63 protein-coding genes and 2 pseudogenes (2 of these 65 running past the window's edge) are annotated in these 55076 nt (G+C 56.3%); 32 read left to right on the forward strand and 33 right to left on the reverse strand.

Annotated elements, in window-relative coordinates; all coding sequences use genetic code 11:
• On the forward strand, nucleotides 1-1815 hold the 3' portion of the coding sequence (gene uvrC, locus AC0V6W_RS13295) for an excinuclease ABC subunit UvrC (protein WP_486150733.1). Its footprint begins 123 nt before the window's first position; only the last 1815 of its 1938 coding nucleotides appear in the window; the start codon falls outside the window, past its left edge; the stop codon is at nucleotides 1813-1815.
• Nucleotides 1816-1908: 93 nt separating this feature from the next.
• Here the strand turns inward: uvrC and AC0V6W_RS13300 are convergent, their stop codons facing one another.
• The 9 genes from AC0V6W_RS13300 to thiL all read right to left on the reverse strand — a co-directional run bounded on the left by AC0V6W_RS13300 (nucleotide 1909) and on the right by thiL (nucleotide 12615).
• Entirely contained in the window at nucleotides 1909-2727 is an 819-nt protein-coding gene (locus tag AC0V6W_RS13300) for a DUF5694 domain-containing protein (RefSeq protein WP_486150735.1), read from the reverse strand.
• 500 nt (nucleotides 2728-3227) lie between these two features.
• A complete protein-coding gene (locus AC0V6W_RS13305) occupies nucleotides 3228-3839 on the reverse strand; it encodes a superoxide dismutase (RefSeq protein WP_486150737.1) in 612 nt (203 codons plus the stop codon).
• Between the two features lie 109 nt (nucleotides 3840-3948).
• Nucleotides 3949-5451: a carotenoid oxygenase family protein gene (locus AC0V6W_RS13310; protein ID WP_486150739.1), complete on the reverse strand. Its 1503-nt coding sequence runs from the start codon at nucleotides 5449-5451 to the stop codon at nucleotides 3949-3951.
• 62 nt (nucleotides 5452-5513) lie between these two features.
• Entirely contained in the window at nucleotides 5514-6761 is a 1248-nt protein-coding gene (locus AC0V6W_RS13315) for a DCC1-like thiol-disulfide oxidoreductase family protein (protein ID WP_486150741.1), read from the reverse strand.
• Nucleotides 6751-7263: a hypothetical protein gene (locus tag AC0V6W_RS13320; protein ID WP_486150743.1), complete on the reverse strand. Its 513-nt coding sequence runs from the start codon at nucleotides 7261-7263 to the stop codon at nucleotides 6751-6753. Before AC0V6W_RS13320 ends, AC0V6W_RS13315 begins: the two co-directional genes overlap by 11 nt.
• Nucleotides 7260-8003, reverse strand: coding sequence for a sterol desaturase family protein (locus tag AC0V6W_RS13325; protein WP_486150745.1), 744 nt, complete (start codon nucleotides 8001-8003; stop codon nucleotides 7260-7262). Before AC0V6W_RS13325 ends, AC0V6W_RS13320 begins: the two co-directional genes overlap by 4 nt.
• 368 nt (nucleotides 8004-8371) lie before the next feature.
• Nucleotides 8372-9295: an acyl-CoA thioesterase gene (locus AC0V6W_RS13330; protein WP_486150747.1), complete on the reverse strand. Its 924-nt coding sequence runs from the start codon at nucleotides 9293-9295 to the stop codon at nucleotides 8372-8374.
• A gap of 158 nt (nucleotides 9296-9453) precedes the next feature.
• Nucleotides 9454-11574 (reverse strand): sodium-translocating pyrophosphatase, encoded by a 2121-nt coding sequence (locus AC0V6W_RS13335; RefSeq protein ID WP_486150749.1) that lies wholly within the window; start codon nucleotides 11572-11574, stop codon nucleotides 9454-9456.
• A gap of 180 nt (nucleotides 11575-11754) precedes the next feature.
• The gene (gene thiL, locus AC0V6W_RS13340; protein ID WP_486150751.1) at nucleotides 11755-12615 is read right to left on the reverse strand and encodes a thiamine-phosphate kinase; all 861 of its coding nucleotides are present in this window, start codon (nucleotides 12613-12615) and stop codon (nucleotides 11755-11757) included.
• 235 nt (nucleotides 12616-12850) lie between these two features.
• On the opposite strand from thiL, the gene AC0V6W_RS13345 reads away from it, so the two are divergent.
• Entirely contained in the window at nucleotides 12851-13735 is an 885-nt protein-coding gene (locus AC0V6W_RS13345) for an alpha/beta hydrolase (protein ID WP_486150753.1), read from the forward strand.
• Here the strand turns inward: AC0V6W_RS13345 and nusB are convergent.
• From nusB to hisG, 3 genes are read right to left on the reverse strand one after another with little or no spacing between them, the layout of a single operon-like run.
• A complete protein-coding gene (gene nusB, locus AC0V6W_RS13350) occupies nucleotides 13732-14199 on the reverse strand; it encodes a transcription antitermination factor NusB (protein ID WP_486150755.1) in 468 nt (155 codons plus the stop codon). The genes AC0V6W_RS13345 and nusB overlap by 4 nt on opposite strands.
• Complete coding sequence (gene hisD, locus AC0V6W_RS13355; RefSeq protein WP_486150757.1) at nucleotides 14196-15488, reverse strand: histidinol dehydrogenase; 1293 nt, start codon at nucleotides 15486-15488, stop codon at nucleotides 14196-14198. Before hisD ends, nusB begins: the two co-directional genes overlap by 4 nt.
• On the reverse strand, nucleotides 15488-16174 hold the full coding sequence (gene hisG / locus AC0V6W_RS13360) for an ATP phosphoribosyltransferase (RefSeq protein ID WP_486150759.1): 687 nt from the start codon (nucleotides 16172-16174) through the stop codon (nucleotides 15488-15490). Before hisG ends, hisD begins: the two co-directional genes overlap by 1 nt.
• 92 nt (nucleotides 16175-16266) lie before the next feature.
• Between hisG and AC0V6W_RS13365 the strand changes: the two genes are divergently transcribed.
• Complete coding sequence (locus AC0V6W_RS13365) at nucleotides 16267-17331, forward strand: DUF2332 domain-containing protein (RefSeq protein WP_486150761.1); 1065 nt, start codon at nucleotides 16267-16269, stop codon at nucleotides 17329-17331.
• A gap of 212 nt (nucleotides 17332-17543) precedes the next feature.
• Here AC0V6W_RS13365 and AC0V6W_RS13370 read toward each other — a convergent pair whose 3' ends face one another.
• The 5 genes from AC0V6W_RS13370 to AC0V6W_RS13390 all read right to left on the reverse strand — a co-directional run bounded on the left by AC0V6W_RS13370 (nucleotide 17544) and on the right by AC0V6W_RS13390 (nucleotide 20936).
• On the reverse strand, nucleotides 17544-18431 hold the full coding sequence (locus AC0V6W_RS13370) for an alpha/beta fold hydrolase (protein ID WP_486150763.1): 888 nt from the start codon (nucleotides 18429-18431) through the stop codon (nucleotides 17544-17546).
• 40 nt (nucleotides 18432-18471) lie between these two features.
• Nucleotides 18472-19308, reverse strand: a complete 837-nt coding sequence (locus AC0V6W_RS13375; protein ID WP_486150765.1) for a helix-turn-helix domain-containing protein — start codon at nucleotides 19306-19308, stop codon at nucleotides 18472-18474.
• Between the two features lie 28 nt (nucleotides 19309-19336).
• Entirely contained in the window at nucleotides 19337-20143 is an 807-nt protein-coding gene (locus AC0V6W_RS13380) for an SDR family NAD(P)-dependent oxidoreductase (RefSeq protein ID WP_486150767.1), read from the reverse strand.
• Nucleotides 20144-20208: 65 nt separating this feature from the next.
• Nucleotides 20209-20667, reverse strand: a complete 459-nt coding sequence (locus tag AC0V6W_RS13385) for an NUDIX hydrolase (RefSeq protein ID WP_486150769.1) — start codon at nucleotides 20665-20667, stop codon at nucleotides 20209-20211.
• On the reverse strand, nucleotides 20664-20936 hold the full coding sequence (locus AC0V6W_RS13390; RefSeq protein WP_486150771.1) for a BolA family protein: 273 nt from the start codon (nucleotides 20934-20936) through the stop codon (nucleotides 20664-20666). The genes AC0V6W_RS13385 and AC0V6W_RS13390 overlap by 4 nt, the downstream gene beginning before the upstream one ends.
• 64 nt (nucleotides 20937-21000) lie before the next feature.
• Here AC0V6W_RS13390 and AC0V6W_RS13395 point away from each other — a divergent pair, with 64 nt between their 5' ends.
• Nucleotides 21001-21594, forward strand: a complete 594-nt coding sequence (locus tag AC0V6W_RS13395) for a J domain-containing protein (RefSeq protein ID WP_486150773.1) — start codon at nucleotides 21001-21003, stop codon at nucleotides 21592-21594.
• Here the strand turns inward: AC0V6W_RS13395 and AC0V6W_RS13400 are convergent.
• The 3 genes from AC0V6W_RS13400 to AC0V6W_RS13410 form a co-directional block, all read right to left on the reverse strand.
• On the reverse strand, nucleotides 21591-22217 hold the full coding sequence (locus AC0V6W_RS13400; RefSeq protein ID WP_486150775.1) for a glutathione S-transferase family protein: 627 nt from the start codon (nucleotides 22215-22217) through the stop codon (nucleotides 21591-21593). The two genes, AC0V6W_RS13395 and AC0V6W_RS13400, sit on opposite strands and share 4 nt — an antisense overlap.
• A 1-nt stretch (nucleotide 22218) precedes the next feature.
• Nucleotides 22219-22581 (reverse strand): DUF1428 domain-containing protein, encoded by a 363-nt coding sequence (locus AC0V6W_RS13405; RefSeq protein ID WP_486150777.1) that lies wholly within the window; start codon nucleotides 22579-22581, stop codon nucleotides 22219-22221.
• Between the two features lie 64 nt (nucleotides 22582-22645).
• Nucleotides 22646-23485: an oxygenase MpaB family protein gene (locus AC0V6W_RS13410; protein ID WP_486150779.1), complete on the reverse strand. Its 840-nt coding sequence runs from the start codon at nucleotides 23483-23485 to the stop codon at nucleotides 22646-22648.
• An 84-nt stretch (nucleotides 23486-23569) separates the two neighbouring features.
• On the opposite strand from AC0V6W_RS13410, the gene AC0V6W_RS13415 reads away from it, so the two are divergent.
• From AC0V6W_RS13415 to AC0V6W_RS13430, 4 genes are all read left to right on the forward strand, one after another.
• Nucleotides 23570-24253 carry a cupin domain-containing protein gene (locus tag AC0V6W_RS13415; protein ID WP_486150781.1) on the forward strand — a complete coding sequence of 228 codons (684 nt, stop codon included), beginning with the start codon at nucleotides 23570-23572 and terminating at the stop codon, nucleotides 24251-24253.
• Nucleotides 24254-24326: 73 nt separating this feature from the next.
• Complete coding sequence (cobS, locus tag AC0V6W_RS13420) at nucleotides 24327-25319, forward strand: cobaltochelatase subunit CobS (protein ID WP_486150783.1); 993 nt, start codon at nucleotides 24327-24329, stop codon at nucleotides 25317-25319.
• 4 nt (nucleotides 25320-25323) lie between these two features.
• Nucleotides 25324-26439, forward strand: coding sequence for a hypothetical protein (locus AC0V6W_RS13425; protein ID WP_486150785.1), 1116 nt, complete (start codon nucleotides 25324-25326; stop codon nucleotides 26437-26439).
• A 117-nt stretch (nucleotides 26440-26556) separates the two neighbouring features.
• Entirely contained in the window at nucleotides 26557-28749 is a 2193-nt protein-coding gene (locus tag AC0V6W_RS13430) for a transglycosylase domain-containing protein (RefSeq protein WP_486150787.1), read from the forward strand.
• Here the strand turns inward: AC0V6W_RS13430 and AC0V6W_RS13435 are convergent.
• Together AC0V6W_RS13435 and AC0V6W_RS13440 are read right to left on the reverse strand one after the other, a co-directional pair.
• Nucleotides 28746-29150, reverse strand: a complete 405-nt coding sequence (locus tag AC0V6W_RS13435) for a PaaI family thioesterase (RefSeq protein ID WP_486150789.1) — start codon at nucleotides 29148-29150, stop codon at nucleotides 28746-28748. The two genes, AC0V6W_RS13430 and AC0V6W_RS13435, sit on opposite strands and share 4 nt — an antisense overlap.
• Complete coding sequence (locus tag AC0V6W_RS13440) at nucleotides 29140-29634, reverse strand: PaaI family thioesterase (RefSeq protein WP_486150791.1); 495 nt, start codon at nucleotides 29632-29634, stop codon at nucleotides 29140-29142. The genes AC0V6W_RS13435 and AC0V6W_RS13440 overlap by 11 nt, the downstream gene beginning before the upstream one ends.
• 133 nt (nucleotides 29635-29767) lie before the next feature.
• Here AC0V6W_RS13440 and AC0V6W_RS13445 point away from each other — a divergent pair, with 133 nt between their 5' ends.
• The 3 genes from AC0V6W_RS13445 (at nucleotide 29768) to AC0V6W_RS13455 (ending at nucleotide 31842) form a co-directional block, all read left to right on the forward strand.
• Nucleotides 29768-29929, forward strand: a complete 162-nt coding sequence (locus tag AC0V6W_RS13445) for a hypothetical protein (protein ID WP_486150793.1) — start codon at nucleotides 29768-29770, stop codon at nucleotides 29927-29929.
• A 210-nt stretch (nucleotides 29930-30139) separates the two neighbouring features.
• Entirely contained in the window at nucleotides 30140-30925 is a 786-nt protein-coding gene (locus AC0V6W_RS13450; RefSeq protein ID WP_486150795.1) for a hypothetical protein, read from the forward strand.
• Entirely contained in the window at nucleotides 30925-31842 is a 918-nt protein-coding gene (locus AC0V6W_RS13455) for a transposase (protein WP_486150797.1), read from the forward strand. The genes AC0V6W_RS13450 and AC0V6W_RS13455 overlap by 1 nt, the downstream gene beginning before the upstream one ends.
• Nucleotides 31843-31869: 27 nt before the next feature.
• On the opposite strand, the gene ruvX is transcribed toward AC0V6W_RS13455, so the two are convergent.
• Genes ruvX through acpS form a run of 4 tightly spaced genes read right to left on the reverse strand, consistent with a single transcriptional unit; the run spans nucleotide 31870 to nucleotide 34994 of the window.
• Nucleotides 31870-32355: a Holliday junction resolvase RuvX gene (gene ruvX, locus AC0V6W_RS13460; RefSeq protein ID WP_486151637.1), complete on the reverse strand. Its 486-nt coding sequence runs from the start codon at nucleotides 32353-32355 to the stop codon at nucleotides 31870-31872.
• On the reverse strand, nucleotides 32337-33572 hold the full coding sequence (locus AC0V6W_RS13465) for a DUF3089 domain-containing protein (RefSeq protein ID WP_486150799.1): 1236 nt from the start codon (nucleotides 33570-33572) through the stop codon (nucleotides 32337-32339). Before AC0V6W_RS13465 ends, ruvX begins: the two co-directional genes overlap by 19 nt.
• A 46-nt stretch (nucleotides 33573-33618) precedes the next feature.
• Nucleotides 33619-34569, reverse strand: a complete 951-nt coding sequence (lepB, locus tag AC0V6W_RS13470) for a signal peptidase I (protein WP_486150801.1) — start codon at nucleotides 34567-34569, stop codon at nucleotides 33619-33621.
• Between the two features lie 23 nt (nucleotides 34570-34592).
• Nucleotides 34593-34994 carry a holo-ACP synthase gene (gene acpS, locus AC0V6W_RS13475; protein ID WP_486150803.1) on the reverse strand — a complete coding sequence of 134 codons (402 nt, stop codon included), beginning with the start codon at nucleotides 34992-34994 and terminating at the stop codon, nucleotides 34593-34595.
• Here acpS and AC0V6W_RS13480 point away from each other — a divergent pair, their 5' ends adjacent.
• A complete protein-coding gene (locus AC0V6W_RS13480; protein ID WP_486150805.1) occupies nucleotides 34995-35183 on the forward strand; it encodes a hypothetical protein in 189 nt (62 codons plus the stop codon).
• A gap of 139 nt (nucleotides 35184-35322) precedes the next feature.
• Here the strand turns inward: AC0V6W_RS13480 and AC0V6W_RS13485 are convergent, their stop codons facing one another.
• From AC0V6W_RS13485 to pyrE, 3 genes are read right to left on the reverse strand one after another with little or no spacing between them, the layout of a single operon-like run.
• Nucleotides 35323-35607: a pyridoxal phosphate biosynthetic protein gene (locus AC0V6W_RS13485; protein WP_486150807.1), complete on the reverse strand. Its 285-nt coding sequence runs from the start codon at nucleotides 35605-35607 to the stop codon at nucleotides 35323-35325.
• Nucleotides 35607-36350, reverse strand: coding sequence for a pyridoxine 5'-phosphate synthase (locus AC0V6W_RS13490; RefSeq protein ID WP_486150809.1), 744 nt, complete (start codon nucleotides 36348-36350; stop codon nucleotides 35607-35609). The genes AC0V6W_RS13485 and AC0V6W_RS13490 overlap by 1 nt, the downstream gene beginning before the upstream one ends.
• A gap of 4 nt (nucleotides 36351-36354) precedes the next feature.
• Nucleotides 36355-36936, reverse strand: coding sequence for an orotate phosphoribosyltransferase (gene pyrE / locus AC0V6W_RS13495; protein WP_486150811.1), 582 nt, complete (start codon nucleotides 36934-36936; stop codon nucleotides 36355-36357).
• A 245-nt stretch (nucleotides 36937-37181) separates the two neighbouring features.
• On the opposite strand from pyrE, the gene coxB reads away from it, so the two are divergent.
• From coxB to AC0V6W_RS13570, 15 genes and pseudogenes are all read left to right on the forward strand, one after another.
• Entirely contained in the window at nucleotides 37182-38192 is a 1011-nt protein-coding gene (gene coxB / locus AC0V6W_RS13500) for a cytochrome c oxidase subunit II (RefSeq protein WP_486151639.1), read from the forward strand.
• A gap of 40 nt (nucleotides 38193-38232) precedes the next feature.
• Nucleotides 38233-39951 (forward strand): cytochrome c oxidase subunit I, encoded by a 1719-nt coding sequence (gene ctaD, locus AC0V6W_RS13505; protein WP_486150813.1) that lies wholly within the window; start codon nucleotides 38233-38235, stop codon nucleotides 39949-39951.
• An 88-nt stretch (nucleotides 39952-40039) separates the two neighbouring features.
• A complete protein-coding gene (locus AC0V6W_RS13510; protein WP_486150815.1) occupies nucleotides 40040-40975 on the forward strand; it encodes a heme o synthase in 936 nt (311 codons plus the stop codon).
• Nucleotides 40972-41100: a hypothetical protein gene (locus AC0V6W_RS13515; RefSeq protein WP_486150817.1), complete on the forward strand. Its 129-nt coding sequence runs from the start codon at nucleotides 40972-40974 to the stop codon at nucleotides 41098-41100. The genes AC0V6W_RS13510 and AC0V6W_RS13515 overlap by 4 nt, the downstream gene beginning before the upstream one ends.
• On the forward strand, nucleotides 41097-41699 hold the full coding sequence (locus tag AC0V6W_RS13520) for a cytochrome c oxidase assembly protein (protein WP_486150819.1): 603 nt from the start codon (nucleotides 41097-41099) through the stop codon (nucleotides 41697-41699). Before AC0V6W_RS13515 ends, AC0V6W_RS13520 begins: the two co-directional genes overlap by 4 nt.
• Nucleotides 41700-41729: 30 nt before the next feature.
• Complete coding sequence (locus AC0V6W_RS13525; protein ID WP_486150821.1) at nucleotides 41730-42599, forward strand: cytochrome c oxidase subunit 3; 870 nt, start codon at nucleotides 41730-41732, stop codon at nucleotides 42597-42599.
• Complete coding sequence (locus AC0V6W_RS13530) at nucleotides 42596-42991, forward strand: DUF983 domain-containing protein (RefSeq protein WP_486150823.1); 396 nt, start codon at nucleotides 42596-42598, stop codon at nucleotides 42989-42991. The genes AC0V6W_RS13525 and AC0V6W_RS13530 overlap by 4 nt, the downstream gene beginning before the upstream one ends.
• Complete coding sequence (locus tag AC0V6W_RS13535) at nucleotides 42988-43587, forward strand: SURF1 family protein (protein WP_486150825.1); 600 nt, start codon at nucleotides 42988-42990, stop codon at nucleotides 43585-43587. Before AC0V6W_RS13530 ends, AC0V6W_RS13535 begins: the two co-directional genes overlap by 4 nt.
• A 66-nt stretch (nucleotides 43588-43653) precedes the next feature.
• Nucleotides 43654-45090, forward strand: a complete 1437-nt coding sequence (gene thrC, locus AC0V6W_RS13540) for a threonine synthase (RefSeq protein WP_486150827.1) — start codon at nucleotides 43654-43656, stop codon at nucleotides 45088-45090.
• A complete protein-coding gene (locus AC0V6W_RS13545; protein ID WP_486150829.1) occupies nucleotides 45090-45980 on the forward strand; it encodes a class I SAM-dependent methyltransferase in 891 nt (296 codons plus the stop codon). The genes thrC and AC0V6W_RS13545 overlap by 1 nt, the downstream gene beginning before the upstream one ends.
• A 22-nt stretch (nucleotides 45981-46002) precedes the next feature.
• A complete protein-coding gene (locus AC0V6W_RS13550; protein ID WP_486151641.1) occupies nucleotides 46003-46371 on the forward strand; it encodes a dihydroneopterin aldolase in 369 nt (122 codons plus the stop codon).
• Between the two features lie 9 nt (nucleotides 46372-46380).
• Nucleotides 46381-46701 carry a Rossmann fold domain-containing protein gene (locus AC0V6W_RS13555; protein WP_486150831.1) on the forward strand — a complete coding sequence of 107 codons (321 nt, stop codon included), beginning with the start codon at nucleotides 46381-46383 and terminating at the stop codon, nucleotides 46699-46701.
• A gap of 28 nt (nucleotides 46702-46729) precedes the next feature.
• Nucleotides 46730-47739: pseudogene (moaA, locus tag AC0V6W_RS13560) on the forward strand (GTP 3',8-cyclase MoaA).
• Nucleotides 47684-47992, forward strand: a complete 309-nt coding sequence (locus AC0V6W_RS13565) for a MoaD/ThiS family protein (protein WP_486150832.1) — start codon at nucleotides 47684-47686, stop codon at nucleotides 47990-47992. The pseudogene moaA and the gene AC0V6W_RS13565 overlap by 56 nt, the downstream one beginning before the upstream one ends.
• Nucleotides 47993-47995: 3 nt before the next feature.
• Nucleotides 47996-48442 (forward strand): molybdenum cofactor biosynthesis protein MoaE, encoded by a 447-nt coding sequence (locus tag AC0V6W_RS13570; protein WP_486150833.1) that lies wholly within the window; start codon nucleotides 47996-47998, stop codon nucleotides 48440-48442.
• 6 nt (nucleotides 48443-48448) lie between these two features.
• Here the strand turns inward: AC0V6W_RS13570 and AC0V6W_RS13575 are convergent, their stop codons facing one another.
• Nucleotides 48449-48964, reverse strand: a complete 516-nt coding sequence (locus AC0V6W_RS13575; protein WP_486150835.1) for a hypothetical protein — start codon at nucleotides 48962-48964, stop codon at nucleotides 48449-48451.
• Nucleotides 48965-49188: 224 nt separating this feature from the next.
• On the opposite strand from AC0V6W_RS13575, the pseudogene rplU reads away from it, so the two are divergent.
• From rplU to AC0V6W_RS13595, 4 genes and pseudogenes are all read left to right on the forward strand, one after another.
• Nucleotides 49189-49593, forward strand: a pseudogene (gene rplU / locus AC0V6W_RS13580) (50S ribosomal protein L21); the annotation flags it as partial.
• 278 nt (nucleotides 49594-49871) lie between these two features.
• A complete protein-coding gene (gene rpmA, locus AC0V6W_RS13585) occupies nucleotides 49872-50141 on the forward strand; it encodes a 50S ribosomal protein L27 (protein ID WP_486150837.1) in 270 nt (89 codons plus the stop codon).
• A gap of 242 nt (nucleotides 50142-50383) precedes the next feature.
• Complete coding sequence (locus AC0V6W_RS13590) at nucleotides 50384-50896, forward strand: GNAT family N-acetyltransferase (RefSeq protein ID WP_486150839.1); 513 nt, start codon at nucleotides 50384-50386, stop codon at nucleotides 50894-50896.
• Nucleotides 50897-50953: 57 nt separating this feature from the next.
• Entirely contained in the window at nucleotides 50954-51553 is a 600-nt protein-coding gene (locus tag AC0V6W_RS13595) for a TetR/AcrR family transcriptional regulator (RefSeq protein ID WP_486150841.1), read from the forward strand.
• Here the strand turns inward: AC0V6W_RS13595 and ygfZ are convergent.
• Both ygfZ and AC0V6W_RS13605 read right to left on the reverse strand, forming a co-directional pair.
• Nucleotides 51546-52274, reverse strand: coding sequence for a CAF17-like 4Fe-4S cluster assembly/insertion protein YgfZ (gene ygfZ, locus AC0V6W_RS13600; RefSeq protein WP_486150843.1), 729 nt, complete (start codon nucleotides 52272-52274; stop codon nucleotides 51546-51548). The two genes, AC0V6W_RS13595 and ygfZ, sit on opposite strands and share 8 nt — an antisense overlap.
• Nucleotides 52271-53164, reverse strand: a complete 894-nt coding sequence (locus AC0V6W_RS13605; RefSeq protein WP_486150845.1) for an ATP-grasp domain-containing protein — start codon at nucleotides 53162-53164, stop codon at nucleotides 52271-52273. Before AC0V6W_RS13605 ends, ygfZ begins: the two co-directional genes overlap by 4 nt.
• A gap of 66 nt (nucleotides 53165-53230) precedes the next feature.
• Here AC0V6W_RS13605 and pyrC point away from each other — a divergent pair, with 66 nt between their 5' ends.
• Nucleotides 53231-54268, forward strand: a complete 1038-nt coding sequence (gene pyrC / locus AC0V6W_RS13610) for a dihydroorotase (protein ID WP_486150847.1) — start codon at nucleotides 53231-53233, stop codon at nucleotides 54266-54268.
• Here the strand turns inward: pyrC and rarD are convergent.
• A protein-coding gene (rarD, locus tag AC0V6W_RS13615) for an EamA family transporter RarD (protein ID WP_486150849.1) crosses the window boundary here: on the reverse strand, nucleotides 54265-55076 show its 3' portion. 136 nt of this gene lie beyond the right edge of the window; only the last 812 of its 948 coding nucleotides appear in the window; the start codon falls outside the window, past its right edge; it ends in the stop codon at nucleotides 54265-54267. The two genes, pyrC and rarD, sit on opposite strands and share 4 nt — an antisense overlap.

The raw sequence follows: 55076 nt of genomic DNA on the forward strand, positions 1-55076 counted from the left end.
GTCGTCAAAACGCTCAAACCCATTCCCGGCGTCTACCGGATGTGCGATGCGCGCGGCGATGTGCTGTATGTGGGTAAAGCGCGCAGCCTGAAAGCGCGGGTCGCCAATTACACGCAGACCAACGGGCTGACCCAGCGGATTTTGCGGATGATCTCGCAATGCCGCAGCATGGAGATCGTCACTACCAATTCCGAAGCCGAAGCGCTGCTTTTGGAAGCGCAATTGATCAAGCGTTTCCGCCCGCCATTCAATGTGCTTTTGCGCGATGACAAAAGCTTTCCCTTCATCCTGCTGCGCGCCGATCATGCGTTTCCGCGCATCCACAAACATCGCGGCGCGCGCCGGGCGAAAGGCAATTATTACGGCCCCTTTGCGAGCGCGGGCAGTGTCAACACGACGCTTAACGCGCTGCAGAAACTGTTCCTGCTAAGGTCCTGCACTGACAGCTTTTTCAACAATCGCGACAGGCCCTGCCTGCTTTATCAGATCAAGCGCTGCTCTGCCCCATGCGTCAATCGTATTGATGAAGCGGATTACGAAAAGCTGGTCAAACAGGCCAAGGATTTCCTCGCCGGGAAATCGTCTCAGGTGCAGGCCGATCTTGAAAAGCAAATGGCCAAGGCAGCAGAGGATCTCGACTTTGAAACCGCCGCTATCCTGCGCGACAGGCTGCGGGCGGCGACCTTTATTCAAGGCAGCCAAGCCATCAATGCCAAGCATCTGGGAGATGCCGATATCTTCGCTTTGGCCAGCAAAGGCGGGCATGTCGGGGTGCAGGCATTCTTTATCAGGGGCGGGCAAAACTGGGGCCACCGCGCGTTCTTTCCCAGCCACACAAAGGATGTGGACGAGGATCAGGTGCTCGCCAATGTCATGCTGCAATTCTACGAAGAAGTGCCGCCGCCCGCGACCGTTCTGCTTGACCGCGAATTGCCGGAAAGTGAGCTGATTGAGGCGGCCTTGTCCGAAGTGGCGGAGCGCAAAGTGACCCTGTCCGTCCCCCAACGCGGCGACCGGCGCAAATTGCTCGGACAGGCGCAGCGCAATGCGGTCGAAGCATTGGAGCGGCGGCTGGCGGAAACAGGCACCAAGGCCAAAGTCCACCGCGAGCTGGCTGAATTTCTCGAACTGCCCGAACCGCCGCAGCGGATTGAGGCTTACGACAACAGCCATATTCAGGGGGCCAAGGCGGTGGGTGCGATGGTGGTTGCGAGCCCTGAAGGCTTTGAGAAATCGCAATATCGCAAATTCAACATCAAAACTGCACAGACCAATGATGATTTTGCAATGATGCGCGAGGTGTTTGAGCGCCGCTTTACCCGCGCGATGAAAGACGATCCCGACCGCGAGCGCGCAGGGGTTTGGCCTGATCTGGTGCTGGTTGATGGCGGCAAGGGGCAGCTATCGGCGGTTATGGAGGTCTTGGGCGAACTCGGGATCGAAGACCTGCGCGTCATCGGCATCGCCAAAGGGCCGCATCATGGCCGTGAAGGGCGCGAAGTGTTCCATTTCCCCGATGGCCGCGAGAAAATGCTACCGACCAATTCGCCCGTCCTGTTCTATGCCCAGCGCCTGCGCGATGAGGTCCACCGCTATGTCATCGGCGCGCACCGGGCCAAACGCTCCAAAGCGATCACGGCGTCGCCTTTGGACGAAATCCCCGGCATCGGCCCTGCGCGCAAACGCGCATTGCTGCTGCATTTCGGCACGGCCAGCAAAGTGCGCGCCGCCGCGCTCGAAGACCTGCAACGCGCACCGGGAGTCAGCGATAAAGTCGCGCAGCAGATTTATGACTTTTACCATGCGGGCGGGTGAGGGGAGAATGCGCTTGCGGCCCTATTCGCGGTCATTTCCATCATCGCTGGCGACACTTCAAAGCCGACATTGGCAAACAGCTTTTCACCTCAACTACTCTCTCAACATCGGAAGAACATCGATCAACTCGACATCACGCATCTGGGAAAGATACGCTTCGTAATATCCCTTGTGTGAGGCACCCACGATCGCGAGCATCTTTGAGCCGGGCGACCTACCGAGCACTTCGCGCATGTTTGCAACCATGCGAAGGTTTCGAGTTTCCCAATAGGAGACATACCTGCGGCCATATCGGCCGAGAGAGGGTTCGGCGAGCGCCGCACCAAAATCTGATGCATAGACAAGAGCTGCGTATTCGGGCGCATTAAAGGCGCGATATAAATTCAGAAGGCCGTCTGGCTCGCCAATTGCAGAGCGCAAGCTATCATCCTTTTGGCTGCGCTTTTCGCTCGCTGGATTGTTCCAAGCAGCGCTGATCGCTGTGGCATATGCCTCATCGTCACCATCACCTTTGCCAGCGTAAAAGTCCTGCGCATCAACGCTCCACAGCCGATCCAGTCCGGCTCTTACGGCCACAGGTGCAGCGATGAGGTTCACCTCATTTTGGTAAGTCAGCTCGCGTTCAAGTTCTGACATCAGCTCATCGGTCAATCCGTCTGCGGCTATCCGTTCTTCTTTGGGCAGATATAGCCACTGAACCAAGGCAGACGCTGGTTCTCCGGCAGCTAGAAAAAGCAGTGCATTGCGCCGCCGATCTTCGGCGGAAAAATCTCCTTCGCGTTCTTCCAGCCGGGTCTCGATCTGGGCGTTCGCTTCAAACACGGTCAATCCTGCCGCCGCCTCCGCCGCAGACGTGTTGTAGCACCAGCGCGATACGGTTGCCTGATCGAACCTTGATGGCATCTGCTTCATTGCCGCGCATCTCAGGCCGGACGTATTTTCGATTGCGATAAAATCCGGGGACCAATTCGCGAGGTTCTCGACAATCGGACGAACCATGTTCGGCTGAAAGCTATCCGGTAGTCCTCGTAAGTGAGGTGTGCCAAGAACTAGCACTTCATTCGGTGGTCCTGCGGGGCGATCTTCCATCTCATCCGGTTGGAATGCTGGCTCATATGGCTGAGCGTTTAAGGAAGTCATCTGGAACCACACCATGAAAAGAAACGCGATACATCTGATCATAACAGCCGCCTTAGTGAAGTAATACACCGCATCTCTATTGTGTCAAAGCTGCGGCGACAAGCTGCGTCGAGATCGTGGGCGCAAAGGCACCTGCACCGGCTTCCTTCTTGCCGAAGCCTGAAACCAGACTGTCCGCTCTCCCCTATTTCCCGAAACAAAGCTCTCCGCCAACAAAAAGGCCGGCTCGCTAGCTAAGCGAACCGGCCTTTTTGCATTGCGATTTTGGTCGCTTACTTCGGATAGGTCCAAGCGCTGCCGCGGGCGAGGTTTTCGCTGGCGAAGGCCCAGTTCAATTTGTTGTCGACCACGGCGTCCAGATAAGCGGGGCGCTTGTTCTGGTGATCGAGGTAATAGGCGTGCTCCCACACATCCACGGTCAAAAGCGGGTTGAAGTCGCTATCAGCCAGAGTGTCGCCATCGTGGGTTTCCTCGATGGACAGCTTGCCGTCTTTTTCAGCGAGCCACACCCAGCCGCTGGCAAAGTGGCCAGCGCCGCGATCTTTGAGCTGCTTTTTCAGCTCGTCAACTGAGCCGAAAGCTTCGTCGATTTTCGCTTTCAGATCATCTGACGGCGCGGTTTCTTCGGCGGCCATGGAATTCCAGTAAAAGGCGTGGTTCCAGCTTTGCGCGGCGTTGTTGAACAGGCCCTGATTGCTGCCGCGAGCAGCAGCGACAATGTCTTCCATCGCGGCATCAGCGTGATCGGTGCCTTCGATGGCCGCGTTCATCTTGTCAATATAGGCCTGGTGGTGCTTGCCATGGTGGAATGACAGCGTTTCGGCCGAAATGGCCGGGGCCAAAGCGGTGTCAGAATAGGGAAGGTCGATTACTTGATAAGCCATGTGGGTGCCCTCTGTTTGAAAATCTCGTGGTTCATATGGGTTCAATGCGCGGACCGCGCAAGAGTTGCGAAAACTTTGGGAAATTTCGGCGGATTGCAGGCGAAGCGGGCTAAGCTGCGGCGCAGGCGCCGAGGTTTTGTTTGAATGCGGCGTCGCTGCGCAATTGCGCATGCTCGACCCAGGTTGAATGCACACCGCTTGAAATCTTGTGCGGCAAAGCGAGGCGGCAGATGGGGCCTTTGGTGATGTCGCTTGCATCGATGATGGCGCATTCGGACGTGCCCTTGTTCTCATCAATCAGGAACGTGATGAGATAGCCGTCATCTTCTGATGCTCCACCCTTCCTCGGCACCATGGGGCTTTCGCTGGCATAGACGCCATCGGGCAGTTCAAACACTTGCTCCTCGCCTGTTTCGGTGTCGTGGCGGACATAGCCGTTGAACAGGAACCAGCCGGGCTTGGCCGTGGTGGACCAGACATAGCGGCTCTTGCGCATCAGATACGCAGGGTTGATCATGCCAAATTCGACGATGCGGTCCGACAGGCGTTCCTCGCGCGTGTCGCCGGTTGCAAGGTTAAAGCGCCAGCGGTGGAGTTTGGGCTGGAAGGAATGCTCATCGACATAGGCCATCATATGCCCATATTCGCCAGCTTCCGCGATTGGATCGGGCATGGGTTTGTCCTGAAAATACCCTTCCAGCACGACCGCATCACCGTCTTCGTAAGCGTTGGTCCAGTGGAGGACATAAGTGGGCGCGGCCTCGAACCAGCGGATGTCGTCCGCACTGCCATAACGCGGGATCAGGGCGAACCTTGTGGGCACGCCTTTGTGAATGCGCGCGGCGTGGATATCGCGTTTGAGCAGCTCCTCATCCCAGAACAGCGGCATATCGTTGAGGATCGACCAGTTCTTGGTGATCGCCATATCGTGCGGCAGACGAGGGCCGGGAAGCGGCACGGGCACGTAATGCGCGATTTTGCCCGCGCGGTCCACGACGCCGTAATGCATGAAAGGCGCGTGTTTGGAATAGTTGAAGAACATGAGCTCGCCCGTCTCCTCATCCACTTTGGGATGGGCTGAGACGCCGTCCAGCGGGCCCCATGATGCCTTGCCAAGGTTTTCTAAAGTCACCGGGTCCATCTGCCAGGCTTCCCCGCATTGATAGAGTGTCGCGAGCGCCACGCCTGCATGCACAATGATATCGGTTGAGGCGGTGTCTTTGAGACTGCCATGCGCGCCAAAACCGGGGCGTTTCGACAGTTTTGGCGGGTCCATCAATCCGCCCCATAGCGCGCCGCCTGCGATCTGTTCGGCTTCGAAACAGGCGGTGCGCACGAAGCGGTTGCGATAGCTCGCGCGCCCGCTCGAAATGTTGATCTGATGCACCATCGCATCGCCATCAAAGGGATGGTGACGGCCAAGCGGCTGGTGCACGGGGTTTTCGGTGTTGCGCAGGTAAATCCCGTCCATGTCAGCCGGAATTTCGCCCTCGATCACTTCCAGCTCATCCACGTCCACCTCTTCATGAAGCGGGGTCCATGCGCCCGACAGATAGGGGTGGTTTGAGGGTTCAAGGCTGGTTTTGACAGGCGGCTGACGTGTGATCTGCATTGATGGTGTCTCCCACGCAAGAGGCTAGCGCACAGCAGGCATCGGGGGAAGGGGCGGCGCGCTTATAGAAACCGAGCGCGCATTTCGGCTGGCATGAGCGGGCAGGAATTCGCTTTGGTGCCGAACAGACGGTAGCGGCGATCTCCGACGAAATGATAGGCGGCGTTGGCGAAGCGTGTTGGCAAGGCGCGCAGGCCCCAAGCCACCAATCGCCACAGCCCGCCCAAATGGTGGAGCAGATATGCGACCGCAGCGGCCTCTGTCAGAACGCGCCCATCCGGCGTTTGCACCGCAATCGTATCGCCCAATGCCGCGACCTTGTCTGCGCCAATCGCTGCCTCCAGCGCGCCATCCTGCAAGGCGGCAAAGCGCAATTCACCGCGCGCCTCCTCTGCTAGCAGGAACCGCACCGTGCCATGGCACAAGGCGCACGTCCCATCGAAATGCAGCACGGTGTCTTTGAGCGATTTAGCCCGCAGCCATGCCGGGTTGAACGTGAACATGTGAAACAGCAGCATCGCTATCGTCAGATCGGGGAAATTCAGCAGCAGTAAGAACCCAAACTGCACCACCAGCATCCCGCTCCACAGCCATGGGCGCAGGCGTTTGATCAGCGCAAGCGGGGCAAAGAGCAGCTCTATGCCAAGGATGAACCATGTGAGCCCTTTCAGCGCCGCATCGGGCACTGCCAAAGCGATGTCGCGCACGAACCAATCCCGCGCGAGCGGATTGTCGAGCACATATTGGACATTATCGCCCGATACCCAACTGGGGCTGAGCAGTTTGGTATAGCCGGAATAGCTGTAAGTCAGCGCAAGCACGACCCACGCGGCAAAGAACACGCCAGCAGGCATATGCCACCCGCCGCCCGGATCAGCGCGCCCGCGCGCAGGCCATGACCAAAACGGCTTTGACGGGATGAACGCATGGGCAATCAGCATCCACCCGGCATAGGGCATGGCGGGGTTTGATATGAGCGGATTTCGGCCCAGAAAACTCGCCAGCACAATCCACATAAAGATCGCGGCCCATTTGTCCCATTTGCCTGCCGCAAACAGCACCGATGCCGCCGCCGCCGCGATGGCAAGCCCGGTGACGAAAGCCGGGCTGTCAATCAGTCCCAGAACATTGGGAAAAGCGATGATGAGCGGGCTGAGCTGTGCATCGGGTAGCATCCCAGCATTGGAGAAGATGTCAGGCGCCCACAGGGCCAGATAAGCGAAATGGACAAACAGATAGGCACCGAACAGCACGCGAAAGACGCTGTATTGGCCGCCTGTCCAGGTGTTAGCGCCCCACTTACTTGGCATCACAGGTCACCTCGTAATCGAGTTTCCACGGATGGTTCGCGGGCAATGTCTGGCGCGGGATCAGGCGAAACTGGATCGGGCCATCGACACCCTTGCGGTCCAGCCCAATTTCCTCAAGCGCGGTCGAATTGCCGCAAAAGGTGTGCTTGATCGCGGCCTCCAGCATCGGGCGGCTCAGCTCATTTGAGTTTAGAACGGGCGCATAGGACAAGGCCGCACCGTAAGCGTTGCGGCGATTATAGGGCCCGCGCACGCCGGCATAGTTTTGCGGGGTCAAAACCAGTTTGCGCCCCGCGCCTGTTTTGTCTCGCCAGCTTAGGATGAATTGCGAGGAATAGGTTTCAAACCCCTGATGTGCTGTAAAAACCTTGGGTGCAGGCGAGGCGACAGAGGCCGCGCCCACGGCCTTAACGACCGGCAATTCCAGCGCATCGCCGACCATCTGAACGCAGCCAATCGCGATCAGGACGGCGGGCGCTATCGCTGATTTCAGCGCGCTCATGAACCGGGGCGCTCCCGTTTTGCATGGACATCGCCGCCGATCAGCATTGTGCCCAGTTTCAGCTCGCGATTATCAGCAAAACCGCAAGCCTCGTTAAATTCGCGCGGATTGTGGAATGTGCCAAACAGCATGTCCCAGATCGGCAGATCTGAGAAATTCTGCCGGTGATGGCCTTGCTTGTGATGGACGCAGTGGCTTTCGGGCCGCTGGATGATAAAGCCCAGCCAATAGGGCGTTTTGACATTCCAGTGATAGAACAGTTCGGCAATCCCGGTCAGCAGGATGGCATAGACCGCTGCCTCTGGTCCAAGCCCGCACAGCACGTAGAGGATAAAGCTCGATAATCCTGCATTGGCGAAGATTTCGGCTGGATGTTTGTAGAAACTGGTGACGATTTCCAGACGCTGCGGGCTGTGGTGGATCTGGTGGAACATGCGCCACAAAAACGGCACCTGATGGCGCGCACGGTGCCACCAGTAATAGATGAAGGTGATGGCGAGGTATCCGAAAATCGCACCGCCTGTCTGGCCAAAAGCGGCTTCGGCATTCCAGATCGACCAGTTGGCAAGCCATTTGTCCCATGTCAGCCCGGCGATGAACACCATCGCGACCTGCACCGCATTGAGCGCGAGAGCGCGCGCCCACCATCCGGCGGTTTTGGGCCAAGCTCTGCCGGGGGCAAACAGCTCAATTCCAAGCATAATCAGCGCCAGGCCCAGGACGATTGCAACGATCTCCATGGGTTCGAAGATAAGGGCGAAAGCTGAATTGAGAAGCAAAAAAGCAAGGTTAACGCGAACCTTACAGGCGTAAGTGGGGAGAGCGCTGGGCCGCTGGAGGCACGGTGGAGGCAGGGCCGAAATAGAGCGGCGCGAGGGGAAGTTGGGGGACGCGCGCTGCGTTTTCCTACTTGCGAATGCTGGTGTATTGCGCGCGCTGTTCTTTGATATTGTTAGGGCGATGCGGGCGCTTTTGATCGAGTGAGGCGATCAATACGGGCCTGTGTGATCAATCTGATTTTTGCGCTAAGACCGTGTAACATGCGGTCCATGTGTGCATGACGAGCGACGAGTTGAGTGCAGGTGCGGTGAGCTGAGGCGGCTGCGCTTCAAGCCTTGCTCTTTCGCTTCCTCATCATCCCCTCTTGGGCAACGCTGGCCACCAGATCGCCTGCCTGGTTGAAGATGCGCCCCCGGTTGAACCCGCGGCCCGCGCCAGACCAAGGGGCATCGGTGACATAGAGCAGCCAGTCATCGGCGCGCGCATCACGGTGGAACCAGATCGCATGGTCAAGGCTGGCGCCCACCAGTTCGCCGCGCATCCAGCTGAGGCCATGAGGCAAAGCGCTGGTGCCAAGCAGAGTGTAATCGCTGGCATAGGTGATGATGGCGCGGTGCAGGGCTGGGGTGTCAGCCTCTCCCGTGATGGGGGCGGCGGTTTTGAACCAGCTGTGCGCGCGGGGCGGTTTGGGTTCGGAGTTCATCCAGTGAAGCCGGTCAACCGTGCGCATCTCGATCGGGCGGGGCCGCAGCATCAGAGCGCGCTGCCCCTCTGTCAGCTGGTCCATCGTTTCGATCATGGCCCGGCGCATCTCCATATCGGTCTTGAGCGTATCGGGCGGAGCGACATCGGGCATAGGGCTGTCCTCATGGCTCAACCCGGCCTCTGGCGTCTGGAACGAGGCGGTGAGGTTGAGAATGGGGACGGCGCGGCCCTGGTCGTCCTCCTGCGCTGCGACAACGCGGCGATTGGCAAAGCTGCGCCCGTCAAAGTCGCGCTCGATCCGGTACTCAATCGGCACCCCTTCGCGCCCACCGCGCAGGAAGTAAGCGTGAAGCGAATGCGCGGTCTTGGTGTCGGGCACGCTGGCCTGCGCAGCTTGCAGGGCCTGGGCAAGCACTTGCCCGCCAAAGACGCGGCCAAAGCCATCGGTTTGCTGAGCGCCTTCATAGACATCAGCGGCGCGCTTTTGGGTGGTGAGCAAGCGGATGAGGTCTTGGACGAGTTGCTGAGGGGGTGGGCTGTCGGTCATAGCGGATGCCCATGCGGTGGGTGCGGGGCGAGGTCAAGCGCAGGTGGGTTCGAAATAGGATGTGCTGATACGCACTCTCCCCATGCACTCTCCCTATGCACAAGACCCCGCCGCACCGGAGTGCTGCGGGGCCTTGCCTTTGGGTTTTGCTATCCGCTCTAGTGCGCGAGGGCAGCGAGCAGCAGCAGCGCGACGATGTTGGTGATCTTGATCATCGGGTTCACCGCCGGGCCTGCGGTGTCCTTGTAAGGATCGCCCACAGTGTCGCCCGTGACAGCAGCCTTGTGAGCCTCAGACCCCTTGCCGCCGTGATTGCCATCCTCGATGTACTTCTTGGCATTGTCCCATGCACCGCCGCCAGCGGTCATGGAAAGCGCGACGAACAGCCCGCCCACGATCACGCCGAGAAGAAGCGCGCCGAGAGCCGCAAACGCATTGTCCTGACCTGCCAGTCCAAGGATGACAAAGTAGGTCACAATGGGAGCAAGCACTGGCAGGAGCGATGGCACGATCATCTCCTTGATCGCCGCCTTGGTGACGAGATCAACGGTGCGGGCATAGTCCGGCTTTTGCGAGTAATCCATGATGCCCGGCTTCTCGCGGAACTGCTCCCGCACATCCTTGACCACATCGCCTGCAGCCCGGCCCACCGCTGTCATGCCCATGGCTCCGAAGAGGTAGGGCAAAAGCGCGCCGAGCAGAAGACCCACGATCACGTAAGGGTTTTCAAGGCTGAAATCGACATTGGCATCGGGGAAGAACTCCCGAAGGTCAGCGGTGTAAGCAGCAAACAGCACAAGCGCTGCCAGCCCCGCCGAGCCAATGGCATAGCCTTTGGTCACAGCCTTGGTGGTGTTGCCGACCGCATCGAGCAGATCGGTCTTCTCACGAACGCTTTCGTCCAGACCCGCCATTTCAGCAATGCCGCCAGCATTGTCGGTAACAGGGCCATAAGCATCAAGCGCAACGACCATACCAGCCAGGGCCAGCATTGCGGTCGCTCCATATGCGAGGCCGATAAGCCCTGCGAGCTGATAGGCACCGATGATCGCTGCAATGATGACGATGGTTGGCAATGCGGTCGATTCAAGGCTGATCGCCAGACCCTGGATCACATTGGTGCCGTGGCCCGTTTCCGATGCCTTGGCGATGGAACGCACCGGGCGGAAATTGGTGCCGGTGTAGTATTCGGTGATCCAGATGATGACACCTGTGAGAACCAGACCAATCAGCGAGCAATAGAACAGGTCCATCCCGCTAAAGCCGAGGCCTTCGCCGGTGATACCGCTTGCGATCTCGGCGCTCATGCCATCAGTGCCGCCCGCCAAAGCATAGCTGGTAACAAGGTAGATCAGCGGCACGGATAGAACCGCCGTGACAAGGAAACCCTTGTACATCGCGCCCATCACATTGGTGCCGCCGCCAAGGCGCACGAAATAGGTGCCAATGATCGAAGTGACGATGCACGCCCCGCCGATCAGCAGCGGCAATGTCATCAAAGGAAGCAGCAGGTCGCCCAATGCCTCTCCAAACAACAAAGCGGTGAGCACCATAGTTGCACCAACCGTCACCACATAGGTTTCGAACAAGTCAGCCGCCATGCCAGCGCAATCGCCGACATTGTCGCCCACATTATCGGCGATTGTAGCAGGGTTGCGCGGATCATCCTCAGGAATGCCCGCTTCGACTTTGCCGACAAGGTCAGCGCCCACATCCGCCGCTTTGGTAAAGATACCTCCGCCAAGCCGCGCAAAGATCGAAATCAACGACGCGCCAAAGGCAAGCCCGACAAGGCCATCAATGACCGTGCGACTATTGGGGTCAAGCGCCATCGGTCCGACCAGAACGTAAAAGAACACCGCGATGGCCAGCAAAGCAAGGCCAGCCACGAGCATTCCCGTGATCGCGCCGGCGCGAAAGGCGATTGTAAGCCCTTCCTGCAGTCCCGTATCAGCCGCAGCAGCGGTGCGAACATTGGAGCGAACCGAGATGTTCATCCCGATATAGCCAGCAACGCCCGACAAGATTGCCCCGATCAAAAATCCAACCGCTGGAACCGCGCCAAGGAACACTCCGACCAGAACAGCGACGACCACGCCGACAATGCCGATCGCGGTGTATTGGCGGTTGAGATAAGCCTGTGCACCTTCTTGAATGGCGCCTGCAATTTCCTGCATTTTTTCATTGCCAGCGCTGGCTCCCAGCACTTGGCGGCTAGTGATAAAGCCATACACGATGGCGAGCACACCAAGCCCAATTGATATGAGAATTAAGTCCACGAAGAATCCCCTCTCCAAAGCGTGGAAGATAAACGCAAGAAATGGGGTCCGCCGTCATTATCTCTCAGTGCAGATCCCTTGCGCCAAGACGGTGCAACCTATCGAGAGAATTCTCGGACACAAGCACGAAAGCGCATGGGGCGTGGGAAACTTGCGTTTTGTGCAGGAGCGCTTGCAGAATTAGTTGTGCTGGAAGCCGAGATTATCGCCGAGCGCAAGAATTTTATCATCGAGCCAAAGCGGCGCAAAATCGGCTTTCGTCACAGTTCCGATGCGATAGGCTGCGGCCGGTGTAGTGGCATCGGGGGCAGCTGTGAAAAGGAGCTGATAATCATCTCCCCACCGGATGCATTCATCAAACCGCGTGCTATCAGCGACCGGGATCGAAGCGCTTTCCAATTCAATCGCAACTTGGTTGCTCGCCGTTGCCAATCGCCAGCAATCCAGCAGTAAGCCGTCCGACACATCCATCATCGCGGAGACCATAGGCGCAAGCGCTTTACCTTGCGCCAATAACGGGCGGGGCCGGTTAAACGCCTCCAGATATTCGGGGACACCTTCAAATCCGAGCAGTGCGCCGCCCACTGGGCCAGTTACATAGACCCCATCACCGGCATTTGCGCCGCCGCGCGCCGGGACAGGCGTGTGCGTTGCCAGCCCGATGGCAGTGAGGCCATGGGTCTTTGGCCCCTTGGCTGAAATGGTGTCTCCGCCGAGCAATGGGGTATCATATTCTTCCAAGACCGCACGAAGCCCTTGGGCAAAACGCGCATCGCCGTCCCCCAGCGAATAGCCAAGCAACACCCCAACAGGCTCCGCGCCCTTAGCAGCGAGGTCTGACAGGTTGCTGGCGACAAGTTTCCAGGCAACATCGAAAGGATCGGCATCGGCGCGAAAATGCGTACCCTCAGCCATGGCATCATGAGTGAGGATTAACGTTTCGCTGCCGACTTCTAAAACCGCGCAATCATCTTTCAATCCGCGAGCGCCTGTGTGCAGGGGCAGCGCGCTTAACGCATGCCAGAACTCCAACTCGTTCATTTCGAACAAACTTTCTGCTTCTTCCGGTGCTCGCTAGACTGCATTTGCCTTTCGAGCAAATTCAGAGGCGCTAGCGGGTGAGTATTTTCTTCCCTTTGCTTGGCCAAAACGGCATGCTCATGCCAATTCATATGAGGTGAAAATGCCAACGTTTTTCCGTTTCGTTTTATCATCTTTCGCATTTGTGCTCGCATCTTGCGCTGGAGCACAGACCCAGCCGTCCCTTAAGCCTGATGTGCCAATTGTTTCGGCTGGCGAGATTGTATCGTGGCCAGATTTTTCACCGGCAAAAGACGTAGGTGTCGATCATGTCTGGATCTGGCTTCCGCCAAGCTATCAAAGCGAGCCGAACAAGCGGTTCCCGGTGCTCTACATGCACGACGCTGAAAATTTGTTTGATCGCCGACTGTCCAATTTCGACAAGGAATGGGGCATAGACGAGACAATTACGCGAATGGCTGGGCGCGCAGATCTGCGTGAATGGATTGTGGTCGGACTAAGCAGCCCCAAAGACCGATATCAAACGCTTTTCCCCCAAAAGCTGTTTGGTTTGCTGCCTGAAAGCTATCAGCGAGGCGTGACCGGGATTGACTTAGGAGGTATGAAGGCGGGACCGCCGCTGCGCGGTGATGCATATGCGAAAGTGGTCGCGGTTGATTTGAAGGGCGAAATTGATCGCCAGTTTCGGACGTTGCCCACGCCGCAGGATACCGCTGTAATGGGTTCCTCGATGGGCGGGTTAATCAGCTTATATATTATTGCCGAATATCCCGATATTTTTGGCCAGGCCGCCGGGGTTTCAACCCATCTTCCACTGACCAATCCGGAAGGCGGTGACCCGGAAGAGCGCGCCGCACAGGTTGCGGCAGCCTTTGGCCAATACTTCAGTAGGACCGCACTCGATCCGGCGCGAAACCGCATCTACCTTGACCATGGGACAGCGACGCTTGATGCGTATTATGCCCCCTATTTCGGGGCATTCGATGCGATGATGGCAGAACAGGGTTGGCAGCTTCCCGCTTATGAAAGCCGGGTATTTTTCGGCGCCGAGCATGACGAAAATGCGTGGGCGCAGCGCGTCGATATACCGTTGTCGTTTGTTGATGCAGCCGATCCTTAAGCACGCGCATCCTTTGCCACAGCGTCGAGAACGCCGTTGACAAATTTCGCCTCACGATCATCGAAGAACGCTTTGGCGACATCCACATATTCGCTGATGGCGCTCGCTTTTGGCACGTCAGCGCGCGCTATCAATTCATAAGCGCCCGCACGCAGAACCTGCAGCATCGTCTTGTCGAGCCGTTTCAACGTCCAGCCATCAGCCAGCTTGGCAAGCAAGGCTGCGTCAATTTCATCGCGCCGCGCATCCACACCGCGCACCAGATCATCGAAAAAGGCAATCTCTGCATCGGCGAACACTTCGCCTTCATATTCGGCATCATCCACTTCACGGCCCAGTCGGTGCTGGTGAAATTCATCGAGCAGTTTGGGCAGGGCTGTGCCTTCCATCTGCTGCTGATAAAGCGCCTGTACGGCAGCCAATCGGGCTGCAGAGCGCGATTGTGAGCGGGAAGAAGTGTTCATTTGCGGCGCAATTCTATTGTTTTGGCATGAGCGGGCAGGCCTTCTGCATGGGCAAGGGTAGCAGCGGCAGGGCCGATTTTGGCAAAGGCACTATCATCAAGCTCGATGAAGCTGGTGCGTTTCATAAAATCAAGCACCGATAGGCCACTGGAAAACCGCGCGCGCCGCCCGGTTGGCAGCACGTGATTGGGCCCGGCGACGTAATCGCCCACGGCTTCTGGTGTCATCCGTCCCAGGAACACACTGCCTGCATGGCGGATCAGGCCCATCATCGCTTCGGCTTCATCAATAGCCAATTCGACATGTTCCGCGGCAAGCGCGTTGGCGAGCGCGGGGGCTTCTTCCATAAGGTCATTCACAATGATGACAGCGCCATGCGCTTCCCAGCTTTCCTTGGCGGTTTTGGCTGTTGAAAGCTGCGCCAATTGCACGTCAATGCAGTCTTCGACATGGGCTGCAAAGCCCGCATTGTCGGTGATGAGGATCGATTGCGAAGTGGGATCGTGTTCTGCCTGACTTAGCAAATCTGCCGCGATCCAGTCAGGATCATTGTTGCCATCTGCGATGACCAGAATTTCAGACGGGCCAGCGACCATATCGATCCCCACCCGGCCATAAAGCTGGCGCTTAGCTTCGGCGACATAGGCATTGCCGGGGCCGGTGATGACATCAACGGGCCGGATCCGGTCAGTCCCATAGGCGAGAGCCGCCACGGCCTGCGCCCCGCCAATACGCCAAATCTCATCAACGCCTGCCAAATGGGCTGCGGCGAGCACCAGAGGGTTCGATTGCCCCTTTGGTGTGGGCGTGACTACGACCAATCGTTCAACCCCCGCAACGCGGGCGGGAATGGCGTTCATCAGCAAAGAAGAGGGGTAAGCCGCGCGTCCGCCGGGCACATACAGGCCAGCGGCATCGACTGGCAGCCACCGTGCACCCAGCCTGACGCCTGCATCATCGGTGTAGTCTCTATTTTCGGGCAATTGCGCCAGATGATAGGCGCGGATGCGGCTTGCAGCGAGATCGAGCGCTTGGCGCAGTTCCGGTTCGATTTCGGTGTATGCTTGCTTGCACCTGTCTGGCGTGATGACCCAGTCTTCATCGCGCGACAAAGCATAGCCATCAAAGCGCTGGGTATACTCTTTCACCGCTTCTTCGCCTCGGCTTTTGACCGCGCTCAGTATGCCCTGAACCTGGCCCGCGACATCGCCATCGCTATCGCGCCGAGCGTTGACTAGCCGCACAAACTTTGCCTCGAAATCGGGATCAAGGGTGGAGAGCTGCTGCATCACGCAGCCTTTTCATCGCTGCGCCGCGCATTGTCGCGGAAACGGGTGACGAGTTCGGCAATACGCGGATCGGTTTTCAGTGCGGCTCGGTTGACGATCAAGCGCGCGGAAATATCGAGAATGCGGCTAACCTCGACAAGTCCGTTCTGCTTTAAAGTGGCGCCAGTTGAAACAAGATCGACAATTTGCCCAGCCAAACCGAGCGAAGGGGCCAGTTCCATCGCGCCATTCAGCTTAACACATTCAGCCTGCACGCCCTGACTTTCAAAATGCCGCCGCGTTAGATTGGGATATTTGGTCGCAACGCGCAGATGGCTTGCGCTTTCGATAGGGACCGTATCATCGGCGCGCCGCGCGACAGAGAGGCGGCAATGCCCGATATCAAGATCAACCGGCGCATACAGATCATCGTAATCAAATTCTTCGATCACGTCAGATCCCACAATCCCCAGCTGCGCAGCGCCATGCGCGACAAAGGTCGCCACATCGAAAGCGCGCACGCGGATGAGGCGCATATCTGCGCGGTTTGTGTCAAAGGAGAGGCTGCGGTTGGCCTTGTCGAAAAAGCCATCTTCGGGCACGATGCCGCAACCCTTCATAACAGGCAGCGCTTCATCAAGAATGCGCCCTTTGGGGATGGCAAAGGTCAATTGGCTTTGGGCCGAGAGGGGAGGCGGCGTTGTCATAGCGCTGGCACTTAGGGTGCGGCCTTAAAAAGGGCAACCAAAACGGCGGTCGTATAACGGGAGTTTTAAGCCGCATGGAAGCGCATGATATTATGGCTACGCAAGAATTTGATGCCGCGATCCAGTGGCAGGCAGATCATGCGGCCAAAAATGGGGCACCGTGTACGGCGAGAGTGATTAAAGCGCTTAGGGTGATCCGCAATAGCGACACCGCATTGGGCCGCGCCATGACTGGTTGGGAAGGGCTGACCTTGAAAGATGCGCTGCCGCTGCGCGTGGCAGGCGGTTTGCACCATCTTGTCTTGAGCGGTCGAGATACCCGGCTGAAGCCCGTTTACGAGGGCCAGATCACCGATCAGGATGAGATTGACGCGCTTGTGCTTGATATCGCCCGCCAGCATGATGCGGAGTTGACACCGTGGCTTGATGGGCCGCCCCAAACCAATGAGGCTGGACGTTCCGCCAGCATTATGGCGGGATTGCTGTGGCTGGCGCAGCGGGTCTGCGCGCGCTTTGATCTGTTTGAGCTGGGTGCAAGCGCCGGGGTGAACACCATGATGGAACGGTATTTCTATGATCTGGGCGGCACGCAGGCTGGCCCCGTCTCATCACCAATGCAAATCCGGCCCGAATGGCGCGGCACCGGCACACCGCCACTGCCGCCGAGCGATTTTGCAATCCTATCGGTAAACGGGTGCGATGTTGCCCCCATCAATCTGGCCGATCCTGACGCCGCCTTGCGGCTCAAAGCCTATGTCTGGCCCGATGCGGGGGAACGCATGGAGAGGATTGATGCTGCGATTTGCCTGGCAAAACAGGCACCGCCTGACTTGGTACGGATGGATGCAGCCGGTTTTGTCGCGCAGGAACTTGCCCGGCCGCAGATGCCGGGCACGACCAAGGCGATGTTTCATTCGATTATGTGGCAATATATGCCGCGCGAAACGCAGAAATCTATCGAAGACGCATTTGCCGCAGCGGGCGAGAACGCCGCGCCAGATATGCCGCTCGCCTGGGTCAGTCTGGAAACAGACCCGGCGACTTTCCGGCACGAATTGAAAGTGCGGTTTTGGGACGGCAGGGAAGGTTCGGGCACGCCAACCTTGTTGGCGCACGCCCATCCGCATGGCGCATGGATTGAATGGAGCGGAGCCTAATTGGGTGAGTGGAGGGCCTCCCTCCACGTCACCATCCTCCACTCGTCAATCGTTCAGCAGCAATCGCAATCCTGACACGTAGCGCCCTGCTGACACTTGGTGCAGTCGCAATCACAACAATCGGCTGGGATATGATATACCATTTTATTTCTCCTTGTATATCAACAACATAGCGCGGATCGTATCCAGATGCCAGCAAAAACCCGCGCAGCCTAGATGGGCAGGAATTTTTCCATTGCTGCGTTGACTTTATCAGGGGCTTCCCATGGCACAAAATGTCCGCAATTCGGCACGCGCTCTATCGTCAACGGGTCGACAATGTCGTCCAATCCTTCGATATTCTCAGGCGGCAAAGCGAGATCGTCCAGAGCCCAGATCACCAATGTCGGGATGGTCAATTTCGGCAGATCGAGCGGCACGAAATCGGCAGGCAATTCAAACGGCTCTTCCATTGCGGGCACCACCAGCGGGCTGGCGCGGTAGTAATTCAGCATGCCAAAGGCTGCATCGCGGTTTTGCCAATCGCGCAGCAAGGCGTCACGCTCATCCGCTTCCATCGCGCTGGGGCGGTCCCATTTGACCTCTTTCAGCATCAGGCCTGTGAGCCCCTGATCTTTCACTAAGGCATCGTTGGCGGGATCGCGAAATCCGCGAATATATTGGCTGGCCTCGCGCTGGCCGGGATGGGTGTAAAGCAGCTTTTGAAAGATTGCAGGGTGGGGCGCATTGGCGATAATCGCCCGCTCAACCCGCATATGTTGTCCGCCCAAAGCCACGCCCCAGGCAATCGCGCCGCCCCAATCATGGCCGACAATCGTGAATTTGGATAAAGACAGCGCATCGGCCAGCAGGAAGACATCGCCGATCAGCTTGTCAGGCGTGTATGCGCTAACCTCTTGAGGTTTGGACGACCCGCGATAGCCGCGCTGATCGGGCGCGATGCAGCGAAAGCGATCCTTGAAATGCGCAATCTGGTGGCGCCATGTCCGGTGGCTTTCTGGAAATCCGTGAAGGAAAATCAGAGGCTGGGCATCAACCGGCCCTTCGTCGATCACGTCCAAATGGATGCCATTGGCAAGTTCAACGCGCTTTTGTTCCATGCCGGCCGTTCCTTATGTGTTTGCGGCCCGCAAGCAGGCCCTAATCGTCATAGCGGCTGTTTTCGCGAAAGCGCAGCCCGGCGGTTTGCAGAGGCGTTTCGGCCTCTTTAAACTGGCCCGGCGTCATATGCGCAAACATCCGGAATTCCTTGTTAAGATGCGAATCGTCGAAATATCGCAATTCGGCAAGCACTTGATCGTTGGGGCTGCTGAACCCGCGAATAGCCGCTGCCATATCAAGGAACCTGCTGCGCCTTAGAACGGCCTTAGGCGTAAGCCCGAAATGATACTTGCAGCGCCGCTCCATCTGGCGAACCGAAAGCCCGATTCGCTGCGCCGCCTCATCAATTCGGATCGTGCTGTCCTGACGCGATATGCGTTCAAACAAGGTCATCGCCTCATCGACATGATAGCTGCCAATCTCGTCCAGCCTCCGTGTGAGGATATCTTCGACGATTGCGATCTTTGTTTCATCGTCGGGCGCGCGGGCGGCCTCTTCATGTAAAGTGTCTGCTAGCGGTCCCCAGATATCGCGCAGAGCAAGCATATCGTCGGCAAAATCCGCATGGGATTGGGTGAACAATGCGCGCCATCCGCCGGGGCGAAAGGCAATACCGATATTATCAAGGCTGCCGGTAAGTCGAACCTTGTATGGGCGGCTGTTTGCACCTGAAAACAGGGCATAGCCCGCGCGCGACAGTTCATCGGGCGCGTCCCCGCCGCGCCAATCACCTGTGATCAGGCACCGGACAAAGGCGGTTTCTGCCAGCAGGAAATCCTCAATCACGTGATTGTCAGGCAATGGTGCCTGAAAGATGTAATAATCCCGGACATAGGGCGCGAGCTTAGCTGATGGCTTGAAATTGCGAGAAAACATAATGTTACGGCCCAGTCTTGCCTGTTTTTCAGGCTTCCATTTTCTCCATATATCCCGCCGCGACCATGCCTGCGACCTGATCCATCAATTCCTCCGGGGTGCGGCGCAATTCGCCCATCGCCTCTTCAGACCCTCGCGCCACGATAATTTCCCGGGTGCCCGCAGCGATTTCGTCGAGCATGGTTTTGGCTGCATCTGCGGCGGGTATTCCTTCATCAATCACTCTGTCAGATCGGCCCCTCTTGTGGCCATCACCGACAAGCGCATTGCGCGCGACATCGGTGGCGACTGATCCTGGGTAGATGACATGAACACTCACACCCGTTTGCGACAATTCCGCGCGAAGGGCATCGCCATATCCAGCGAGGCCAAATTTTACCGCTGAGTAGGCCGTGCGCATGGGCACACCCACTTTACCCGCGATTGAGGAAATGAGCGCAATACCACCTGATCCGCGATCTACCATATGGCCGATAAGCCCTTGGCAAAAAGCGATTTGTGCGGTCAGATCTATATCAATAATATCGCGGTAAACCTGCATGTCGGTCTTGAGCGCCCGCGAACGCTGCGACACACCGGCATTGGCAAAAGCAAGATCAACACCGCCTTTCCAAGCGATTGCTTTTTCGGCGGCATCCGCCAGCGCGGCATCATCGCGAACGTCAAAGGGCAGGATCAGCGTTTCGCCGCAATCGGCTGCGACCGCAGCAAGCCGGCTTTCATCGCGCCCTGAAAGCACAAGATGCGCGCCGCGGCCCGCTAAATCCCGCGCGAGCGCTGCGCCAATTCCCGATGATGCGCCTGTTATCCAGACCGTCTTACCGGTGTAATCCATGTGCTCCCCCCAGAATTCTGGCCCCAAACTGTTGTAATGCGTAACAGAAAGTGCGCGAAGGGCAATCAGCTTGAAATATTCCTTTTTATAATGGCGGCGATATTTTCCGGAAATATTGCTTCAGGCCATTCGCCCAATTCGCGGTATGTGAACCAGCGGTGCTGCGTCATCACCTTTTGTTCAAGCGGGGTGTGGCGCGCTGTATCGATAGCCGCATCGTCTACGCGAATGAGGAAATAGCGTTCATCGGCTTGCACAGGCTCGCCTTCGACCGTGACAAATTGCGGAGTGGTGCGCGCGATTTGCTTCCCCGGATCAGCAATAATGCCGGTCTCTTCAAGCAATTCACGCCGCGCGGCTTCTTCGAACGTCTCACCAGCTTCGCATTCACCGCCGGCCGTTACCCAAAAAGGCGCACGGCCCGGCACATTAAAGCGAAACATGAGTGCGCGGGACTGCGGACCGAGCACGATGATGCGCGCGGATCGGCGGATGCGTAAGGGGCCGGCTGCAGGTTCGCTCACCCTGTGGGCACGCCAGCTTTGATCGCGACAGCATGCACTCGCTCGCCAACAATATCGCCGAGTGCTGCGATCACCGCTCGCTGCCGGGCAAGGCGCGTCATATCGGCGAACTGGGCCGCCTCGATCACGATGGTAAAGTGCGATTCGCCCGATCCATCATCGCCTGAATGGCCAGCATGGCTGGCGCTGTCATTGATAATCTCAAGCCGCGTCGGCGCGAAGGCCTGCGTCAAAAGCGCGCTCATTTCGTCAGCTATGTGTCCAACCATTTGTGTGTTTCCCGAATTGCAAGTCTTGGCATTTGGCATATGAGGCACCATTCTCAAGCTCTTAATGGCTCAATCCCGATTTCATGGCCGCCATGAAGGCGCGCATCGGCAATGCGAACGGCCCGGTTGCACCGAGGCCGGAGAGTTTCGCGCGCCCGGTCACCGTGCTGCCGGGTTTGATGGGCCGGGCACATGGCGCTGGTTCTGTCTTGAGCATGTGCGCGAATTCAACGCGGGCTATGATTGGTTCGAGGGCATGAGCGCGGACGAAATCCTCGCCGCGCAATCGCCAATGTCGGGATGGCGCACCGAAAGTCCGGGGTTTTCCGCCAAAGTCCATGTTGACGGTATGCCGCGCTGGGCCGATTTCAACGATCCGCTTGATGCGATTTCTGCGCGCGCGGCGGGGATCAAAAGCAAAGCCCAGCGCGAGGCGGCAATGGCCATGGATGGGCGGTTTTCCAAAGACGAAGCCGAAGCGCTGGAAGTCATGGGCCTGGGCACAGGCACCGATAAACGGCGATTGCGGCGGCGATATTCAGAGCTGGTCCGCCGCTATCACCCCGACCGAAATGGCGGGGACCGCAAATACGAGGCGCGGCTGGGTAAGGTGGTTGAGGCCTATCAACTGCTCCAGAAAAGCCGTGCTTTGACCTAGCTGCCCGCCTGTTCAATCAGCGCAGCATCGATCGCATTTGCCTCACTATAGGCAGGCCGCTGGGTGATGCGCTCTACATAGGCTTTGAACGCAGGGCTTTCAGGGATCGAGCCGAACCTAAGACCCCACACGAATTGGCTGCCGACATATGTGTCGGCCATTGTGAAACGCGATCCGGCGGCAAAATCGTTATGAGTAAGCCAGTCTTCCATCGCAGAAAGGGCGAGGTCCAGCGTGCCAAAACCTGCCGTCCGGGTGCGATCTTCGGACACTTCCCAGCCCAAAGCTTTCGCCAAAAGAGCCTGTTCAAGCGGTCCGGCTGCAAAGAACATCCAGCGGAAATAGGCCGCCATCTCATCGTGTTGTGGCAGAAGGCCTTTATCGGGATGCGTTTCTGCAAGGTAATGGTTGATCGCAGCCGCCTCTGTGATCACATGGTCTTGGCCGCTTTGATGATGCACCAGAACGGGCACTTTGTTCATCGGATTGATGTCTTTGAAACTATCGGGCCGCGTGGCCCAATCAAACACCACAGAGGCGTAGTCCGCTCCCGCTTCGTGCAAAGCCCAACGCGAAATCTGCCCCCGGCTCATCGCGACAGTGTAGAATGTGAATTCAGCCATTTCAGCCGCGTCCTCTGGTCAAAACGGGAGTAAATTCGCCAAAAATCATGCGCGCCGGATCGAACGGAGGATCGCCTTCAGGATAGCCTTCGAACCCTTCGCCGCGTCCCATGGCCTCTTGCGCTTTGGTGAGCGTTTCCTTGTCCGGCCAGATCACCCATCCTGCGACAATCTGCTCGCCATCTTGTGCAGCAACAGCTTTGCGAAGATCGGTGGTTTTGCCTGTCGGCACATTGGCTTCCCACAATTCCATGACTTCCAATGCGCCCTGGCTCATCGACCAGTCGGCCATGAATTGCGCGGCTTTTTGATATTCGTCCCGATTGCCCCCGGGCACGGACAGCACGGCAATAGCTACATACACAAACGCCTCCTTCGTCAGCGACTCAGCGGGCGAAGTGTATCAGAGGGCGGCGAAAATCCGGCGATCAGTTTTGTTTGAATGCCCAGCGCAATGTTCGTCCAACGGCTGATGTGGCAGCGCGTGCGGGCAGGGCGGTCAGGCGAGGGCGCTGCAACCGCAGCATTCCGCGCGCCCAATCAGGCAGCATGGACACCGCGTCTGCCCCCAACATTGCTTGCACACCGGGAGGCGTGCCGGGAGGGCGCTGGGTTAAAACCAGTTGGGCCACTTCGCGCGCTGCGGGTGTGGCGCGCAAATCGCTGCGCAATTCGCGAAAGATCGCATCAGCCTCTGCGCGGGTTTCAGGCACGGGGTCCGCCCCCAATGCTCGCGCGATCACTGCGAATTGCCGGTAATATTCATCCCTTTCCGCACCAGGCATATCGGGCCGGACATGGCGGACATATCCGGCAAGGAAACTCTGCGCCTCGACCACATGAACCCATGCCAATGTGCGCGGATTGTTGGCGATGTAAGGCGTGCCATCGGGCAAGGTGCCGCCGACACGGGCGTGAATGCGGTTCACCCGGTCAATCGCGCGCATCGCTTCGTCCTCATGCCCGAAGGTGGTCACGGCGATAAAGCGAGCGGTGCGGCGCAGCCGGCCATGCATATCCTCGCGAAAATTGGAATGATCGAGCACACCTTGCAAGGCGTGAGGGTGGAGCATTTGCAGCAAAAGCCCGCGTATCCCGCCAGTCATCATCCCAACCAGATCAGCATGCACCATGCGAATGGGCGTATCACGCGCGAACAATGCCTCATCAGAAGGCGGCACTGGCTTTTGCCCGGCTGAGGTGTCGTTAAAGACACCGCGCACTTGTTCGACCACTTTTAGTCGCAGGGCTTCGATTGGGTCAGCCATCAGAGCAAGGTAATTACTCCAATCGCATTTTTCGAGAGACGCTGCCGCTTTTAAAATCCGCTCGTGATGCCCATGTGATTGACCATGCAGATCAACGCCGACTTTGCCTCCCCCGCGATGGTGCACACAAGCACACTGGAATGGAGCGCCTCGCCTATGGCGGGTGTGGATCGCAGGATGCTTGACCGCATCGGCGATGAGGTGGCCCGGGCAACCTCTATCGTCCGCTATGCTAAAGGCAGCGCTTTTGCCGAGCATACCCATTCAGGCGGTGAAGAATTCATAGTGCTTGAAGGCGTGTTTCAGGATGAGCACGGCGATTATCCGGCGGGCACTTATGTGCGTAATCCGGTTGGCACGCGCCATACGCCCAGATCAGAGGATGGTTGCACGATCTTTGTCAAATTGTGGCAGTTTGATCCGGCAGACTGCGATCAATTCGCGCTTGATCTCACCACGCTGCCATTAACCGCGGATAGCCGCCGCGAAGGTGTGCGCGAAGCGGTGCTGGCAAAGAGGGATTACGAGCATGTCGCGCTTGAGGAATGGGATGCCAGCGCTTGTATTGAAATGAGCGAAAAAGGCGGTTTTGAACTGCTTGTGCTCAAAGGCGATATGGAGATCGGCGGTGATCGCTACGGTGTTCATGACTGGGTTCGTTGGCCTCCGGGGCAAAAAGCGTCTGTCACCGCAGGAGGCAATGGCGCGCGGATTTGGATAAAAAGGGGGCATTTGCGCGATATTCGTGTGCCCGCCCAAACCCCTTGATAAAAATAGTGAGGCGCAAGCCGCGCTGACCCTCTTGCCCGCTTGGCTTAAGGCCATTAACGCGGCCTCTGCAATGAACTCACCTGCTACACCCAACACCGCCGGCGCAACCGCCATTCCCGCCTCTCCCGATACGACGATTGATGTGCGCGATGTCTTTGGCATTGATGTCGATTGGCAAGTGCCTGCCTTTTCCGAGGCAAGCGAGCATGTGCCTGAATTTGACGCGGATTACGTTTTTGATCCTGACACCACGCTGGCGATCCTCGCCGGATTTGCGCATAATCGCCGCGTGATGGTTCAGGGCTATCACGGGACGGGCAAGTCAACTCATATCGAACAGGTCGCAGCTCGTCTCAATTGGCCCAGCATCCGGGTGAATTTGGACGCGCATATCAGCCGGATCGACCTGATCGGGCGCGATGCAATCGTGTTGAAAGATGGATTGCAAGTCACTGAATTCAAAGAGGGTATTTTGCCATGGGCGTTGCAGCATCCGGTTGCATTGACCTTTGATGAATACGATGCGGGTCGCCCGGATGTGATGTTCGTTATCCAGCGTATCCTCGAATTTGATGGCCGTTTGACACTGCTCGATCAGAACCGCGTGATCACGCCGAACCCGCATTTCCGCCTGTTTGCGACCACCAATACGGTGGGGCTGGGCGATACCAGCGGGCTGTATCATGGCACACAGGCGATCAACCAGGCGCAGATGGACCGCTGGAATGTCGTGGTGGCGCTCAATTATCTCGATGCCGATACAGAAAAAGCCATCGTTAAGTCGAAGACGCCGGATACCGATGATGGCGTGATTGCCGACATGATCAAAGTAGCGGATCTCACGCGGCAGGGCTTTATGAACGGCGATATCTCCACAGTGATGAGCCCGCGCACCGTCATTACATGGGCGCAGAATGCGGCGATCTTCAAGTCAATGGGCTTTGCCTTCCGCCTGTCATTCCTCAACAAATGCGATGAGGCAGAGCGCGTGCTGGTAAGCGAATACTACCAGCGCGTGTTTGGCGAGGATTTGCCGGAAGGGGCTGTTTCTTTTGCTGAGTAGTTTGATGGGTATAAAGAGTGTGCTAACGAAGGGCTTCCTTTGCGGTATTGCCTTCCTGCTTGCCTTTTCTTCGTTCTTTGCAACTGAAGGCAGCAGAGCTCAGAATCCTCAAATTGAAGTGCAGCAGAGCGCTTCAGATCATGGGTCGAATGAGCAAACTTTACCTCCGTCATTAGTCGTTACCCAGTCGGAACTTGCTACACCTTCAACCGATGACGGACCTGTTCAAGATGTCAGTCCACCGATACCTCCATGGATAAGCAATCCCGCGAAGGCGAAGCCTGCTGGTCGCACACATCCACCAAAAAAACCAGCTAGACCAGTTCCGATTTCGGTTATCGAGTTGCTTCCGATTGAAGAAAAGATATCCTGGATTCAAACCCCTCATCTCTTCTTTCCGGGCAGAGTTCAACCGAGCAAGGGGCGAGTGTTTGAGCATCAGATAATATTCAGTTCGCCGCTAAGTTGGGCGATTTCAGTACGCTTAAATGAAAGTGTCATGGTGAAAGCGGGCGGGCGAACATATGAGTTCGAAGCTGGAGATCTCCTGCCCGAAGTTGTTTTGGGATTAGAAGACGGGGTTGACGAAAGATTTAGGATGTATTGTACGCGTGATCTGACAGGTATTGGTCGTGGGAATTCTGAATTTGGGCGGCTCTTAAATAGCGTTCGTGATGCACGTTGGTGCTTGCAAGACACAGACAATGACAACGCTTTTGATTTGGCAGTTCTCCTAAATGTTGGCAAACCCATAATTCAGGCTGAGGCAATAGATCCGATACGATTTGATCTTCTTTATGGCGAAGTTATTAATAGGGAAACTGATAAGCTGGATTTTTCACTATTGAAGGTCGGTAAAAGTATAGTCAGCTTACGATTAAATATTAAAATAAAAGGTGAATATCTATTTTTTAGCTTCATGCGTTCTGGAGATTATTCAAATCCACAGATTCTCAATCTCAATTATAGCGAGGAGTTTGGATCGAACATTAATGTCTTAGGGGTGAGATTTACTATATCAGAGGCCGATAGACGAGCTAACTCAGCGAGGGTTTATTGGAAACCTGCCATAACGGAGAGAAACGAATTTGTGGTTATGCCAACGAAATTTGAGCGATAGTTGACGATAACTGTGTGCTCGCAATGCTGCGTCGTCAGCCTCTAGCGCTTGGAAGCAATCGAAAATCAAAGGGGGCCATTGCACGCCAGTGTAATACTTTGCTAACACAGTTGGTGTATGGGCGTATTTGACCGATTCTGGAAATACTCGCAGGGGCGCGATGCTGCGGCTGGCCGTCGGTCGGAAGGTGATACGCCGGATGGTGAGTATTTCGCCACCTATGAAAGCCAGCGCCCAGTATTTGACGACGATGATCTGACGCCGCAAACTTCACACACTACGCGCCCGATCCCCGATTACGATAGCTGGGATCAACGGCTCGGCGAGCTGGATGATCACATTGCCCCTGAGGAGCGCAAACGCCTTCCATGGTGGAGGCCTGCATATTATCGCGGGCGCAAGAAACGCTGGTGGGCGGTGCGGATTGTCGCTCTCAGCCTCTTTGCTTTTATCCTGCTGGTGGCGTGGCTCGCTGTCACCGCACCCTTGTCCAAAAGCTTGGAGCCGATTGCCCCGCCGCAGGTTACTCTGCTGGCAAGTGACGGAACGCCGATTGCGCGAAGCGGGGCCGTGGTCGCCGCGCCGGTCGAAGTGAACGCTTTGCCAGATCATGTAATCGAAGCCTTTCTCGCGATTGAGGACCGGCGGTTTTATTCGCATTGGGGTGTCGACCCGCGCGGCATTGCACGCGCTGCCTGGACTGGGCGGGGCGGGGGCAGCACGATCACCCAGCAATTGGCAAAGTTCACATTCCTCACGCCAGAACAGACCATGACCCGCAAAGCGCGCGAGGCGTTGATCGCTTTGTGGATGGAATCCCAGCTCACCAAAGACGAAATTCTGGGCCGATATCTGTCCAACGCCTATTTCGGCGACAATCAATATGGTTTGCGCGCAGCCAGCCTCCATTATTTCTATCGCAAGCCTGAAAATCTCCTTCCAGAACAAGCAGCTATGCTGGCAGGTCTCCTACAGGCACCGTCGCGTTACAATCCTACACGCCATTTTGAGAGAGCCCGCTCTCGTATGTACTTAGTCACCCAAGCCATGGTGGATGCAGGGTATATGACGCAGGAAGAACGCGACGCACTGCCTGTGCCAAAGCTCGATGTGCGCACGCGCGATGACTTGCCCACGGGCACCTATTTTGCCGACTGGGCGCTGCCATTGGCGAGGGCAGGGATGGAGACAAGCTATTCTGCGCAAGTGGTCGAAACTACGCTTGATGCGCGGCTGCAAAAACTGGCCGGACGTGTGATTGGCCGCGCCGCATTGGGCGATGCTCAAGTGGCTCTGATTGCAATGCGGCCCACGGGCGAAGTTGTCGCCATGCTGGGCGGCAAAGATTACGCGGTATCGCCGTTCAACCGCGCGACACAGGCAAAGCGCCAGCCCGGTTCAACGTTCAAGCTGTTCGTCTATCTGGCCGCTCTGGAAGCAGGTTGGGAACCCGATGACACCTTGCCCAACACTCCGATAGAAAAAGGGTCTTACCGGCCCAAAAATTCAGGCGGCAGTTATTCGGAGACGATCACACTGGAAAATGCACTGGCGACATCCAGCAATGTGGCAACTGTGCGGTTGTTCAACGAAATTGGCAGTGAACGGGTGATCCGCACGGCCCGGTCGCTGGGGGTGACCTCGCCTATGGCCGAAGGTGATCCCAGCCTTGCTTTGGGCACCTCGTCCATGACATTGCTTGAGCTCACATCCGCCTATGCGGGGATTGCGGCCAATGAATTTCCCGTGCGCGCATTTGCGTTCCCGCAACAAGAAGAAACCTGGTGGGAATGGCTGACAACGCCTGAAGACAGCGTGTCTTCAAGCGCGCATGACGATATAGAAAAGATGCTGCGCGCCGCAATCAATCGCGGCACAGGCAAAGCGGCCACATTGCCAATTGCCAATTACGGCAAGACCGGAACGACTCAAAACTACCGCGATGCGCTGTTCGTTGGCTATGCCGGCGAAGGCGAGGATGCGTTGGTGGTGGGGGTTTGGGTTGGCAATGATGACAATACGCCCATGGGTAAAGTCACCGGCGGCGGTTTGCCAGCGCGCATCTGGAAGGATTTCATGCGCGGTGCCTTGTCGCTGAAGACCGCGCCAGCGCCCAAATCGTCGCCTAATCCCCAAGGTCCATTAGAGCGGTTCGACATAGAAGAGGGTGAGACAATCCCGCTTGATGAGGAAGGAACAGAGCTGCGCTTTGACGAAAATGGCGTGACGCTGACCACCGATGTTGACGGGGTTAGTGTCGATTTGCGGCTGGATGAAGACGGTTTGGCGCTTGAACCAAGCGGGCCTTAACTCACCAGTATGTTCATCACTGCGCTTGCAATTGGGCGAGTGCGATCATCCTGCCAGGCTTCCACCGTCACATTTGCATTTCGGCGGCCCAGCCGGGTGATCCGGCCAAGCGCAAATGTCTGCTTTTGTTGGCCGGCTGACAGATATTGGACGGTGATGTTGATCGGCTTCATGCTTGCATCAACACGTCCTTCATGGGTGAGAACTGAGCGCAAGGCGGCATAGCCTGCATTTTCCAAAAGACCGGCGGTTGCGCCGCCGTGAAAATAGCCTGGCCTGCCTTCCACGTTGGAACCGAAGTCGATTGTCAGGATCGGCAGATCATTCTCGATTTGAGCCATCTCAATGCCAAGCGAACGGGCATAAGGCGTCAGGGGCGGACCGTTTGTGTCAGTCATCATGGGCCCCTTCGATTTTGGCTTTGGCAGCCGTTCGCGCGTCTTTGGCGATCGTCATAAACACGCCTGCAACATGAGCGACCGGGTCATCGATGTCTTCATCATAGGCGACACCCCTGACAAAAGCGGCAGAGCGTGTCATTTTGTAGCATTCAACTCGGCCAAAGACGCTGCATTGCGGGCGAGCGGGGCGCTGGTAATCAACTCTCAAGTCCAGAGTTGCGACAGGGGTGAATGTGGTTGATGTCTGCCAGATGGACATGCCGCTGGCCATATCCATCAGGCTGATGATCGGGCCAGAGGCTAGCACGGCAGCCGCCTTGTCCTGCGCATCTTCGCCGAGCAAATCTTCGCGCCAGGGCAATTCAAGTTCGACCCAATTGCCACCGTGACTGCTGTATCGAAGGCCCAGCCAGCCGGTATGGCCGTGACGGAAGAAAAACTTCGATGCCTCGCGGGCGTCAAATTTGGCGGCCTCAGAACTCATGCACGCTTCCTGACATCAAAACAAAATGATCTAACCGAGTTTTAATTCGGTCACACGAACATGGTGACCCATCATGCCTAAAGCGAGTCAGGCGGTTTGTGAACTGGCTGCTTAATGGTGAAGGTGATCGAATATGGACGGCGCAAAAATCGACCTGACTTCTCTTCCAGGCCTCAGCACGGCGCAGGGATTGTTTGGCTCTCTGGTTCAGCAATCAGGGCCAATCTACAACGAAACCATCGTCGATATCATGGTCTATCTTTATGACGTTTTGCCACCAGAGGCCGAGGGTTAAGGGAGTGGTGAAGGGCGTATTGCGGTGAATATTCACCCCGCCATTGCAGCTATGCGAAGCGATCCAATTCGTCATAGTTCCAATCAAGAGCAGTTTCGGGCCGCGGTTTCAAAATGGAAATCGCAAGACCACACTCAGGCGATACTGGGCGATCTGGAAAGGTTCGGTGTTGGCGAGGATTTGGCAGATTGCGAACATCTCGACACCCTTGTGTCAGACTTTATAAGCGCCAGCACATTTGTACAGATATGGCAGCGCTGCGTTATTGCTGCGTCGCGCGAATATCCTCTTGGAAATCTGACCTTCCAGCACCGCTCTTCTGATGCAAACGCCAATATGGTGTTGATGTCGAGCGGACGCGCGGCCCTGAGTGTGAACGTTTATGAAGAGCAAGCAAACCTGATCCAGCCTGAAACAGCCGTTTTTTCAGATCGTCAGACGCATGAATGCGTTGTGAAAGGATCAGCTGATGGCGTGCTTCACGAAGTTCGCCAATGCGACGGATACGACACCATAATCGATACCTGCCATGCTCGTTGGCGCGCCGGAGCTGTCATTGTGACAAAGGGGCCGTGCGAAGCGCGTCAGGTGATACGAGTGGATGGGGCAATGGTGGTTTTGCAACTGTCTCGAAACGCTCCCAATCCGCAGCCCACGCGCGAATACAAGCTGGAAGATGGCGCGCTTGTCCAATCAGTCAGCGGGGATAAGCTGGCCAGCCAGAAATTCATGGCTTTGGGCGTGCTGGGCGCTTTGGGCGACCAAAGCGGACTTGATGCGATGCGCATTTGCGCGCTCGACCAGAGCGAGGATCTTGATGTGCGCTGGGAGGCTGTTCGCCAGTCACTTGCGCTCAATCCCGCACGCGGCATCGCATTGTTGGATGAGATTATAGCACGCGAAACTGATCCGTTATCTTTGGATGCGTTCGATTTGCGCAAAGCTTTGAGGGAAACTCAACCCGAACTCGCGCATTTGCTTGGAGCGGCAGCGTAATGCCGCTTGTCATTGATGAGGGCACTGAAGACGCAGCAAAAGTGGCAAAAACCTGCTCGCTCGATCAATGTATCGATGCGCTGGAAGGCCTTCATTTCGACCCTTATGATGCCGATAGTGTTATCGAAGCGGCTGAATGGCTCAAGCAGTTGAATGCAAACCGGACCTTCCTTGCCGATCGGCTGGTTGACAGGCTTTGCGGGCGTTCCGCACACGAGATTGCGACAGGATATGGCCCGCAAGCTATCGTTTTAAGCCAAGTGCGCGGCGGCATGTTTTTGCGAGCCAATATTTGGCCCGCAGAAGACGATTTGTGTTTCAAGAACAGCGGGGCACGCTCGTTCGTGTATGGGATACCTCACGATCACAATTTTTCGTTTCTGACCAGCGGATATCTGGGGCCGGGCTACCAGAGCGACTATTTCGAATATGATTATGACAGCGTAACGGGCCTCGCCGGTGAACGGGTTGATCTGCGGTTTGCTGAGCGCAGCTGCCTGAAGGAAGGGCGTATCTTGCTGTACCGGGCGCATCGCGATGTGCATTCCCAATTGCCGCCTGAAAGCCTGTCCGTATCGCTGAACATCATGCATGTTGATCCGGTGCAGGGATGGTTCGATCAATATGGCTTCGATCTGGAACGGCAAGAGATCAGCCGTGTTTTGAGCCCCAATGCCAGCGAGGTGTTTATGCGTATCGCGGTGGCGAGCGGTTCGGATGATGCTCTTGAATATGCGGAGTGGGTCGGTGAAACACATCCCAGTGAACGCCTGCGGCTTGCCAGTTTTGAGGCGCGTTCTGCAGTCTATTGTCATCCAGAAGCTCGCGATGCTTTATGGCGCGAGGGGGAGAATTGCGGCAGTAAAATGGTCGCGGCCGTGGCCAGGCAAAAACGCGCAGAACTGGGCCTGGTTTAGTCTGCGAAACGCCTCCGCATCGGCGGCCTAGATCACTCCGCCGGCCAACCTATCAATCGCGCCTTGCAAGATGATGGCAGCGGCGTGGCTGTCTATCGCTTGGGCGCGCTTGGCACGGCTCATATCCTGCCCGATCATCGCTGCTTCGGCGCTTTGCGAAGACCATCGCTCATCCCATAACAACACAGGAAGCGCAAAGGTATCGGCCAAGTTTCGAGCATAAGCGCGCGAAGACTGGGCGCGCGGCCCTTCGCTGCCATCCATATTGCGCGGCAGGCCAAGCACGATGCCGCGCACTGTACGCTCTTTCACAAGCGCTTCGATGACCGCGCGATCACGGCCCCATTTGCCGCGTGCAAGAGTTTTGCCATTGGTCGCAAATCGCCAGCCAGCATCGCATAAAGCGGTGCCAATCGTCTTGGTCCCAAGATCAAGGCCAAGCAGCACGCCGCCATTCGGCAAGCCATTGGCGAAATCGGGTGCGACTTCGGTAATCAGGATGCGCTGCCTGATGCTTGCGGTGCTGTATTGCCGTCCTCGACATCGCCAAGGAAGGCGCGAACCCGGCCATTCACATCGGCCTGGGTGTTTGCCCAAAACAAGGGGATGTCATAAACGTGATAATTGTTGCCCGGCAGCACATAAGAACCGAGCTCTGGCGGATTACCGATCAACAGCAAGCCGCGATTATCGCAGCGCGCTGGGATGGCCGCGGGGTAAAGCAAACCGCTCGATAGATCGTCATCGGGCACTAAAGTGCCAAGATTGGCATCTTCATCAGCCGCGCCGCCAGACCCGCCGGTCAGCGGATTGGTGCAGACGATCTCGCTATCGCCGCGAGGATTACCATCAAAGCCTACAGAACTGGCATAGGTTTCGATGACCGAAGAGGGATCGGCTGGTTCGGCAAAGCTTGACCAGGAAAGCAGGCAGCCTGTTTCGGTAGGCGAAGAGCAGGCTCCGATGCCCATCTCTGGCAGGTCGTGTTCGATAGAGATCGGCCACCCGACTGCATATGCCGCTACCAGCCGATCAGCGATTGGCGATCCCTGCACTTCTTCGCGCAGCAATCGGATCAGATGCAGCGATCCTTGGCTGTGTCCAGAAAGCACAATGGGGGTGTCATCATCCAATGATGAGAGGAAGTAGAGATAGGCGTCTTTGACATCCTCATAGGCAGCATCAATCGCCTGTTGCCCTTCGGGTGCATCGGTTAGAAACGCGCCCATGGTCGCCTGGCGATAGCGCGGAGCCCAGATCTCATCTGCAGCGTTGAAAGGACTGGCCATGCCGCGCACAAACAGTTTGGCGATACGCTCTGCTTCGGCATCTGCGTTTTCGCCAATGGGTGCATTCCAGCTCGCGCGATTGAGATAGCTGGTGGGATGAATAAAGAAGACGGCAAAGCCCGGCGTTTCGGCATTGTTGGCTGCTTTCTGGGGCTCGCTCTGAGCTGCAGAAGTCGCATTTTCCCCTTGTTCCTGACCGTCGCCGGTCGGAGCGAAGGCGGGCTGCCAGCGCGCGGGATCGCTTGTGCCCATTCCGGGGCGCGAATACCACATGGCAGGGTCTTCATAAGCGTTCGTTTTAAGCGCTTCTTGAGGCTCAAATTCAGCGGAAGGCACAAGCGCGATGCGCGCGATGTCGTCTTGAAACATTTCGTAGCCGATCCGGCCGATCAGAAAGACGACAATGCAAAACGCGATGAAGTAAAGGAATTTCTTGGCCATAAAGCCGATGCTATCCTGTCAAAAAACCAAACGCAAAATCGCCGGGTTATTCGGGGTCCGTTGGCTGGGCTGATACGGTTTCTGCAAGAGCAGGGCGCAAGGTTGTCCAGGCTCTATCGCCGCGCAGGCTGGTGTACCAGCTAACCGGGTTCCAAGTGGTCGATCCATCAAGCGAGAAGGTGATAAATTCTGCCCTGCCGCCAACATTTTCAAGCGGGATGCCCCCGCCCAGACCTTTTTCGGCAACCTGCGCCCGGCTGTCGGCAGAATGATCGCGATTGTCCCCCATCACGAACACATTATCGTCAGGCACAGTGTAGGGGCCAAAATTGTCAAGGTTCTGGTCGACGTGATCAATGATAAGATAAGTCGCACCATTGGGCAGTGTTTCGCGGTATGTAGGCGGTTCAAAAAATTCACCGTCTGCATCGCGATATTCTTCAAAATCGCGCAAACATGCCTGGGGGCCCACGCTGCTGTCGCACATGAGTTCGGGTTCAAACGGGATTTGCACCGGCGGCACCACTTCGCGCTGCACCATGTCGCCATTGAGAATTATCCGGCCGTCGCGCACTTCGATTGTGTCGCCAGGCAAGGCGACAACGCGTTTAATGTAATCCTCGTCTCGTTTGGGGTGAACCGGGATCACGATGTCGCCATATTCCGGCGTGGCTCCAAAAAGTCGCCAATCGCTTCGCGGTAGAATGTGAAAACTGGCCGATGCCCAAGACCAGCCATACGGATACTTGCTAACAATCAGGCGGTCGCCCACGAACAGGGTCGGCATCATCGAAGTGGACGGGATGTAGAAGGGTTTTGCCACAAAGCTGTGAAACATCAGCACCGCAAGCAGCATCAAAGCGAGACCGCGCAGTTCGGCAAGCCAATTGACGCTGCCCTCTTCGCTGGCTTCTTCTGTAGCGGTTTGCGGGGCGTCATTGCCTGGTTTGCCGCCGTCCTTGGTCACGGGATCAGCCGCATTTTCAGTGTTTGTCACGTTGTCGGTGCCTGTCAGAGTGCTCAAAGGGGCCGCGCTTCAAGAATAACGAAAGCCTGAGCCCATGGATGATCGTCGGTTAGAGTGAGATGAACGACCACCTCATGCCCCTGCGGCGTCAATTCTTCAAGTCGCTTGGCCGCGCCGCCTGTTAATCCAAGTGTTGGCGCACCAGATGAGGCGTTGATTACGCCAATATCTTTCATGAAAACGCCGCGCCGAAAACCTGTGCCCACGGCCTTGCTAAAGGCCTCTTTCGCGGCAAAGCGTTTGGCATAGGTGCCAGCGATAGTGAAAGGCCGTTTGCGGGCTTTTGCGCGCTCAGTATCGGTGAAGACGCGGTTCTCAAACCGTTCACCAAAACGGTCAAGCGAATTGGCGATGCGTTCGATATTGCACAGATCTGATCCGGTGCCGATAATCATATGAATAATCCTGAAGAATACAGAGCTCCGCCGATAACGAAGATGACGCTTGTGAGGCAAAGCGCGATGGCGATTGATCTGCGGCCAGCGTTCCACAACCAGATCGTAACGCCAAACAGCGCCGCGCTGACCAAAAACGGTCCGCCGATAATCAGCCATTCCGTTATGGGCATGGGCCGCCCGCGATAAGATTCCGAGGCGAACATTAGACCCAAAAGAAACAAGCCTCCACTTCCCAAAAGCAAGGTGGCGTACCAAACCAGCATCAAGACGAGAGGGATATTGGAGGATGCTTTATCGGTCATAGGCGGGGGAGAATTCAACAGGCTTAACCAAATGCCCTGGCAAATGCCATTGCCAGCAAAGCGAGAGCAATAGCATGCAGCATGATCTGACTTTTGAATAAAGGATGCGCAAAATCACCGTTCGCAAATTTGAGCGCACCGACATAGCCAAAGATTTGCAAGGCGACCCATCCAATCGCAAACGGCACGAGGACTTGCTGGGCTAAAGAGAAGCCCAAAAATCCGATGGCCAACAAAAACAGGATAGCTGCAATGCCAGCCCAGAATTTTTGGGCAGATGTCAGTTCAGGCAATTCTTGCTGAGCCATCACCCGCGCGCCTCATCCATCAATTCACGCATGTGCCTGATTGCATTTTCAAGCCCGGTAAACACCGCCTCACCAATCAGATAATGGCCGATGTTCAATTCGGCGATTTGCGGAATTGCGGCGATGGGTTGGACGTTTTCAAACGTGAGACCGTGGCCTGCGTGAGGCTCAATCCCGTTTTTCGCAGCAAGCGCGGCCATGTCGCTGATGTGTTTCAATTCTCTGGTCACCTTCTCATTGTCCCCATCAAGGATCGCATGGGCATATTCGCCCGTGTGAAATTCAACAACAGGCACGCCTAGGCGCAGGGCGGTGTCAAGCTGGCGTTCATCGGCCTCGATAAACAAAGAGACGCGAATGTTTTCGCCGCGCAAGGCATCCACAATCGGAACAAGCGTATTGTGGAGGCCAGCCGCATCCAAGCCGCCTTCGGTGGTGCGTTCTTCACGTTTTTCAGGGACAATGCATGCGGCATGAGGCCTGTGACGCAGTGCGATTTCAAGCATTTCAGGAGTCGCGGCCATTTCGAGATTGAGCGGAAGATCGGTCGCATCCTGAATGCGCGCCAGATCTTCGTCACGAATATGCCGGCGGTCTTCGCGAAGATGTGCTGTAATGCCATCGCCGCCGACACTCGCCACTATCTCAGCCGCGCGGACCGGATCAGGGTGATCGCCGCCGCGCGCATTGCGGATGGTCGCTACGTGATCGATGTTTACGCCGAGACGTAAAGGCGTGGCCATATTGTTATTCCTTGCGGCTTCCTGGTTTCGTCACAGCTACGGCGGCCAGTTCTGCCGGGATGTCACCTTCATTGTAGGTGGGAAAATCAAAGGCTGCGAGCGGATAGAAAGGCACGCCCAATTCGACACTGCCCATGGAACGATCGATTAGCGCGCATTCGGCAATAACTTTGCCGCCTTCGCGCGCAATTGCTGCAATCGCCTCGCGGCTGGAAAGGCCCGTGGTGACGACATCTTCTACCATCAGAACTTTGGCGCCCTGCTCAAGCGCGAATCCACGCCGCAAATGGAAAACGCCATCGGGCCGTTCAAGAAACATTGCGTCTTTATCGAGCACCCGCGCGACTTCTTGGCCAATAATGATGCCTCCCATGGCGGGGGAGACCACCACATCGACCACGGCAAGGATTTCTGGCGGTATTCCGAAAGCGACAGCCTTTGCGAGGCGCGCCGCGCGCTCGGGCCGCATCAGAACCCGGGCGCATTGCAGGTAATGTCCGCTATGCTTGCCTGAAGATAGTTTGAAGTGCCCTTCGAGCAAAGCTCCGCAGTTTCGAAATTCGTCGAGTATTGCGTCCAAATCCATTCTCGGATCGTTATTAGAATGCATAGAAGATTATCCAAAAGGGCTTTGAGGATGTGGGAACTTGCGTGATCAACATGGATGCTTGCATAATTTTCTCCCTAGAAGCGCTTGAGGCTATCGGCAAGCGCGTCTATGGAGCGGTGGAATCTGGCAGAAATGCCGGGGCAGCGCTTGTGGAATGTGCCGTGTGAAGAGCGGGTTTTGCGAGTATGGGATTACAATCTGGAATGTTTAGGCACGTGATTATGGGTCAGGCTTTTGCCCGTTTGAAACTTGGGTTGGTTGCGATTGCAGCCGTTTTTGCATTGATGATGCCGGGTGTTGTCGCGGCGCAAGAGGCGCTTACCCCAGAGGCGCCCGCCACGGAGCTGGCTGTAGAAGCTGCTACAGCCGAACGTGCATATTCGCCCATGGCGCCCACGCCGGGCAAGGGGATGCCCACTTCCACTGATGATGACATGCTCAAAAGCATGACATTCCAGGATCAGTACACCGAAACAGGCCAATATGCCTTGTGGATGCATGATTACATCCTGCTCCCCGTGATTACGCTGATCAGCCTGTTTGTCCTTGCGCTGATGATTTACGTTATGGTTCGGTACAATCGCCGGGCTAACCCTGTCGCATCGAAAACCACCCACAACACCGCGATTGAAGTTATCTGGACAATTGTTCCAGCGCTTATTCTTGTGGTAATCGCTGTGCCTTCGATCACTCTACTGGCTGAGCAGTATGAAACGCCGCCTGAAGATGCTGTGACCATTAAGGCGACCGGCTATCAGTGGTATTGGACCTACACCTATCCCGACCATGGTGAGATCGAGATCGTCTCTAACATGCTGTCCGAAGAAGAGGCCGCAGCGCGCGGAGAGGGCGAGCAATATCTGCTTGCTGTGGACAACCGGATGGTTGTGCCCGCTGATACGCCGCTGCGTATCCAAACGACGGCAGCGGACGTGATTCACGCTTTTTCAGTGCCTTCGCTCTGGTTCAAGCATGACGCGGTGCCTGGGCGTCTGAATGAAAAGATGATGGGTCCGATCCCTGAAGGCGTTTACTACGGCCAATGTTCTGAACTGTGCGGCGCAAAGCACGGATTTATGCCGATCACGGTCGAAGCTCTTCCGCCTGAAAAATTTGCTGAATGGGTGGCGGAGCAGGGCGGTACGATGCCTGGCGCTGAACAGGTTGCTGAAGAAGTGCCGGCCGATGCCGCTACCGAAGAAGCGACGACTGAAGTCGCGCTTGCTGAATAAGACTTAACTGAACGAATACGAACTAGAGAGACGCTGAACGATGGCCACCACCGCAGAAGGTTTTGACATCCATACCGATGATCATGCGCATGACGCGGATCATAAGCCGGGCTTTTTTGCTCGGTGGTTTATGTCGACCAACCACAAGGATATCGGCACGCTGTATTTGATCTTTGCGATTTTTGCAGGGATCATAGGTGGGGCCATGTCGGGCGTTATGCGGCTGGAATTGGCCGAGCCGGGCATTCAGCACTTGGGCGCTGCGGTTGAGTTTTTCGGCGGCACTGCATCCGAAACGGCCAATCTGCACATGTGGAATGTGTTTATCACCGCGCATGGTCTGATCATGGTTTTCTTCATGGTGATGCCTGCGATGATTGGCGGGTTTGGTAACTGGTTTGTGCCGCTTATGATTGGTGCGCCGGACATGGCGTTCCCGCGCATGAACAATGTGTCGTTCTGGCTCACCGTGGCTGGCTTTGTTAGCCTGTGCTTCTCGCTGTTTGTGCCCGGCACCGGGCCAGATGCGCTGGGCGCGGGTGTGGGTTGGACGGTTTATGCGCCGCTTTCCACCACGGGCAACACCGGGCCTGCTGTCGACTTTGCGATCTTCTCGCTGCACTTGGCCGGCGCTGGTTCTATCCTTGGTGCAACCAACTTTATCACGACCATTTTTAACATGCGCGCGCCGGGTATGACCCTGCATAAGATGCCGCTATTTGTGTGGTCGGTGCTCGTCACAGCGTTCCTTCTGCTGCTCGCGCTTCCGGTGCTTGCTGCGGCGATCACTATGCTGCTTACCGATCGTAACTTTGGTACGACCTTCTTTGATCCTGCAGGCGGCGGCGATCCAGTGCTGTATCAGCACCTGTTTTGGTTCTTCGGTCACCCCGAGGTATACATTATGATCCTGCCGGGCTTTGGCATGGTCTCTCAGATTGTAGCGACCTTCAGCCGGAAACCAGTGTTCGGCTATCTCGGCATGGCTTACGCGATGGTTGCCATTGGCGTTGTCGGCTTTGTTGTGTGGGCGCACCACATGTATACCGTGGGCCTCGATGTGAATACGAAGATGTATTTCACCGCGGCCACCATGGTTATCGCCGTTCCGACAGGCGTGAAAATCTTCAGCTGGATTGCTACGATGTGGGGCGGCAGCATGGAGTTTAAGTCACCCATGGTCTGGGCGCTCGGCTTCATCTTCCTGTTCACCGTTGGCGGCGTGACGGGTGTGATCCTCGCCAATGGCGGTATCGATGATAACCTGCACGACACGTATTATGTGGTCGCGCACTTCCACTATGTGCTGTCGATGGGCGCTGTCTTCTCACTGTTTGCGGGCTTCTATTACTGGTTCCCGAAAATCAGCGGCAAGATGCATTCCGAACTGCTCAGCCATGTGCATTTCTGGGGCTTCTTCATCGGTGTTAACATCGTGTTTTTCCCGCAGCACTTCTTGGGCATGAACGGCATGCCACGCCGGATCCCGGATTATCCTGAGGCATTTGCCTATTGGAACGAGATCAGCTCCTATGGTTATGTCGTGATGGCGGCTTCCATGCTCGTGTTCTTCGTGAACGTCGGGTGGTCGCTTGCCGCAGGTCGGGCTCCGGGCAAGAACCCATGGGGCGAGGGTGCAACTACGCTTGAGTGGACGCTCACCAGCCCGCCGCCATATCACCAGTTTGAAACGCTGCCCGTGATCGAAGATCATCATGATTATCACGATCATATGCCGCGCGAAGCAAAGCCGGCTTAAGCTGGTTCGCCAGAGAGATCATGAGTGAGAGAGGAGGGAAGGGCGCTTCGATAAGGAGTGCTCTTCCCGATTATGTAAGACCGACCCTATGAACACCGCAGTCACAACCACTCAAATGCCGGCCGATTGGCGTGATTTCTTCACGCTGACAAAGCCGCGCGTGATGACGCTTGTGATCTTCACTGGCATTTGCGGCGTGCTGGCAGCGCCGGGCAGTATCAACCCTGTGCTCGGTTTTACGGCTATCTTGGCGATTGCCATGGGGGCTGGCGGTTCTGCTGCGCTCAATCATTGGTGGGAAGCTGACCTGGACAAAGGCATGAAGCGCACTGCCAATCGGCCATTGCCTGATGGCCGGATGCGCCGCGAAGATGCGCGTGATTTCGGCATATTCCTCTCAGCTGTTTCGGTCTTTATGTTGGGTGTCGCCGTTGGTTGGCTGGCGGCTGCCTGCCTGTTCGCCGCTATCATCTATTACGCCGTAATCTACACAATGTGGCTGAAACCGCGCACGCCGCAGAACATTGTGATCGGTGGCGGGGCAGGAGCCTTTCCGCCGTTTATAGGGTGGATTGCGGTTACCGGCGAAATCACGGCCATGCCGATTTTGCTTTTCGCGATTATCTTTATGTGGACACCGCCGCATTTTTGGGCGCTCGCACTGTTTGTGAAATCGGATTACGCAAAAGTTGGCATTCCTATGCTTCCTGTGGTCGCAGGCGAGAAGGTCACGCGGCAGCAGATTATGATCTACACCGTGCTGCTTGCGCCTATTGCGATTGCCCCATGGGCAATTGGCGGGACAAGCTGGGTTTATGGCAGTGTTGCGGTGGTCTTGTCCGCTTTGTTCCTTGCATTGGCGGTTCCTGTGATGGCCGAGAAGCGTTCGGGCACGGATCCGCTCGCTCCTGAAAAGCGATTGTTTAAATTCAGCATCTATTATCTCTTCGTGCTGTTCGCTGCCTTGGTCGCAGACCGTATGCTTGAGAATAACGGTTTGATCGGTGGGGGCATTCTCGCATGACGCCCGAAGAAGAAGCCGAAGTGAAACGCCGCCAGAAAAGCCGCAATCTTGTGGTTGGCGGTACGCTGCTGTTTTTCGTTGTCCTATTCTATGCGATCACAATCGCCAGGCTTGGTGCGCAGTGAATACGGCCGCAACTGTTCTCGACACCGAAGTTCAACGCAAAAACGCGCGCACAGGCTTCCTTGCCTTGCTTTTCGCTGCGGCAATGGTCGGCCTCGGCTTTGCATCTGCGCCGCTGTATGATTTATTTTGCCGGGTAACAGGATTTGGCGGGACGACACAGGTCGCAAGTGAGGCCGATGCCTCCAGCGCGGCAGCGGTGGGGATCGACAAAGAAATCTCGATCCGGTTCGACGCATCGACTGCGGGCGACGTTGCTTGGTCTTTCCGGCCAGAGCAATCGACTGATACGGTGCGCATCGGGCAACGCGACATCGCCACATATGTGGCCAAAAATCTCGAAGCGAAGGCTGTCACCGGGACAGCGACATTCAATGTCGAGCCGAGCCAAGCAGGCCAATATTTTCACAAGATCCAGTGCTTCTGTTTCACTGAGCAAACTCTGGAATCGGGTGAAGAGGTGACCATGCCGGTTTTGTATTACATCGATCCAGCCATTCTCGAAGATGAGTTTATGGCGGATGTCGAGCAGATCACCTTGAGTTATACCTTTCACCGCGCGAAAGAGACTGTGAAATCAGCTCGCGCGCCATCTAACTGATTGCACAATCGCAGCCATGGGAATGAAAATATGGGCGGCCAAGTAAACCACGATTATCACATCCTTGAACCAGATATCTGGCCTTTGGTTGGGTCGATCTCGGCCGTGACTTTCACCACTGGGCTGGTGTTCAATATGCACGAAATGTTCGGCACAACCGGTCCGATCGTTATGTATCTTGGCCTTGCAGGACTGATCGCCACTTTCTTTATGTGGTTCAAGAATATCGTGGTTGAGGCAGAGCGGGGTGATCACACTCCGGTTGTCCAGCTGCATATGCGTTACGGGATGATTTTGTTCATCGCGTCCGAAGTGATGTTTTTCGTCGGGTGGTTCTGGGCATTTTTCGATTTCGCGCTGTTCCCTGAGCCAATTGTTGTCGCCCCAGATGGGGAAGTGACCAGCCTGTTCCAGCAAGAGGGTGCAGCGGCCGTCACATCTTTCCCAGCGCAAGGTCTTGAGGTTATCAATCCGTTTGCTTTGCCGCTGCTTAACACGCTCATTTTGCTGTGTTCGGGTACTACGGTTACCTGGGCTCACCATGCCCTGATCCATGGCGATCGTGAGGGGCTGAAGCAGGGGCTTTGGGCAACTATTGCGCTTGGTGCAGTGTTCAGCGCTATTCAGGCCTATGAATATGCTGTGGCGCCTTTTGCCTTTGGCACCAATACTTATTCAAGTGCGTTTTATATGGCGACAGGCTTTCACGGCTTCCACGTGTTGGTGGGGACTATCTTCCTCGCTGTGTGCTTGTTCCGCGCCTATAAAGGCCACTTTACCCCGCGCCAACATTTCGGCTTTGAAGCGGCCGCTTGGTATTGGCACTTTGTCGATGTCGTTTGGTTGTTCCTGTTCATCGCAGTCTACATCTGGGGCGGTTGGGGCGCGCCTGTTCATTGATCGTCCCGCCTGACAATTCCCGTCATTCAAAAGGGCAGCCGGGTTTATTCTCGGCTGCCCTTTTCGGTATCTGTCCGCATTGCGGGGCAAAAGGCCTGTTCGCAGCGCCCGCCCAAATCGCTAATCAGTGCCGCGCTTGCGGGTATGATTTTGCCAGCGTTGAGAGGGGCGGGCGGTTAGCGGGGCTAGTCATGATATTAGTCGCCATTGTGCTGTTCGCGCTTGCTGCGGGCGTGGATGCATTTGTGCGGCCACCTCTCGCCTTGCTTATGGTGATTTTTGCGCCCCTGACGATTGGGGCTGTTTTGTACGCCCTTCGCTTTTACAAAACGCTGTCCCTGTATGCAGGCTACGAAAGAACGCGTCAGGCCGCTGAGGATACAACGCCATGAACCGTATTCCCATCATCCCGACAATCCTCGTAGTGGCTGCTGCGGGCATCATGGTTGCGCTTGGCATCTGGCAATTGGGCAGGGCTGATGAAAAGGCAGCCTTGATTGCTGAATTTGAGCAAAAGCAACAATTGTCTCAAATTGTCGCGATCAATGCCGGGGAGCCAGACTTGGTCTACCGAAGTGTTCGACTGGAATGCCCGGAGCCAAAAGATTGGCAAGCGGTTGCTGGACGCAATGACAAAGGGCAGGCTGGGTTCGCGCATCGTTACACTTGCAATGTGCTATCGAGCTTCGCCTATCTTGATGAGCCGGGACCGGCTGTAATCACATATGGCGATATTGGCTGGTCTCGATCCGCCAAACAGCCCGGCTTTGACGGCGGTGTTGTGGAGGGCACTCTGGTCCGGCTTGGAGACGGGTTCAAAGTGGTTGCGAGCAAACCTGCCGCTGGTCTTCAGCCCTTGGCCAAACCTGACCCCAACGATTTGCCCAACAATCACCTTGCCTATGCAGGCCAGTGGTTCTTTTTCGCACTGACGGCTTTGCTGGTTTATGGCTTTGCCCTTCGCTCCCGGCTGCGCGCAAAGTCCTAGGCAACCGCTTGCCCGCAGAACCAAACATTGCCCCGCACCGTCTCCCTCGCTAAGCGGCAGTGCAAGATGGAATACGTATCAACCAGAGGAAACGCGCCTGTTCTCGATTTTGAGGGCGTGACGTTAGCTGGCCTTGCCAATGATGGAGGGCTTTATCTTCCGCGTGAATGGCCGCGCTTTTCTGACGATGAAATTCGCGCCTTGCGCGGAGCAGATTATGCCAGCGTCGCTGTCGCAGTGATGAAGCGGTTTGTAGGCAATTGCCTGAGCGAAGACGAGCTGACGCGTTTGTGTGAAGAGGTTTACGGTGAGTTTAGCCACGATGCCGTGACCCCGCTCGTCCAGCTTAACCATCGCCATTTCCTGCTTGAGCTGTTCCACGGGCCAACTCTCGCGTTCAAGGATATCGCGCTTCAGATGCTGGGGCGGTTGTTCGAAACCTTTCTCGAACGCCGCAATGAACGCCTCACTATTGTGGGGGCGACTAGCGGGGATACGGGCTCGGCTGCGATCCGTGCGGTGGCGGGTCTTGATCGGGTCGAGATATTCATGCTCCATCCCCAAGGAAAAGTGAGCGAAGTCCAGCGTCGCCAAATGACGACAGTGCGCGCACCCAATGTTCATAACATTGCGATTGACGGCAGCTTTGATGATGCCCAGCGCCATGTAAAACGGATGTTCGGCGATGCTGCGGTGAACACGCCTCATGGCGGACCGCTGCAATTGGGTGCGGTGAACTCGATCAACTGGTCGCGCTTGATGGCGCAGGTCGTCTATTACTTCTACGCTGCGCTGCAATTGGGCGGACCTGATCGCCCGATCGCCTTCAGCGTGCCGACCGGCAATTTTGGCGATGTATTTGCAGGCTATGTCGCGGCGCAGATGGGTTTGCCCATCGCGAAACTGATTGTCGCTACCAATGTGAATGATATTCTGCACCGGGCACTGATGTTCGGCGACTACTCTGCTGGTGAAGTGACTCCCACGCTGACCCCCTCGATGGATATCCAAGTCAGCTCCAACTTTGAGCGGCTGTTGTTCGATGTGGGAGGGCGCGATGGCGCTGCTTTGGGTGAGCAGATGCGCGGCTTTGACGCATCACGTGCCATGCAGTTGACCAATGCGCAGCGCGAGGGGGCGAAAGATCTGTTCCTCAGTTTCCGCGCTGATCAGGATCAGACAGCAAGAGCCTTGCAATGGGCATATCAGTCATCCGGACAGATCATCGATCCTCACACCGCCGTTGGCCTCAGCGCTGCTTTGCAATCGGATGAAGAAGACCACTTTGGCGGCGTACCGGTGGTGACCTTGGCAACGGCGCATCCGGCCAAATTTCGTGATGCGGTTGAGCGCGCAACGGGCGTTCGTCCATCGCTGCCCGCACGCGTTGGCGATTTGTTTGGCCGCGAGGAAAGTTTTACTGAGCTTGGCGGATCGTATGAGGCGGCGCGCGATTTTGTGCTTTCGAACACGGCGCACAAGCCGGCAGCCGCCGACGCCTGATGGCTCAATTGGTGCGCGAACCCCAATTGATGGTTGGCGAGGGCTGGGACGCCTATCGCCTGCTGGATAGCGGGCACGGCAGAAAATGGGAGGCGTTTGGTCCGCATCATTTTATTCGCCCCGAACTCCAGGCGATGTGGTCGCCGCGCATTGATGATTGGGCCGCGGAAAGCGAATTTGTTCCCGGATCTGATGAAGATGGCGGCGGGCGGTGGTCAGATGCACCGGATTTGCCGAAAGATGGCTGGGAATTAAAGTGGAATGATGTGCGCTTTAAGGCGCAACCAACACCTTTTCGTCACCTGCAGTTTTTCCCCGATATGGCGCCGGTGTGGGATTGGATGGGCGAACGGCTTGCAGGTTGCAAAGATGCCGAAACGCTGAACCTGTTTGGTTATACCGGTGTTGGTTCGCTGGCATTGTCCGCTTATGGCCGCGTTACTCACGTTGATGCATCGAAGAAATCTGTCGCACAGGCGCGCGTGAATGCGGAAATTTCGGGCATGCAGGATCGCTCGATCCGTTGGTTGGTCGATGATGCGGCCAAATTTACCGGACGCGAAGTGCGCAGGCAGCGCCGGTATGATGGTATTATCCTTGATCCGCCGAAATTTGGGCGCGGGCCTAAGAACGAAACATGGCGCCTTGAAGAGGGCTTGCCTGGCCTGATCGCCGATTGTGCGCAGCTGCTTGATGGCGACAGCCGGTTTCTCTTTCTCACTGTGTACGCTGTTCGAATGAGCAGCCTTTCCATCGCTGGCCTTTTGGAAGAAGCGCTGCGCTCTCTGCCGGGCAGGATAGATCATGGGGAGTTGTGTGTGGCCGAGACGGGTGAAAATGCCCGCATGCTACCCACAGCAATCTTCGCACGGTGGAGCAATCCGGGTTAAAGGCGCGCGATGGAAAACACCGATCTCGCTTATTCTTGAAGTCAACGATCTGCTCGTCGATGTTCTCACTGGGATCTATTCAGAGGAAACGGGCAAGCCGCAACCCCTTCGAATTTCGATGGCAGTGCGGTATGATATCGCATCCCGGTACGATCCAGATACGCCGCTTGAGGCGAGCAAGAATTATATGGATTTGAAGGAGGCTGCTGAAGGACTGCCTGAGGGTATTCACTTCAAGCTGATCGAAGCTGTCGCAGATCATATCTGTAGCACCCTGTTTGGGCAGGACACGCGCGTTCAGGCGGTAACGGTAAAGATCGTCAAGCTGGCAATTGCCGATGCCGACGAAGAAATCGGCATAACACTTCACCGCGAGCGGCCAGACTGTTAGGGTCCGCCCGTGCCGGACCATAGCCTTTTTGTTGATGCATTGCCCGATGGCGCTCTTGCAGCTCATGCTGCGTTTATGGACCATCACTTTAGGGCCGTGCAATCTGCTGCGACCAAGCAGGATGTGGACGTCCTTGCCATTATCTTTCCAGCCGCTGACGCTGAACACGATGATTGGCGCCGTGCGCTAGCTCTGGATCTGGCGCGGGCGTATGCGCCCAAGCGCGTCAACATTATCGGCGCTAGCAGTCAGGACAGCGCAGCCCAAATGCTCTCATATTTGAGGGATGCGCCCGGTATCACGGGGCAGTATCTTCAGTCGCATGAATAACAGATCGGTTCGCCAGCCCGACCTTATCATGGTCCATAATCAAACCACACAGCTGGTTGACACGTTTCAAAGGCGTATCTCCTATTTACGCTTATCTGTGACGGATCGCTGCGATTTGCGCTGCACCTATTGCATGCCCGAACGGATGCAGTTTCTGCCTCGGCGCGAAGTATTGACGCTCGAAGAAATGTATGAGCTGGCAACTGGCTTTATTGATCGAGGCGTTACAAAAATCCGGATCACTGGGGGGAGCCGCTGGTGCGTCGCGATATTTGTGATCTGTTTGATGCACTGGGTCAGCGGCTTGGGCATGGACTTCACGAGTTGACGCTTACCACCAACGCTACCCAATTGGCGCTGCATGCGGATCGATTAGCTAAGGCAGGGGTGAAGCGGGTCAATGTCTCGCTTGATACGCTGGATAGGGCGCGCTTTGCTCAGCTCACACGGCGTGATGCTTTGCCGCAAGTTTTGGACGGGATTAACGCTGCGCGCGAGGCTGGGTTGAAGGTAAAATTGAATGCGGTTGCGCTCAAAGGGGTGAATGAGGATGAATTGCCCGATCTGATCGCTTGGGGGCATGGTGAAGGGCACGATGTGACCCTTATCGAAGTTATGCCGCTTGGCGATATTGAAGAGGATCGGATCGACCAATATCTGCCGCTCAGCTATGTGCGCGAAGGTTTGGAAAAACGTTGGACGCTGACTGATACAGACGCAACATCTGGCGGCCCCGCGCGCTATATCGACATTGCAGAAACCGGCGGCAGGTTGGGATTGATTACACCGCACACCAGCAATTTTTGCGAAGGCTGCAACCGCTTGCGGGTTACAGCAACCGGGCAATTGTATCCCTGTTTGGGCGGGGCGGAGCGAGTGGATTTGCGCGCTGCGCTCCGCTCGGACAATCCGCAAGTGAATTTGGCCAGAGGCTTGGCCGAAGCGATGCAAATCAAGCCTAAGCAGCACCATTTCCGGATGGATGAACGCGGTGCGGCTCCTGCTTTGGACCGGCATATGTCGACAACGGGTGGTTAAAGAGACTGACGTGGCTGTCACACTAGTTTTTCTTGGCCCTCTGCGTGATCTTGCAGGTGCAAGCACTCGCGAGGTATCAGCCCCACTCAATTGGGCGGGCCTGCTAGAAGCTGTGAGTGCTGAAATTGCCGAGCAATTGAAGTCCGATCGCGTCAATATTGCCTGCGCGGGGCGGGTCTTAGCCGACAAGACTGCTTTATCAGCGAAAGATGGTGATGAAGTCGCGATGCTCCCGCCAGTATCGGGAGGGTAACCTTTGCGCGAGATTCGGATTGAAGAGCACGCGCTCGATCCTCATGCTTCGGTGGATAAGCTATCGCAGGCGAGCCCGAATGCAGGGGGGATTGCCAGCTTTGTTGGTATAGTGCGCGCTTCTGGTGATGTGGAGGCGCTGGAGCTTTCGCATTACGAGCCGCTTACTTTATTAGGGATGGAAGCCCTAGCCGACCGCGCTTTTGATCGTTTCGAACTTGAAGGCCTCGTACTGTGCCATCGCGTGGGATGCATGCGTCCCGGTGATCCTATTGTTTGTGTTGCCGCTGCTGCAACCCATCGCCGCGACGCAATTCAAGCCGTGGATTTCTGCATGGATCATTTGAAAAGCGCTGCATGGTTTTGGAAGCGCGAGAAACGAGCGGGCGAATGGCATTGGATTCAGCCGCGCGATGCCGATCATGATGATCTTGCGCGTTGGGAGCAGTAATGCGGTCTAACGATTAAGGTCACGCCACAATCGGGCAAGCACCTCATCCTGTTCTTCAACAAGTGCCGCCACTATTGCTTGAGCATCGCTGATTTCTGTTTCAGGGGCAAAGCTTGTCTTCGCTTGGCTCGCGAGCATATCAAACTCGCCCAGCACCAACGCCGTGTCGCTTCGCAAAGATGAAAGTTCGGCCAAAGCTAGCAATGCACCGGTGTACGCAAGACTATCGCTCGCTTTCCCGCGACCCGCATTTACTGCGATTCGGGTACTATTCTGCGCAGTCTGAAATCTACTGGATACGGATTTGGCTTCACCAACCAGCGCTTCGATCTCAGCAGAGGTCGCTACAGCAGGCGCTGGGCTTTGGGCCGATATCGGTCTCGCCGCTGCGGATTGACCGCTCGTCCGTTCAATATCTCTTATCGCAAGCGATGGATAGCGACCGGGGTCACCAGCGCAGGCGGTGGTCAGGCAGACTGCAACCGCCATGAAATATACTGAGAAAGGTGACTTTGGTCCCATCGGTTGATGCTGCTAACACGGAGACAGGCGTGCGCAAAGTCGCTTAGAGCGAACAAAACTGCAAATTTGGTGCCCGCTGGTGTGTTACGGGCGTTGACTTGGCCAGAGCTTTCCCTTAACGGCACGCTTCTTTCGAGCGCTGTATGTCAGCGCCGCAATATTGCTGGGTACAGGCCGATATGTGTGTGTACCAAGCATCGCACAAGACTGAGAGTGTATAAGCCATGTTCGCGATAGTGCGCACAGGCGGCAAACAATATCGGGTTGCCGCTGGAGACAAAATTGCCGTTGAAAAGCTCAGCGGGGAAGCCGGTGAAACGGTCACGCTGGACGACATTCTTTTGGCGGGCGAGGGCGATACCATCGCTGACGCGTCAAAAGTGACCGTTTCAGCAGAGATCATCGCGCAGGCGAAAAGCGAAAAGGTCGTCGTTTTCAAGAAACGTCGCCGTCATAACTATCGCCGCAAAGCCGGGCACCGTCAGCAAATGACGTTGCTGCGCATCACGGATGTGGGCACGGGCGGCAAGAAAGCTCCGGCGAAAAAAGCTGCTGCTCCCAAAAAGGACGATGCGCCCAAAGCCGCTCCGAAAAAGGAAGCAGCGCCGAAGGCAGAGAGCCAGCCCAAGACTGATCTTGATGCCAGCAATCTCTCGCTCATTTCGGGCATTGGCCCGACAATTGAGAAAAAACTGCGCAGGGCCGGCATCGAAAGCTGGAACGACATTGCATCGTGGGACGAAGCGACCGCGAATAAGTGGAATGACGAATTGAAACTGGGCAATCGTCCGATCAAGGATGAATGGGCTGTGCAGGCTCAGGAATTGCTCGACGGAAAGCCGCCGCGTGCGAAGGTCGATCAGGCCGAAGCTGCATCCGGCAAAGACAAATAAGAGGCAATTGAACCATGGCACATAAGAAAGCAGGCGGTTCGTCACGCAATGGTCGCGATTCAGCAGGTCGCCGCCTTGGAGTGAAAAAGTTCGGCGGTCAGGACGTGATCGGCGGAAACATTATCGTGCGCCAGCGCGGCACCAAATTCTATCCCGGCACCAATGTGGGCATGGGTAAGGATCACACTCTGTTCGCGCTCGAAGAAGGCGTGGTGCGATTCCATAAGGGCAAACTTGGCCGCAAATATGTCTCTGTAGACATGATGGCGCAAGCAGCCGAGTAACCGGACGTTCCAATAATAGGACCGTCCACTGGGGCGGTCCCGACCTGGCGAAAGCCGGTCATTAAGAGGGAGAAGGGCCACCCCAAAACCGGGGAGGCCATCTCCCTTTTTCGTATCTCTTCCTCAAACCATTTCGCCGACCAATTGAGGCAGCGGCAATGAATTTGTCACTTTGGCCGGATAGGAAATTCGGGCGGGGGGCAGGAGAGGACGGCTGAGTGTTTTACCGCAGCGAACGACTGTTGCTTAGACCCATCTGGCCAGAAGATTGGCCAGCCATAAAGGCAGGCATCGCCGATCTGGCTGTGCTGCGCAATCTCTCAAGCGCGCCTCACCCATATGGCGATGAGGACGCGCAGAAGTTTGCGCGTTCACCTGTACCGCCATTATATCCTCGCTTCTTGGTGACGCGCGCTGGTGATGCTGCGGTGTTGGGCACAATTGGCCTTGATGCCACCGCTTCGGGCGAGCCTGAAATGGGATATTGGATCGCGCAGGCTCATTGGGGACACGGTTTCGCGACCGAAGCCGGGCGCGGTGCAATTGCCGTCGCCAAATCGCTGGGGCACAAACGCATTGTAGCTGCGCATTATCTCGACAATCCCGCATCTGGCAAAGTGCTGCGAAAGATTGGCTTCACTGGAACGGGCACCACGCGAGAGCAGTATTCGTTGGGGCGCGGCGAGGCGGTGGTTGCGGCAGAATACGAACTGGAAATCGAAGCCGATCATGGCGGCCTGATGCACGCTGCTTAGCGCAAGCCATTGGCTAACCGCTTGCCGCAGCAGGGGGAATTTCGTAACCGGGCTGCGATGACAAGTCGTAAAAGATTATCGCCTGAAGAATCGCGCAATTCCGCTTTGGAAGCAGCGCGCGCATTGCTGATCGAATCGGGGCCGCAGGCGGTTACCTTGAAAGCAGTTTCGGGCCGGATCGGGCGCACGCATGCAAACCTGCTTCACCATTTCGGGTCTGCTGCTGGGCTGCAAAAAGAGTTGGCCAGATACCTGACCGAAACCGTTTGCGAGACGATAAAACAAGCTGTGGATGCCAATCGCGCAGGCCTCGGTTCAGCGCGCGAAGTGGTGGATCTTGCATTTGATGCCTTTGATAAGGAGGGAGCAGGGGCGCTTGCCAGTTGGATGATCTTGACCGGCAATGAAGATGCGCTTGAGCCGATCGTTGGCGCGATCCATGAACTTGTCCATGATATTGCAGTCGATGAAGCCGCCGCGCACCAAAGTGTCGATCATCTCCATGAAGACACTCTCGTGCTTGTGCTTATGGCGATGGGTGATGCCCTAATCGGTTCAGCGCTTGCCAGGTCGCTGAACCTGCCGGCAACCGCCGCGCGCGATGTTGCGCAAAGAATGCTGGAAGTCTCGCTCGATGAAGCCAGCCCGCTTAGCTGATCGCGGCGCGTTGCCAATCGGGCAGACTGGCCGGGTCAAGGTGAGCTACGCGCAAGTGATCAATCGCGACGCCAATCTCAGGGTATGAGGCTTTGCGGCGTTTTTCTTGGGATTGGTCTAATGGCACCACCACAAGCCGTCGATTTACCTTTTGCCGCCAATTCATCCGTGCAGTGTTCTCCTGCCCGATATAGCAGCCCTTTTCGAAGCTGACGCCATTGAGTTCGGCCGCATTGGTTTCAAGCCACAAGATATCGCCTAGCTCCGAAACGCCCTCGGGCACGCCAAGCGAAAGACGATGCGAGAGATAGGCGCTATCGGCAGTTATGTTATCCGCCGCGGGTGCAAGCCAGCGATATCCAAGCGCAGCCAAGCGAGGATCCTGTGCCGCATCATCGCTCGGCTCAACCGACCAATGAATGCACGTCGCATCATCACGCACAATTTCAATGTTGCGCCGCAATCGGTAGAGCGACAACCGTTTCGCCAAATCGTCTGCAACACATGCCTCGCAATCGAGCAGCAGCGCGCCATCGCCCCCGTCCCACACGAAAAAGTCGAACATTGTCTTGCCCTGCGCGCTCAAAAGCGCGGTATAAACAGGCAGGTTACCGCTCACATCATTGGTGACTAGGCCTTGCAAAAAACCTCGTACATCTTCGCTGTCCTCTAATGCTTGCAATCGCACAATTGCGCGGGATTTGAGCAGTGTTCCTGTCATGATTTATCCAATCTCGTCATAATCGCGCGCGCCAGCTTGTCGCCCAATTGCGGCCCTTGAACAGGGTAGAGATAGGGTTCAATCAATTCCGCCTCCATCAGCGCAAGGTGGCCATCGGGCTGGGCCACCATATCAATTCGGGCATATAGAGGCGGTGCGAGGGGTAAGGCATCCATAATCGCCTGTGCTGCCGCGATCTCTGCATCGCTTGGTTGGTGGTTCCGTTCGGTTCCTCCATATAGCGATTGAATGCGATAATCCCCGCCCGCAGCGCATTTGCGCAGTGCGTGGCAGAAAGCACCGTCAACAAAAACGAAGCTCAATTCGCCTTCGGTGGTAATTGCGGGCAGGTAGGGTTGAAGCATGGCGGGATTATCGTAATTCCAATCAGCGTGGATTTGGCCTTTTTCGAGCAATTCCTGCCCCTCGGCTCCTGCTCCGATTTGTCGCTTTACGACCAGCTTTTCACAGCCGAATTGATCCATCGCCGCTGCCGCTTCTTTATGGTCTACTTTGCCGAGCCAAATTGTCGGAATGGTGCGAGCACCTCTTTCTTCAAGTTCGCGCAGATATGTCTTGGAAATGTTCCATCGCACTGTTTCAGGAGGGTTGCACACATTGATCCCGCGTGATGCCAGTTCCTCCAGCTTTGCCAGAAAGGCATCCGATTTATCCTGATAATTCCATGCTGTACCCAGCAGCACAAGATCGATATCGGCGAATTCTTCGATCGGCGCTTCCCAATCAATGACGCGCAAATGCAAATTGCTGGCCTTAAGAGCGGGAGCCAGCGCTTCGATCATCAAATCATGCTCGAATGCGTCTTCGCGCCGCGTGCTGTCGCCCGGCAAAGTGGCATCGCATGCAAGGAAACCCACAGTCTTTGTCATATTCGCGGTCTATTGCTTTGCACAAGCTCTGGAAAGAGGCGTTATGCCTCGTTAGGTCTTTGGGCGATGATTGATAGCTTGACGATCCGCCGTCCCGATGACTGGCACCTGCATTTTCGTGATGGCGATATCATGCGCGGCGTTGTCCCTTATACGGCGCGCCAATTTGGCAGAGCGATAGTTATGCCAAACCTCACGCCGCCTGTCACAACTGCCGCTTTGGCGCGAGACTATAGAGATCGGATATTGGCGGCGGTGCCGCAGGGCAGTTCGTTTACGCCCCTGATGACCTGTTATCTTACCGATGGCACAGACGCAGAAGATCTGGTGCGCGGTGCCAATGAAGGCATCTTCACCGCAGCCAAGCTTTACCCAGCGAACGCCACCACAAATTCTGCCAGCGGTGTGACCGATGTTCGCACGATCTATCCAGTGCTTGAGCGGATGGAGGCCGAAGGCATCGTGCTGTGCATCCATGGCGAGGTAACCGATCACGACATTGACGTGTTTGACCGCGAAGCTGAATTTATTGCGCGACATTTGCGCGGGGTGATCACCAATTTCCCTAAACTGAAAGTGGTCTTTGAGCATATCACGACATCAGATGCGGTGGAGTTTGTGAAAGCGGCTGGCCCAAATGTGGCCGCGACAATTACGCCACAGCATCTTCATATTAACCGCAATGCCATGCTTGTCGGCGGCATCCAGCCGCACAATTACTGTTTGCCGGTGGCCAAGCGTGAGAGCCACCGATTGGCTTTACGAGCGGCTGCTACGTCAGGTTCGCCCAAATTCTTCCTCGGCACCGACAGCGCGCCTCATTTTCGCAAGGACAAGGAAAGCGCGTGTGGATGCGCTGGGATATTTGGCGCGCCCTATGCTCTTGAAAGCTATCTTGCTGTGTTCGACGAGGAAGATGCAATTGACCGGTTTGAAAGCTTTGCCTCGCTCAATGGTCCAGCATTTTACGGGCTTCCCGTAAATGAAGACACCGTCACACTCGAACGCAGCGACGTCATCGTGCCGGACGAATTGGAGATAGCAGGCTCAAAGATTGTTCCTTGGCATGGCGGGCAGACAATCGGCTGGCGGTTCGTGGGTTAGGTTCTGGCTCGCTTGGATTTGACGAGCAGGTCGCCGACGAAGATCGCCACAGCAATCCAGATCAGCACAAAACAGCCGAGCTGTGCGGGTCTTAACTTCTCGCCGAAAACAGTCAGTCCAAGCAAAAATACAATTGTGGGCGCGAGGTATTGGATAAAGCCGAGCGTTGAATAGGGCATGCGCCGGGCTGCAACTGCAAATAGCAGAAGGGGAACCGCTGTTACTACGCCTGCAAAAGCCAGGATTGCGCTTTGTTCAAAGCTCACCAGAAAAGCTGAGCCTTGTGGCTTAATTGCATACCAGAACGCGATGGCGGATGCCGGGGCCAGTAGGATCGCTGTTTCAATTGTCAGGCCAGGCAGAGCGCCCACATTCACTTGCTTGCGGACAACGCCGTAAAGGCCAAATGAAAGCGCGAGACTTAGGCTGATCCATAACGAAGTGAGCGCACCTGCGGCGAGCAATCCCACTCCGCTCGCGGCGATCGCGACTGCAACCCATTGCCATTTCGACAGCTTCTCAGCGAGCAAGAGCGTGCCCAAAACCACGTTGAGGAGCGGATTGAGGTAGTATCCCAGACTGGTCGCATAGACCTGATTATTGGTGATCGCCCAGATATAGATAAACCAATTCGCGCCGATCAGGAGCGCACTGGCCAGGAGGGCGATCATCGTTTTCCCGCTGGAAAGCGCCGCCTTTAGCTCAGGCATCTGCTGGCGAACAGCAATGATGATCAGGCAGAATGGCAAAGTGAAAATGATCCGCCAGCCGACAAATTCAAACAGCGGGACAGCGGCGGCAAGCATTA

The organism is Erythrobacter sp. JB1-7 (assembly GCF_057365015.1).

Bases quoted from the DNA above. Each gene is read 5' to 3' on its own strand.
- pyrE (WP_486150811.1), bottom strand. From the start codon at position 36,936: ATGGATTTGGACGCAATACTCGACGAATTTCGAAACTGCGGAGCTTTG.
- AC0V6W_RS13325 (WP_486150745.1), bottom strand. From the start codon at position 8,003: ATGGAGATCGTTGCAATCGTCCTGGGCCTGGCGCTGATTATGCTTGGA.
- AC0V6W_RS13305 (WP_486150737.1), bottom strand. From the start codon at position 3,839: ATGGCTTATCAAGTAATCGACCTTCCCTATTCTGACACCGCTTTGGCC.
- AC0V6W_RS13425 (WP_486150785.1), top strand. From the start codon at position 25,324: ATGGGTATAAAGAGTGTGCTAACGAAGGGCTTCCTTTGCGGTATTGCC.
- AC0V6W_RS13535 (WP_486150825.1), top strand. From the start codon at position 42,988: ATGAACCGTATTCCCATCATCCCGACAATCCTCGTAGTGGCTGCTGCG.
- AC0V6W_RS13490 (WP_486150809.1), bottom strand. From the start codon at position 36,350: ATGGCCACGCCTTTACGTCTCGGCGTAAACATCGATCACGTAGCGACC.
- ygfZ (WP_486150843.1), bottom strand. From the start codon at position 52,274: ATGACAGGAACACTGCTCAAATCCCGCGCAATTGTGCGATTGCAAGCA.
- AC0V6W_RS13435 (WP_486150789.1), bottom strand. From the start codon at position 29,150: ATGATGACTGACACAAACGGTCCGCCCCTGACGCCTTATGCCCGTTCG.
- coxB (WP_486151639.1), top strand. From the start codon at position 37,182: ATGGGTCAGGCTTTTGCCCGTTTGAAACTTGGGTTGGTTGCGATTGCA.
- AC0V6W_RS13445 (WP_486150793.1), top strand. From the start codon at position 29,768: ATGGACGGCGCAAAAATCGACCTGACTTCTCTTCCAGGCCTCAGCACG.
- AC0V6W_RS13440 (WP_486150791.1), bottom strand. From the start codon at position 29,634: ATGAGTTCTGAGGCCGCCAAATTTGACGCCCGCGAGGCATCGAAGTTT.
- AC0V6W_RS13315 (WP_486150741.1), bottom strand. From the start codon at position 6,761: ATGCCAAGTAAGTGGGGCGCTAACACCTGGACAGGCGGCCAATACAGC.
- AC0V6W_RS13390 (WP_486150771.1), bottom strand. From the start codon at position 20,936: ATGGTTGGACACATAGCTGACGAAATGAGCGCGCTTTTGACGCAGGCC.
- AC0V6W_RS13595 (WP_486150841.1), top strand. From the start codon at position 50,954: ATGACAAGTCGTAAAAGATTATCGCCTGAAGAATCGCGCAATTCCGCT.
- AC0V6W_RS13410 (WP_486150779.1), bottom strand. From the start codon at position 23,485: ATGGCTGACCCAATCGAAGCCCTGCGACTAAAAGTGGTCGAACAAGTG.
- AC0V6W_RS13525 (WP_486150821.1), top strand. From the start codon at position 41,730: ATGGGCGGCCAAGTAAACCACGATTATCACATCCTTGAACCAGATATC.
- AC0V6W_RS13370 (WP_486150763.1), bottom strand. From the start codon at position 18,431: ATGGAACAAAAGCGCGTTGAACTTGCCAATGGCATCCATTTGGACGTG.
- AC0V6W_RS13365 (WP_486150761.1), top strand. From the start codon at position 16,267: ATGGCTACGCAAGAATTTGATGCCGCGATCCAGTGGCAGGCAGATCAT.
- AC0V6W_RS13400 (WP_486150775.1), bottom strand. From the start codon at position 22,217: ATGGCTGAATTCACATTCTACACTGTCGCGATGAGCCGGGGGCAGATT.
- thrC (WP_486150827.1), top strand. From the start codon at position 43,654: ATGGAATACGTATCAACCAGAGGAAACGCGCCTGTTCTCGATTTTGAG.
- ctaD (WP_486150813.1), top strand. From the start codon at position 38,233: ATGGCCACCACCGCAGAAGGTTTTGACATCCATACCGATGATCATGCG.
- nusB (WP_486150755.1), bottom strand. From the start codon at position 14,199: ATGAACACTTCTTCCCGCTCACAATCGCGCTCTGCAGCCCGATTGGCT.
- AC0V6W_RS13430 (WP_486150787.1), top strand. From the start codon at position 26,557: ATGGGCGTATTTGACCGATTCTGGAAATACTCGCAGGGGCGCGATGCT.
- AC0V6W_RS13300 (WP_486150735.1), bottom strand. From the start codon at position 2,727: ATGAAGCAGATGCCATCAAGGTTCGATCAGGCAACCGTATCGCGCTGG.
- AC0V6W_RS13480 (WP_486150805.1), top strand. From the start codon at position 34,995: ATGAATAATCCTGAAGAATACAGAGCTCCGCCGATAACGAAGATGACG.
- AC0V6W_RS13515 (WP_486150817.1), top strand. From the start codon at position 40,972: ATGACGCCCGAAGAAGAAGCCGAAGTGAAACGCCGCCAGAAAAGCCGC.
- acpS (WP_486150803.1), bottom strand. From the start codon at position 34,994: ATGATTATCGGCACCGGATCAGATCTGTGCAATATCGAACGCATCGCC.
- AC0V6W_RS13380 (WP_486150767.1), bottom strand. From the start codon at position 20,143: ATGGATTACACCGGTAAGACGGTCTGGATAACAGGCGCATCATCGGGA.
- cobS (WP_486150783.1), top strand. From the start codon at position 24,327: ATGAACTCACCTGCTACACCCAACACCGCCGGCGCAACCGCCATTCCC.
- rpmA (WP_486150837.1), top strand. From the start codon at position 49,872: ATGGCACATAAGAAAGCAGGCGGTTCGTCACGCAATGGTCGCGATTCA.
- hisD (WP_486150757.1), bottom strand. From the start codon at position 15,488: ATGCAGCAGCTCTCCACCCTTGATCCCGATTTCGAGGCAAAGTTTGTG.
- AC0V6W_RS13545 (WP_486150829.1), top strand. From the start codon at position 45,090: ATGGCTCAATTGGTGCGCGAACCCCAATTGATGGTTGGCGAGGGCTGG.
- AC0V6W_RS13320 (WP_486150743.1), bottom strand. From the start codon at position 7,263: ATGAGCGCGCTGAAATCAGCGATAGCGCCCGCCGTCCTGATCGCGATT.
- hisG (WP_486150759.1), bottom strand. From the start codon at position 16,174: ATGACAACGCCGCCTCCCCTCTCGGCCCAAAGCCAATTGACCTTTGCC.
- AC0V6W_RS13375 (WP_486150765.1), bottom strand. From the start codon at position 19,308: ATGTTTTCTCGCAATTTCAAGCCATCAGCTAAGCTCGCGCCCTATGTC.
- AC0V6W_RS13455 (WP_486150797.1), top strand. From the start codon at position 30,925: ATGCCGCTTGTCATTGATGAGGGCACTGAAGACGCAGCAAAAGTGGCA.
- AC0V6W_RS13395 (WP_486150773.1), top strand. From the start codon at position 21,001: ATGGCTCAATCCCGATTTCATGGCCGCCATGAAGGCGCGCATCGGCAA.
- AC0V6W_RS13415 (WP_486150781.1), top strand. From the start codon at position 23,570: ATGCAGATCAACGCCGACTTTGCCTCCCCCGCGATGGTGCACACAAGC.
- AC0V6W_RS13465 (WP_486150799.1), bottom strand. From the start codon at position 33,572: ATGGCCAAGAAATTCCTTTACTTCATCGCGTTTTGCATTGTCGTCTTT.
- AC0V6W_RS13510 (WP_486150815.1), top strand. From the start codon at position 40,040: ATGAACACCGCAGTCACAACCACTCAAATGCCGGCCGATTGGCGTGAT.
- AC0V6W_RS13575 (WP_486150835.1), bottom strand. From the start codon at position 48,964: ATGGGACCAAAGTCACCTTTCTCAGTATATTTCATGGCGGTTGCAGTC.
- thiL (WP_486150751.1), bottom strand. From the start codon at position 12,615: ATGAACGAGTTGGAGTTCTGGCATGCGTTAAGCGCGCTGCCCCTGCAC.
- AC0V6W_RS13330 (WP_486150747.1), bottom strand. From the start codon at position 9,295: ATGACCGACAGCCCACCCCCTCAGCAACTCGTCCAAGACCTCATCCGC.
- AC0V6W_RS13485 (WP_486150807.1), bottom strand. From the start codon at position 35,607: ATGGCTCAGCAAGAATTGCCTGAACTGACATCTGCCCAAAAATTCTGG.
- AC0V6W_RS13605 (WP_486150845.1), bottom strand. From the start codon at position 53,164: ATGACAAAGACTGTGGGTTTCCTTGCATGCGATGCCACTTTGCCGGGC.
- AC0V6W_RS13310 (WP_486150739.1), bottom strand. From the start codon at position 5,451: ATGCAGATCACACGTCAGCCGCCTGTCAAAACCAGCCTTGAACCCTCA.
- pyrC (WP_486150847.1), top strand. From the start codon at position 53,231: ATGATTGATAGCTTGACGATCCGCCGTCCCGATGACTGGCACCTGCAT.
- AC0V6W_RS13565 (WP_486150832.1), top strand. From the start codon at position 47,684: ATGAACGCGGTGCGGCTCCTGCTTTGGACCGGCATATGTCGACAACGG.